Source organism: Streptomyces sp. JW3, from assembly GCF_052216785.1.
Lineage (GTDB): Bacteria > Actinomycetota > Actinomycetes > Streptomycetales > Streptomycetaceae > Streptomyces.
In genome coordinates this window covers 1-52,958 of sequence record NZ_JBQOUX010000050.1, presented here as the reverse complement: position 1 = coordinate 52,958, position 52,958 = coordinate 1, and the positions used below count along the sequence as shown (strand labels likewise).

Genomic DNA, 52,958 nt, shown 5'->3' with positions numbered 1-52,958 from the left:
TGCCCCGGCCGGCCGCCCCCGCCGACGGCCCGGGACCGGGCCCGGACCCGGGCGGTACGGCGGCCGCGGGCGACGCCGAGGAGGAGACCGGCGGCACGGTCCTCTTCCGGCGCCCGGACGCCGGCCGGCCGGCCACACCCGGACCGGCCGCCGGGACCGGCCGACCGCCGACACCCACGCCCGGACCCGCTTCCGCGCCCGCGTCCGCCGCCGGGACCGCCGCCGGGACCGACGACGACCCCGGCACGATGAAGTTCCGCGCGGTCTCCCCGCGCGCGGCCCAGCGCCCGACCGGGTCCCGGCCGGGGACCCCCGGCACCCCCGCCGCCCACCAGGGCCCGGCGGTGGCACCCCAGCCCTTCCCCACCCAGCAGCCCCAGCCGCAGCCCCCCGCCCCCTCCGGCCCCCAACTGTCCCCGGGAGCCGTCCCGCCGCAGGCCCCCCTCACCGCCGGTCCCGGCGGCGGACAGTCCTCCTGGGCCCAGCAGGTGCACCGGCTCGCCGGGGCCGGCGCCGAGGAGCAGCCGGTCGCGCCCTGGCGGCCGCCCACCGAGGACATCTTCCAGGCCGCCGCCCGCCGCCAGGCGGCCGCCCGCCCCGCCGGGCTCGGCAAGCGGCTGGCCGCCCGGCTGCTGGACACCGTCGTCCTGGCCGCCGTCACCGCAGTCCCCGGGGTACCGCTCGGCATGAAGGCCGCCGACCACATCGCCGACAAGATCGACGCGGCGAAGCTGTCCGGCGAGACCGTCACCGTGTGGCTGCTGGACGGCACCACCTCGGTGTACCTCGGCATCGTCCTCGCCGTGCTGCTCGTCTTCGGCGTCGGCTACGAGGCGCTGCCCACCGCCAAGTGGGGCCGCACCCTCGGCAAGAAGCTGTGCGGCCTGGAGGTGCGGGACATCGAGGCGCACGAGCCGCCGTCCTTCGGCGCCGCGCTGCGCCGCTGGCTGGTCTACAGCGTGCCGGGGCTGCTGGTCATCGGGATCGTCGGCGTCCTGTGGTGTCTGTTCGACCGGCCGTGGCGCCAGTGCTGGCACGACAAGGCGGCGGGTACGTTCGTCGCGGGCTGAGGTCCTCGGGCAAACGGCGTAGCGGATTCCGTAGCCCGGACGGCCGCTCGCCGGATGCGCCGAGTGGGGCTTCGCGGTCGACTCGGGCCATGAGCAGTGAACCGCCTCCCGGCCCCGGCGGGCAGCCGCCGGACGACGACCCGTATCGGAAGCAGCCTCCGCCGTCCGGAACCGGTCCGGGCCCGGGCGGCGCGGGCTCCCCGTACGACAGCCCGCCGCCGCCCGGCGGCGGCCAGCCCCCACCCCCGGGCGGCGGCCCCTACGGGCAACCCCCGGGCGGCGGCCCCTACGGAGGACCCCCGGGCGGCGGCCCCTACGGCGGTGATCCCTACGGCGGTGGCCCCGCCGATCCGCTGGCCGGGATGCCCCCGCTGGCCGACAGCGGCCGGCGCACGCTGGCCCGGATCATCGACATGATCCTCGTCGGCATCGTGGTCTGGCTGCTCACCTGGGGTTTCAACGTCCAGGAGTACGACGTGAACGGCGACCGGGTCGGGGTCGGCAACTCGATCTGGCAGTCGGTGATCGCGGCCGTGCTCTACCTGGCGTACGACACCTTCCTGATCAGCCGCACCGGGCAGACGCTCGGCAAGAAGTGGCTGGGCATGCGGGTGGCCGACCTGGCCAACGGGTCCACGCCCTCGGTGCAGACCTCGCTGATCCGCGCGGCGGTGCTGTGGATCCCGTTCGCGTTCTGCTGCGCCTGCGTGTGGACGCTGATCTGCGGCGGCTGGAGCTACTTCGACCGGCCCTACAAGCAGGGCCTGCACGACAAGGCGGCCAAGACGGTCGTGGTCAGTACCCGGTGAGTGCATGCCTGTGGGGCGCCCCCGTGCTGGAGGCGCCCCACAGGCGTGTCGTGATCCGGCGCTCAGGCCGCGCGCTGCCCCACCGCCTCGCCGGCCGGGCCGGCGGCGTGGTGGGCCACGGGCACCGGCGCCGGTTCGGCGGCGGCGTTCGTGGCGGTCGTGGTGGCCGGCCGGTGGACGGCGACCGTACGCGGCTTGGCGGTCGGTACGGTCATCGCCACCAGCAGCCCGAGGGCGAGCGCCACGACGGCGACGAGGGCGATCCACCCGGCTGAGGTCGTCTGCGACAGCAGCAGCATGGCGAACGTCGAGAGGATCACGGTGAGGGAACCGTAGGCGGTCTGTGCGACAGTCGGACGGGGCATGGCCATCGTGTCCTCGAAAGGGAGTGATCTCGGGGGTGAGACGGGCTGTCGGCCTGGCTTTCCGCCGACTCCCAGGCGTTCCGCCAAGCGACTCTAATCGGTCGCATGCCCGAGGGGAACGACAAGTAAGCATTACCTGACTCACAGTGCGGCAGCACGGGGGGCGCACGGATTCATGGCGTCCACCAACTGGACGGTTGCACGCGCCCGTCGGGTTTCTGTTCCGTTTCGGCGGCATGTCCGGTAACCGGATCGCGCATCCGCATAACGCTCTTGATCTGTTCCAGTCAAGGTCTGTCTTTTCCTCTGAACCTCTAGTCAAATGTCGTCACTTGACTACGCGCGTTGACCAGACGTGCTCCGTGGAGGATCTCAAGTGACCACCAGACCCTGGATGTTCCGGGTGACCGCGACCGCCGTAGCGCTCGCCGCCGCCACCGCCACCGCCACGCTCTCCGCGGCCGCGACCACCGGGGCCGACCCGGCCGCCCGGCCCGCCGCCGTCGACCGGCAGGACCCGCTGTCCGCGACCGAGCGGCAGCACGACCTCGACGGCCCGCTCAGCAAGACCCAGGACGCACAGCGTCAAGAGGCCCTGAACCAGCTGATATCCGGCGAGGCCACCGCCAAGGACCGGGACGGTTCCCAGGTGGTCGAGCTCAAGGGCGGCAAGGCCAAGAAGGGCGGCTCCAAGTACGTCGAGCTGGGCCGGGAGAAGACCGACAAGATCTTCACCATCCTGGTCGAGTTCGGCGACCAGACCGACAGCCGCTACGGCGGCACGCCCGGCCCGCTGCACAACCAGATCGCCGAGCCGGACCGCTCGGTCGACAACAGCACGGACTGGCTGGCCGACTACAACCAGCAGCACTACCAGGACCTCTACTTCGGCACCGGCAAGGACACCGAGTCGCTGAAGAAGTACTACGAGAAGCAGTCCTCGGGCCGCTACTCGGTGGACGGCGAGGTCACCGACTGGGTCAAGGTCCCCTACAACGAGGCCCGGTACGGCTCCAACGACTGCGACACCTGCGCCTGGAACGCGGTCCAGGACGGCGTCACCGCCTGGGTCGCCGACCAGGAGGCGGCCGGCCGCTCGGCGGCGGACATCAAGGCGGACCTCTCCGCGTACGACGTCTGGGACCGCTACGACTACGACGGCGACGGCGACTTCAACGAACCTGACGGCTACATCGACCACTTCCAGCTGGTGCACGCCGGCGAGGACGAGTCGGCCGGCGGCGGCGCGCAGGGCGAGGACGCGATCTGGGCGCACCGCTGGTACGCCTTCGGCACCGACGCCGGCGCCACCGGCCCGGCCGACAACAGGCTCGGCGGTACCGAGATCGGCGACACCGGCCTGTGGGTCGGCGACTACACCATCCAGCCGGAGAACGGCGGCCTCGGGGTCTTCGCCCACGAGTACGGCCACGACCTGGGCCTGCCCGACGAGTACGACACCAACGGCGGCGAGAACTCCACCGGCTTCTGGACGCTGATGTCGTCCGGTTCGTGGCTGGGCCGGGGCGAGGACGCCATCGGTGACCTGCCCGGCGACATGAACGCCTGGGACAAGCTCCAGCTCGGCTGGCTCGACTACTCCACCGCCGAGGCGGGGCAGAAGTCCAAGCACAAGCTGGGCGTCGCCGAGTACAACACCAAGAACGACCAGGCGCTCGTGGTCAGTCTCCCGGACGAGGAGGTCACCACCGAGGTCTTCCCGCCCGCCGAGGGGGAGACCCAGTGGTGGAGCGGCAGCGGCGACGACCTGAAGAACACCCTCACCCGCAGCGTCGACCTCACCGGCAAGTCGTCCGCCGAGCTGACCCTCGACGGCTGGTGGGACATCGAGGCCGACTACGACTACCTGTACACCGAGGCGTCCACCGACGGCGGCGCCACCTGGACGCCGCTGGACGGCACCGCGGACGGCCAGCCGATCCCGCGTGACGCCAGCGACAAGCCGGCCCTGACCGGCTCGGTCGACGCGCACCAGAAGCTGGTCTACCCGCTGGACGCCTACGCCGGCCAGCAGATCGACCTCCGCTTCCGCTACCAGACCGACGGCGGCGTGGCCCAGAAGGGCTTCACGGCCGACGAGATCACCGTCACGGCGGACGGTACCGCGCTCTTCTCCGACAACGCCGAGACCGCGGACGCCGCCTGGACCGCCACCGGCTTCTCCCGCGTCGGCGCCTCCTTCACCAAGGAGTACGCGCAGTACTACATCGCGGAGAACCGGCAGTACGTCTCCTACGACACGACGCTGAAGACGGGCCCGTACAACTTCGGCTTCTCCACCACCCGTCCGGACTGGGTGGAGCACTTCCCGTACCAGAACGGCCTGTTGATCTGGAAGTGGGACACCTCGCAGGCCGACAACAACACCGGCGACCACCCGGGCACCGGCCTGATCCTCCCCGTCGACGCCCACCCGACCGCCCTGAAGTGGTCGGACGGCACCCTGATGCGGAACCGGTTCCAGGCGTACGACTCGCCGTTCAGCACCTACCGCACCGACGCCCTCACCCTGCACAAGGCGGACGTCGCGGTCCGCGTCCCGTCCGCGAAGGGGGTCTCCGTCTTCAACGATCACGCCAGTGACTACTACGACGAGTCGAACCCCACCGGCGGCGTCCGGACAACTGACACCAACACCAAGATCAAGATCACCAAGGAGGCCCGGGACGGCTCCACGATCGAACTGGAAGTCGGCCCCGCGGTGAAATAATCCGCATCCTCGCAGGTCAACACATGATCGGCGGCGACCCCCTGGCGGGCCGCCGTCGATCCGTGCTTAGGTGCGTCTGTGGCTCTCTTATTGACACCGGACGGCACAGGGAGGTGGACCGCATGGCCGCAGGAGGATTCAGCAAGCTGCCGAACGGCACGGTGGTGGTGGCGCTGAACCTGCCCAGACCCGCCGGTGACGGACCGGGCACGGTCCGCGTCCTGGTCCACGCCCGCAACCGCGCCCGAGCCCTGACCAGACTCCGCAACCTGGGCCTGCGCGCCGTCTACCTGCGCGGCAACGCCGCCCCACCGACCCCGGACGAGATCACCGCGGTACTCCACCACCCGGACGGCCTGCTCTGGCGCACCGACCCGGCCACCCTGGTGCCGGAGCTGTGGCATCCCATCCGTGCCCTGCTCAAACCGTCGCCAGCTTGAAAACGCCCCGTCCGGGAGCGCACTCAGGGGCGCGGGGAACTGCGCGACCAGCCACAATGGCGCTGCACCCGGCGTACATGCCCAGCCGTAACGGCGCCCAGCCCGGCTACTGAACCATCGGCTTCCCGGAAAGCGACACCCCCGCCCCCCGCATCTCCTCCACGGCCCGCTCAGTAGTCCCCGCAGCCACCCCAGCCGTCAAGTCAAGCAACACCTGCGTACGAAACCCCTCCCGCACCGCGTCCAGCGCGGTAGCCCGCACACAGTGATCCGTGGCGATCCCCACCACGTCCACCTCGTCGACCCCCCGCTCCCGCAGCCAGTCCCCGAGCCCGACCCCGTTCTCGTCGGCGCCCTCGAACCCGCTGTACGCCGCCGCGTACGCCCCCTTGCTGAAAACCGCGTCGACCGCGCCGGAGGCGACGGCGGGCGCGAAGTTCGGGTGGAAGCCCACGCCCTCCGTACCGGCGACGCAGTGCGCCGGCCAGGAGTGCTCGTAGTCGGGGTGGTCGGCGAAGTGACCGCCGGGCGCGATGTGGTGGTCCCGGGTGGCCACCACGTGCCGGTAGCCGGCCGGCGCCTGGCCGATCAGCTCGGTGACGGCGGCGGCCACGTCGGAGCCCCCGGCGACGGCGAGACTGCCTCCCTCACAGAAGTCGTTCTGCACGTCTACGACGATCAAGGCGCGGCGCATGGTCGGTGTCCTTCGGCTGTCGGATCAGCGATGAGTCGGATCAGCAATGGCGGGAGCGGGCGGGAGCCCGCCGGAAGTGTCGCAGCGCACGTGCGTTAGCTACCCGAGCCACCGGTCGCGTACTCCGTCGGAAGGACGGGTTCCCCTCGGGACAGCTGCGTCGCGGACAGCGGCAGCGCCGCGCGGGCCGCCGCGTGCCGGTCCCGGGCCACGTCCAGCGGCTCCCGGGCGACCACCGCACCGCCCTTGACCAGCTCGGTCAGCAATTGCCGGTCGGCCAGCGCCGCGGGCACCGGCCCGGTGCCGACCACTTCCGCCTCGGCGTACCCGTGGGCGTCCACCCGGCGCGCGGCCCACTTGCGGCCCCCGACCGAGGTCTTGCCGCCGCTGGACTTCTTCGCCACCGGCACCAGCGGCGCCCCCGGGTCGTCGGACTCGGCGCGGGCGACCAGCTTGTAGACCATGGACGCGGTGGGGTGCCCGGAGCCGGTCACCAGCTGGGTGCCGACCCCGTACGCGTCCACCGGCGCCGCCGCCAGCGAGGCGATGGCGTACTCGTCCAGGTCCGAGGTCACCACGATCCTCGTCTCCGTCGCGCCCAGCGCGTCGAGCTGCTGCCGCACCCGGTGCGCGACCAGCAGCAGGTCCCCGGAGTCGATCCGCACCGCGCCCAGCCCCGGACCGGCCACCTCCACCGCCGTGCGGACCGCCTCGGCGACGTCGTACGTGTCCACCAGCAGCGTCGTGCCCGAGCCGAGCGAGTCGACCTGGGCCCGGAAGGCGTCCCGCTCGCTGTCGTGCAGCAGGGTGAAGGCGTGCGCGGAGGTGCCGACCGTCGGGATGCCGTAGCGGAAGCCCGCGGCCAGGTCGGAGGTGGTGGCGAAGCCGCCGACGTAGGCGGCGCGGGCGGCGGCCACCGCGGCCAGCTCGTGGGTGCGCCGGGCGCCCATCTCGATCAGCGGGCGGTCCCCGGCGGCGGACGCCATCCGGGAGGCGGCGGCGGCGATCGCCGAGTCGTGGTTGAGGATGGACAGGATCACCGTCTCCAGCAGCACGCACTCGGCGAAGCTGCCCTCCACCCGCATGATCGGCGAGCCCGGGAAGTACACCTCGCCCTCCGGGTAGCCCCAGATGTCGCCGCTGAAGCGGTAGTCACCGAGCCAGGCCAGGGTCGGCTCGTCGACGATGTGCTGGTCCCGCAGGAAGTCGAGGACACCGGCGTCGAAGCGGAAGTTCTCCACCGCGTCCAGGACTCGCCCGGTGCCGGCCACCACGCCGTACCGGCGCCCGTCGGGCAGCCGCCGGGTGAAGACCTCGAACACGCTGCGCCGTCCGGCGGTGCCCGCCGCCAGGGCGGCCCGCAGCATCGTCAGCTCGTACTGGTCCGTGAAGAGCGCCGTCGAGGGAACGTCGACCGGCAGCCCGAGGTCCGCTGTGTTCATGAGAGCCGATCGTACCCCCATTTCGTCAGTCTGACGATTTTGAATCCCGGCACCGGCCCGTTTGTGCGACCACCCCCCTGCGGTGGCAGCATGGGTGATGTGACGTCACCCGCTCCCGTAGAGATCGAACGCACCGACCCGGCGGAGGAAGCCTTCGCCGTGCCCGAGCCGGACGTCCCCTGGGTCACGATCGTGCACAACGACCCGGTCAACCTCATGAGCTACGTGACCTACGTCTTCCAGACGTACTTCGGCTACTCCAAGGACAAGGCCACCAAGCTCATGATGGACGTCCACCACAAGGGGCGCGCGGTGGTCTCCAGCGGCAGCCGCGAGGAGATGGAACGTGATGTGCAGGCCATGCACGGCTACGGTCTGTGGGCCACCCTCCAGCAGGACCGGAAGTAGCCAGGACCGGAAGTAGCCAGGACCGGAAGTAGCTGACACGCCTTCATGCCAGGACAATTCGAACCGCTCCCCGGCGGCGGCGCGGCCGTAGCCCTCGACGACGTCGAGATCTCCATCATCCGGTCGCTGGCCGTGCAGCTCCTGGAGCTGATCGGCCCCGGCCCCGGTGCGGACGCCTCCGACGACCCGCTCGCCGAACTCTTCGCCGAGGGCCCCAGCGAGCCGCCCGCCGATCCGGTGCTCAGGCGGCTGTTCCCGGACGCGTACATCGACCCCGAGGGCACCCCGGAGGCCGCCGAGGCCGAGGAGCGGCGGGCGCACTCGGCGGAGTTCCGCCGGTTCACCGAGAACGACCTCAGGGCCGGCAAGCGGGAGAACGCGCTGGCGGTGGTCCGCTCCCTGGACGCGCTGGCCGCGGCGTCCGCCGGTGAGGGCGGCGCGGTGCTGAAGCTGGCACCGGAGGAGTCGAAGCAGTGGCTGAGCTGCCTGAACGACCTGCGGCTCGCCATCGGCTCCCGGCTGGACATCGCCGACGAGGACGACACCGACCTGCTCTACCGGCTCCCGGACGAGGACCCGCGCAAGCCGATGGTGATGGCGTACCTGTGGCTGGGCGGGCTCCAGGAGACGCTGGTCGGCACGCTGCTGCCCTGACTCCCTCGCCGCCCCGGCCCCGCGGACTCGGTGGCCCGTACACCTGTTCGCTCAGCGGAGCCTCAATTCCGGATAACGATCACGTCACCATGGCGCCCCGCTGTGCACCTTTCGACGGTCTTTTATCCACCTTTGTCCGTGAAGCGCGCCACAACGCGCCCCTGTGTTCCCTGCCGCAACCGTGGTAAATCTGCACGACCGCCCGGCCGACACCACCCGAATGTCGGCCGGGGGCGCCACCGAGCCGGCGGACCGCCGGCCAGGCACGAGCGGGACTTGAGAGCCCGCGTCACATCCCCGGCCGGGCGCGTGCCAGGCGTCGCGCGCCCGGCCGGGGATGTGACGCGGGCTCTGAGGCCCGCTCAGCTCCAGTATCCGGGGGGATCGAGATCCGGTCCGCGGCCGACGAGAGGCCCGGGTCGGCATGGAGAAAGGCGCACCACACATGACATCGGCGCAGGTCGGCAAGGACCAGGCACCCGAGGCCCCCGAGGAGGGCTACGAGCGCGGGCTCGGCAGCCGCCAGGTCCAGATGATCGCGATCGGCGGCGCCATCGGCGTCGGCCTCTTCCTGGGCGCCGGGGCGAACATCGCCAAGGCGGGTCCCAGCCTCATCCTGATGTACGCCCTCGCGGGCCTGATCATCTTCTTCATCATGCGGGCCCTGGGCGAACTGCTGCTCTACCGCCCCGTCTCGGGCTCGTTCGCCGAGTACTCGCGCGAATTCCTCGGCCCGTTCTTCGGCTACTTCACCGGCTGGACGTACTGGCTGATGTGGGTGGTCACCGGCATGGCGGAGCTGACCGCCGCCGCGATCTACATCAACTACTGGTTCCCGGACATCCCGCAGTGGGTGACCGCGCTGGTCTTCCTGATCGTGCTGTTCGTCGCCAACCTGATCTCGGTGAAGCTGTTCGGCGAGATCGAGTTCTGGTTCTCGATGGTGAAGGTCACCGCCATCATCGGCATGATCGTCATCGGGCTCGGCGTGCTCACCTTCGGCTTCAGCGCGGCCGGCGACACCGCCGCGGTCGCCAACCTGTGGGAGTTCGACGGCTTCTTCCCCAAGGGCGTCGGCTCCTCGCTGATGACCCTCCAGGGCGTGATGTTCGCCTACCTCGCCGTCGAACTGGTCGGCGTCACCGCCGGTGAGTCGGAGAACCCGGAGAAGACCCTCCCCAAGGCGATCAACACCCTGCCCTGGCGGATCGCCCTGTTCTACGTCGGCGCCCTCACCGTCATCCTGTGCGTGGTGAAGTGGACCGAGTTCGCGCCCGGCGTCTCCCCGTTCGTCGCCGCGTTCGCGAAGATCGGCATCCCGGCCGGCGCCGCCATCGTCAACTTCGTCGTGCTCACCGCCGCCCTGTCCTCCTGCAACTCCGGCATGTACTCCACCGGCCGGATGCTGCGCACCCTCGCCGACAACGGCGAGGCCCCCGGCGTCTTCAGCAGGCTCTCCACCACCAAGACCCCGGCGCTCGGCATCACCGTCTCGGTGGTCTTCATGGGCATCGGCGTCGTGCTGAACTACGTCGTCCCGGAGAAGGCGTTCGGCTACGTCACCTCGGTGGCCACCGCCGCCGGCATCTGGACCTGGCTGATGATCCTGGTCAGCCATGTCCGCTACCGCCGCCAGGTGGTGGCCGGCCGGCTGCCCGCCTCCTCCTTCCCGGCCCCCGGCGGCTCGGTCTGCTCGTACCTCGCGATCGCCTTCCTGCTCTTCGTCACCGGCCTGATCGCCTACGACGCCGACGCCCGGGTCTGTCTGTACGTGATGGCCGGCTGGGCCGTCGCCCTCGGCATCGGCTGGGCGGTGCTCAAGAGCCGCCGCCCCGAGGTCACCCGGCGCGGCGACGACGAACTGGGCGGCGAGCCCGAGTTCGAGAAGGTCGGCTGACCCGCCCGCCGCAGTCCGCCCTGTCCGGCATGTGGGCCCCGCCGTACCACCCACCGGTACGGCGGGGCCCGTCTGCTTATCCTGCTTCCCATGCTGACCATCACCCGGGCCCTGCACGACCAGATCGTCGCCCACGCCCGCGAGGACCACCCCGACGAGGCGTGCGGCGTGCTCGCCGGCCCCGCCGGCACCGGCCGCCCCGAGCGCTTCATCCCCATGCTGAACGCCGCGCGCTCGCCGACGTTCTACGAATTCGACTCCCAGGACCTGCTCAAGCTCTACCGCGAGATGGACGACCGCGACGAGGAGCCGGTGGTCATCTACCACTCCCACACGGCCACCGAGGCGTACCCGTCCCGCACCGACATCTCCTACGCGAACGAGCCCGGCGCCCACTACGTCCTGGTCTCCACCGCCGACACCGACGGCGCCGGCGACTTCCAGTTCCGCTCGTTCCGCATCGTGGAGGGCGAGGTCACCGAGGAAGAGGTACGGGTGGTCTCGCACTACGGATGAACATCGTCCGAAGGCTGAGATCACATTCCAGGTACCGGACCGGGAATCGATACGATGACCGCATGGTTTCCCACGACGTGAGCACGAAGACGCCGGGCGCACTGCTCGTGGCGCGGCTGCACGTCGACCTGTGCAGGCTCGCCAGCGCCATCTGTTGACGTACACCCCTGCCGCCGTACGGCCGTGAGCCGCGGCGTGCCCACCCCTCGCGCGCCCAGAGAACCCACGACACCTTTCCGACAGGAGCCCTGAGCCATGGCCATCGAGGTCCGCATCCCGACCATCCTCCGCACCTACACCGACGGTCAGAAGGCGGTGGAAGGCACCGGGGAGACCCTCGCCGACCTGTTCGCCGACCTCGACACCCGGCACCAGGGCATCCAGGCCCGGATCGTGGACGACGGCAAGCTGCGCCGCTTCGTCAACGTCTACCTCAACGACGAGGACGTCCGCTTCCTCGACGGCATCAGCACCAAGCTCACCGACGGCGACAACGTCACGATCCTGCCGGCCGTCGCCGGCGGCATGGCCTGATACCCATGCGCTACGACTCCCCGCTGGCCGCGGTGGGCAACACCCCCCTGGTGCGCCTGCCGCGGCTGTCGCCGTCCGCCGACGTCTCGGTCTGGGCCAAGCTGGAGGACCGCAACCCCACCGGCTCGGTCAAGGACCGCCCCGCCCTGCACATGATCGAGCAGGCCGAGAAGGCCGGCCGGCTCACCCCCGGCTGCACCATCCTGGAGCCGACCAGCGGCAACACTGGCATCTCGCTCGCCATGGCGGCCAAGCTCAAGGGCTACCGGATGGTCTGCGTGATGCCCGAGAACACCTCGCAGGAGCGGCGCGACCTGCTCGCCATGTGGGGCGCCGAGATCATCTCGTCCCCGGCCGCGGGCGGCTCCAACACCGCCGTCCGGGTCGCCAAGGAACAGGCCGCCGAGCACCCCGACTGGGTCATGCTCTACCAGTACGGCAACCCGGACAACGCCGGCGCCCACTACGCGACGACCGGCCCGGAGATCCTCGCCGACCTCCCCACCATCACCCACTTCGTGGCCGGGCTCGGCACCACCGGCACCCTGATGGGCGTCGGCCGCTACCTGCGCGAGCACAAGCCCGACGTCAAGATCGTCGCCGCCGAACCGCGCTACGACGACCTGGTCTACGGCCTGCGCAACCTCGACGAGGGCTTCGTCCCCGAGCTGTACGACGCCTCCGTCCTCACCACCCGCTTCTCGGTCGGCTCCGCCGACGCCGTCACCCGCACCCGCGAACTCCTCGCCCAGGAGGGCATCTTCGCGGGCGTCTCCACCGGCGCCGCGCTGCACGCCGCGATCGGCGTCGCCACCAAGGCGCACAAGGCCGGCGAGAGCGCCGACGTCGCCTTCGTCGTCGCCGACGGCGGCTGGAAGTACCTCTCCACCGGCGTCTACACCGCCGCCACCACCGAAGAGGCCATCGAAACGCTGCACGGCCAGCTCTGGGCCTGAGCTACCGCGTCAGGTGACGGACCTGGTCCCACAGGACCGGGTCCACCACCCCCACCCGCCGCCGGAAGTCCCCCACCCGCACCCGGCGCAGCTCGTCCGTCTCCAGGAAACTCGCCCGCCCCCGCGCGTCCCCCACCGACCCCGGCGGCAGCGCGATCACCCCGCCGTGCCCCTCCCGCCGCCGCGTCGTGATCTTCGCGACCACCGCGCGCCGCCCGCGCACCTTCAGCACCAGACACGGCCGGTCCTTCCCGCCCCGGCGCTCCTCGAACGGCACGTTCGCCCACCAGATCTCCGCGGGGCGCGGCCGGGTCCCCGCCCGGTCCGGCCGGCGCCCCCGCCCCCACCCGTCGACGAGCGCCGCCACGAACCCGAGCACGGCCAAGGCCGCGATCGCCAGCCACCAGGACGCATTCATACCGGCCGACGTTACCGGCGCACGCGGCATATGCACGCCCCCTGGTCGGCCCTATCCGCCCCGCTTCCAGCCGAACCGGTGACAGCACAGGTGAGTTCGCCCACAACGCCCCCTGGCGGAGGAGCGACCGCAGGTTTTGCGCCTTACGCTCGGTGAACCGCACGACCCCCGTCTCTCCCCATCCGCCAGCGGAGGTTTCTGCTCCATGAAGCTCACCGTCGTCGGCTGCTCGGGGTCGTTCCCGTCCGCGGAATCGGCCTGCTCGAGCTACCTCGTCGAGGCCGACGGCTTCCGGCTGCTCCTCGACATGGGCAACGGCGCCCTGGGCGAGCTGCAGCGCCACTGCGGTCTCTACGACCTCGACGCGATCTTCCTCAGCCACCTGCACGCCGACCACTGCATCGACATGTGCGCCTACTTCGTGGCGCGCTACTACCGGTTCGACGGCGGCCGCTGCGCCCCGCTGCCGGTCTACGGCCCCGAGGGCACCGAGCACCGGCTGACCACCGCCTACGCCGACACCCCCTCCGCCTCCTCGATGAGCGAGGTCTTCGACTTCCACACGGTCAAGCCGGGCACCTTCGACATCGGCCCCTTCACCGTGCACACCGACCGCGTCGCCCACCCCGTGGAGGCGTACGCCATCCGCGTCGAGCACGGCGGCCGCTCGCTCACGTACTCCGGGGACACCGGCGTCACCCCCGTACTGGACGAACTCGCCCGGGACACCGACCTGTTCCTGTGCGAGGCGGCCTTCACGCACGGCAAGGAGGACATCCCCGACCTCCACCTCAACGGCCGCCAGGCCGGCGAAAGCGCCGCCCACGCCGGCGCCCGCCGCCTGGTCCTCACCCACATCCCGCCGTGGACCGACCCCCGCCTCAACCTGGCCGACGCCCGCGCCGTCTACGGCGGCCCGTCGGAGGTGGCGGTGCCGGGGGCGACGTACGAGATCTGACGCGGTGCGAGGCGGCACGACGCGCGAAGGCCCCGGAACCAGGACGGCCGGAATAACCAACAGCATCCCAGGACGGTTCCGGGGCCTTCGGCGTACAGCGGGTGCGGGCTACGCCTTGGTGAGGTCCTCGACCTCTTCCTCGGGCTCGCGGCCCGGGGTCTTCAGGTCGAACTTGATGATGGCGAAGCGGAAGGTCACGTAGTAGATCGCCGCGAAGACCAGACCGATCGGGATGATCAGCCACGGTTTGGTCGCCAGATGCCAGTTGAGCGCGTAGTCGATGGCACCGGCCGAGAAGTTGAAGCCGGTGTGCACCCCGAGGCCCCACGTCACCGCCATCGACACGGCGGTGAGCACCGCGTGCAGCACGTAGAGGACCGGCGCGATGAACATGAACGAGAACTCGATCGGCTCGGTCACGCCGGTCACGAACGAGGTCGCCGCGAGCGAGATCATCATGCCCATCACGGCCTTGCGGCGCTCCGGGCGGGCGCAGTGCGCCATGGCGATGGCGGCGGCCGGCAGACCGAACATCATGATCGGGAAGAAGCCGGACTGGAAGATGCCGGCGGATGGGTCACCGGCCAGGAAGCGGGTGATGTCGCCGTGCACGATCTCGCCCGAGGCGTCCTTGAAGTCACCGAGCTGGAACCAGGCCACCGTGTTGACGAACTGGTGCATGCCGATCGGGATCAGCCCGCGGTTCACCGCGCCGAACAGCGCCGCGCCGCCCGCGCCCAGACCCGTCATCCACTCACCGAAGCTGGAGATCGCGTCGCCGATCGGCTCCCAGACCAGACCGAAGAACACGCCCATGACGATGCCGACGAACGCCATGATGATCGGCACCAGCCGGCGGCCGTTGAAGAAGCCGAGCCAGTCCACCAGCTTCTTGCGGTGGTAGCGCTGCCACAGCACGGCGGCGAGCAGACCCATGATGATGCCGCCGAGGACACCGGGATCGTTGTACGTCGCGGCGGTGTCGGCGCCCTTGTTGACCACCGCCTCGGTGACCGGGAACGCCTGCAGCACCTTGCTGTAGACCAGGAAGCCGACCACCGCGGCCAGCGCGGTCGAGCCGTCCGACTTCTTCGCGAAACCGATCGCCACGCCTATGCAGAACAGCAGCGGCAGCGAGCCGGTCAGCGCACCGCCCGCGTTGTTGAAGACGGCGGCGACCTTGTCCCAGCCCAGGCCGTCCTTGCCGAAGATGTCGTCCTGTCCGAGCCGGACCATGATGCCCGCCGCCGGCAGTACGGCGATCGGAAGCTGAAGGCTGCGGCCGACCTTCTGCAGGCCCTGGAACAGGCCCGATCCCCGCTTCTTCGCGGGGGCCGCCGAAGCGGTGGCGGTGCTCATGCTACGTTCCTCCATGAGGGGGTGGTCTACACCACTCAGTGGTGTAGACCTGTTGTAGCACGATGAAGGCAGCGTAAGGAACCCACGATTCCGCTTCGTGATGCCCACCCCGACGCCCGCCCCCGACGCCCGCCCCGCAGTTACCCCTTGGTGACGTCCTCCACCTCGTCCTCCGGCTCCCGCCCCGGTGTCTTCAGGTCGAACTTCGTGATCGCGAACCGGAAGACCACGTAATACACGACGGCGAAACACAGCCCGATCGGAATGATCAGCCACGGCCTGGTCGCCAGGTTCCAGTTGATGACGTAGTCGATCAGACCCGCCGAGAAACTGAACCCGTCCTTCACCCCCAGCGCCCACGTCACCGCCATCGAGACGCCGGTGAGCACCGCGTGCACCGCGTACAGCACCGGCGCGATGAACAGGAACGAGTACTCCAGCGGCTCGGTGATCCCGGTCACGAACGACGTCAGCCCCACCGACAGCATCAGCCCACCCACCTCCTTGCGGCGGTGCGGCTTCGCACAGTGCGCGATCGCCAGCGCCGCGGCCGGCAGCGCGAACATCATGATCGGGAAGAACCCGGTGGTGAACTGCCCCGCGTCCGGATCACCCGCCAGGAACATGTTGATGTCCCCGTGCACCACCGTGCCGTCCGGCTTCGTGTACGTCCCGAACTGGAACCACATCGGCACGTTCAGGAACTGATGCAGCCCGATCACCAGCAACGCCCGGTTCGCCAGCCCGAACACCCCCGCGCCCCACGCGCCGATACTGGTCAGCCAGTCACTGAAACTCTCCAGCGCACCCCCGATCGGCGGCCACACCCACAGACACAGCGCCGCGAACACGATCGACACGAACGCCATGATGATCGGCACCAGCCGCCGCCCGTTGAAGAAACCGAGCCAGTCCACCAGCCGCGTCCGGTGGAACCGCTGCCAGAAGTACGCCGCCAGCAACCCCACCACGATCCCGCCGAACACCCCCGGGTTCTGGTACGTGAACGCCGTGACGGTCCCCGAACCGTCCGTCAGCCGGCACCCGACCCCCGCCACCGCCTCCGACCCCTGCGGACAGTCCTGCGGAAACTGCCGCAGCACATTGAAGTAGACGAGGAACCCCGCCACCGCCGCCAGCGCCGTCGACCCGTCCGCCTTCCGCGCCATCCCGATGGCCACACCCACACAGAACAACAGCGGCAGCCCCAACGACCCGTCCAGCAGCGCACCCCCCGCCCCCACCATCACCTTGGAGACGTTCGTCCACCCCAGCCCCTCGTCCCCGAACACATCCGGCTGCCCCAGCCGGTTGAGGATGCCCGCGGCCGGCAGCACCGCGATCGGCAGCTGAAGACTGCGCCCCATCTTCTGCAGCCCCTGGAACAACGCGTTCCAGCGGGCCCGTACGGGAGGGGCCGCGGCGTCGGCACTCATCCGGTCTCGGTCTCCTTGGCTGTACGGTGGTGTAGACCAGTCGGCGGACGGTTCGCTTCCGCTGTCGTGACGCTGTCGTGACGCCATCATTCGGTACGCACCGCGTGAACGCTCGCGAAGATGGGCCGACTGTGGGTTACTGCGAAAAAGCGGTTCGGATCAGGGAGAAGGAACATGGCCACCAAGGCTGAGAAGATCGTCGCCGGGCTCGGCGGCATCGACAACATCGACGAGATCGAAGGCTGCATCACCCGCCTGCGCACCGAGGTCCACGACCCCTCCCTCGTCGACGAAGCCGCCCTCAAGGCCGCCGGCGCCCACGGCGTCGTCAAGATGGGCAGCGCCATCCAGGTCGTCATCGGCACCGACGCCGACCCGATCGCCGCCGACATCGAAGACATGATGTGACCCACCCGCTCACCGCACAGGGGGTCCTTCCCGTCCCGGGAGGGACCCCCTTCCCGTGCGGCTAGGCTCATCCGCATGTCACGCATCGACGGCCGCACGCCCGAACAGCTCCGCCCGGTCACCATCGAACGCGGCTGGAGCAAGCACGCCGAGGGCTCCGTCCTCGTCTCCTTCGGCGACACCAGAGTCCTCTGCACCGCCTCCGTCACCGAAGGCGTCCCGCGCTGGCGCAAGGGCAGCGGCGAGGGCTGGGTCACCGCCGAGTACGCCATGCTGCCCCGCGCCACCAACACCCGCGGCGACCGCGAGTCCGTCAAGGGCCGCATCGGCGGCCGCACCCACGAGATCAGCCGCCTCATCGGCCGCTCGCTGCGCGCCGTCATCGACTTCAAGGCCCTCGGCGAGACCACCATCGTCCTGGACTGCGACGTCCTCCAGGCCGACGGCGGCACCCGCACCGCCGCCATCACCGGCGCCTACGTCGCCCTCGCCGACGCCATCACCTGGGGCCAGGCCAACAAATTGATCCGCCCCAGCCGCAAGCCGCTCACCGGCACGGTCTCCGCCGTCTCCGTCGGCATCATCGACGGCACCCCCATGCTCGACCTGCGCTACGAGGAAGACGTCCGCGCCGACACCGACATGAACGTCGTCTGCACCGGCGACGGCCGCTTCGTCGAGGTCCAGGGCACCGCCGAGGCCGAGCCCTTCGCCCGCGACGAGCTCAACACCCTCCTCGACCTCGCCACCGCCGGCTGCGCCGAACTCACCGGCCTCCAGCGCAAGGCCCTCGAAGCCACCCTGGAAAGGTAAAGCCCGGGGAAAGAACAGCGGCCTGGGCACGCAACTGGACCGCCCGCCCCCGCGTCCCTACAGGTACGGGCGTACGGCCTCGCCGCCGTACGCCCGGCGCAGCTCACGCAGCACCGCACAGGGGGGCCGGACGGCCCTGTCCGTAGGGAAGGACCGTACTCATGGCCACGACCCGCCGACGCCGAAGTCGTCGCACCGCCCTCGCCGCAGCCGCCGTGGCGGCCGTCGCGCTGACCGGTGGCCTGACCACCGGCTGCGACGCCGTCGACAAGGCACTGGACTGCGTCCAGACCGCCGACGCCATCGCCGACAGCGTCACCGCGCTCCAGCAGGCCGTCGAGGCCGCGGGGAACGACCCGATGCAGCTGGAAGAGTCCCTGGACACCATCGAAAAGAACCTCGACAAGATCGGCGACAAGACCGACAACGCCGACGTCAACAAGGCGGTCGACGACCTCGGCCAGGCCGTCGACAACGTCCGCACCTCGGTGGAGAACGGCGACGCGACCCCCGACATCAGCCCGGTCACCGACGCGGCCGGCGAACTGACGAAGGTCTGCACGCCGTAACCCGGGTGGGGACGGGGGCGGGTCACCGGAATACTGGTCCGCATGACCCGCCTGATCCTCGCCACCCGCAACGCCGGAAAGATCACCGAACTCCGTGCGATCCTGTCGGACGCCGGGCTGCCCCACGAACTGGTCGGCACCGACGCGTACCCCGACATCCCGGACGTCAAGGAGACCGGCGTCACCTTCGCGGAGAACGCCCTCCTGAAGGCCCACGCCCTCGCCCAGGCCACCGGCCTGCCCGCCGTCGCCGACGACTCCGGCCTCTGCGTCGACGTCATGAACGGCTCACCCGGCATCTTCTCGGCCCGCTGGGCCGGCCGGCACGGCGACGACCAGGCCAACCTGGACCTCCTCCTCGCCCAGCTCACCGACATCGCGGACGAACACCGCGGCGCCTACTTCGCCTGCGCGGCGGCCCTGGCCCTGCCCGACGGCACGGAACGCGTGGTCGAGGGCAAACTGATGGGCACCCTCCGCCACACCCCCGCCGGCCTCGGCGGCTTCGGCTACGACCCGATCCTCCAGCCGGAGGGCGAGACCCGCACCTGCGCGGAACTGACCGCGGCGGAGAAGAACGCGATCAGCCACCGGGGGAAGGCGTTTCGGGGGTTGGTGCCGGTGGTGCGGGAGTTGTTGGGCTGAAGACAGGCGAAAGGCCCCGCGCCTACGAATCTCAGGCGGGGGCCTTCAGCACCTGTGGGCCCGGTGGGACTCGAACCCACGACACACCGGACCTAAACCGGCGCCCTCTTGCCAGCTGGGGTACGGGCCCGCAGCAGTCCTACTCTACTGGGATCCGGGGGGTCGCTCGTCGTCGTCCCCCTCGGCACCAGGTGCTGGTGACGGCGTGGCAGTTGGGGCACAGCAGGCGAAGATTCTCGCGCCGGTTGTCGCTCCAGTTGCCGTTGATGTGATCGACCTCCAGTGTCATGGGCTTGCCGAGCCACTCCGAGGCGGTGCCGCATCTGGCACACGCCTCGGGTACACCGATTTCTCGCAGTGCGCGACGCAGCAGCGAGGTCGCGGTCCGGCGACTGCTGTCGCTACGGACCAGGACGTCTTCGGCGCGCTTGGCCGTCGGACTCGCCCGGCCCTGTTGATGCGCTTGCCCGAGAAAGTGGGAGGTGTCGATGTCGTCTTCCGCGATCCATTGGTGAAACTGCGCGCGCAGTCGGCCGTTGCTCGGCCTGCCCAAGGCCCGCAGGGCACCTGCGATGGAGATCGCTTCCGCGACCGCGCTCCGCAACTCGTCGGTGGCCGGCTTGGCGGACGGGTTCCTGCCCCGCCGCCGACGAGGGAAGTGTGCGATGTCAATGCCGAAGTGATCGAAGCGTTTGAACAGGTGGCGACGGAGATTGCCATAGGGCTGGGCGCCGAGGAAGGCGATGACCTCGTCGATGTCGGCACACCTCTCGGCCGCTTCGGTCAGCCGCTCACGGGTGTACCGCATGCCGCTGCTCGTCATGCGGCCCGCCTCTTGCTTCGGCCGCGGTAAGTGTCCGTCGTCGAGTGGCAGTTGGGGCAGAGCAGTCGTAGGTTCTCGGCCCGGTTGTTCCGCCAGTTGCCGTCGATGTGGTCGACCTCCAGCGGCAGGGGCTCTCCGAGCCACATCGCCTCGATCCCGCAGAGTGCGCAGACTTCCTGCACGCCCAGCTCACGCATCGCCCTCTTGAGCCGACTGCTCGGCATGCGCACGGCGCGCTCCGTCAGGTCCTCGACGAGGATCTCGTCGGCGGTCCGTCGGCGACGATTGTCCCTCTGCCGTTCGGTTCGGGGCGCCGGAGTGAAATGCGAGGTGTCCAGTCCGTAGGCCTTGATGCGCCGGGAGATGTGTGTGTGATGTCCGCCGACGGCGTCGAGTCCGAGTCGGCGCAGGACTTCGTTGACGCTTTTCGACTCGGCGACTACCGGTTCAAGGATTCCCTTGGTCCACTTCACTCCCTCGCGTTCGAAGTGGGAGACGTCCACGTCCAGCTTTCTCATCCGGTCGAAGAGGTACCGGCGCTTCCAGCTCTTCGGGTCCACCCCCAACCGCACCAACGCCTCCGACAGCGTCCGGGCCCCCCGAGCCGCCGCCTCCAGTCGCTCCCGCGTGTATGTACTGCTCTCCATCGAGTCGTCCCCTCCGATTCCCGGCCCCCGTTCGGAACCTCGTACGGAGTAACGAACCGGTTATCGGACAGTCACGCGCGATAAACGGAAGGGGCCCTGCCGGTCGCCCCGGCAGAGCCCTTCGCGGTGGCGGCTCAGATGCCCAGGTCCTTGATGATCTTCGCTACGTGGCCGGTGGCCCGGACGTTGTACAGGGCCTTCTCCACCTTGCCGTCCTCGTCGACCACGATCGTGGAGCGGATGACGCCCAGGTAGGTCTTGCCGTAGTTCTTCTTCTCGCCGTACGCGCCGTACGCGTCCAGGACCGACTTGTCGGGGTCGGCGAGGAGGGTGACCTTCAGGGATTCCGTGTCGCGGAACTTGGCCAGCTTCTCGGGCTGGTCGGGGGAGATGCCGAGCACGTCGTAGCCGGCGCCGGCCAGCAGGTCGAGGTTGTCGGTGAAGTCGCACGCCTGCTTGGTGCAGCCGGGGGTAAGAGCCGCGGGGTAGAAGTAGACGATGACCTTGCGGCCCTTGTGGTCGGCCAGGGACACCTCGTTGCCGTCGGCGTCCGGGAGGGTGAAGGCGGGGGCCACGTCCCCGGGCTGCAGTCGCTCGCTCATCGCAACAGCGTAACCGGGGGTCCTGACAGTGCGGCGAGCCGCGGAGCTGACAGACTGTCCGGAACAGGAACAGCAGAGCACTGCACAGGATCGCTTCACATCGGAGGCCGTACGGTGGCGGACACGTCGGACACGAGAACCCCGGCGCAGATCGAGGCGGACATCAAGCGCCGCCGCGAGGTGCTGGCCGAGACGCTCGACGAGATCGGGGTGCGGGTGCATCCGAAGACGATCATGGGTGATGCGAAGGCCAAGGCCGCGGCGGAGGTCGATCGCACGCTCGGGCGGGCGTACGTGCAGGTCAACCGAGCCGTGAGTGACGTCAAGGGGCGGTTCGTGAACGAGGACGGCTCGCCTCGGCTGGAGCGGGTCGTGCCCGCCGCGCTGGTGGTCGTCGGGGTGGTGGGCCTGGTCGCCCTCGGCACCCGGCGGCGTCGGCGCTGAGGCGGAGCAGGTAGGTTCGGGGCCGTGAGCGCCAAGAGAAACGACCACAGCACCCAGGACGACAAGCTGCCCATCCGCATGCTGCACGACCGCGTACTCGTGCGGCAGGACGTCGGCGAGGGCGAGCGGCGTTCCGGGGGTGGCATCCTGATCCCCGCCACCGCGGCGGTCGGCAAGCGGCTGGCCTGGGCGGCGGTGGTCGCCGTCGGGCAGAACGTCCGGACGGTGGAGCCCGGCGACCGGGTGCTGTTCGATCCGGAGGACCGGGCCGAGGTCGAGGTGCGGGGGGTCGGGTACGTGTTGATGCGCGAGCGCGATCTGCACGCCGTGGCGGCGGACCGGTTCGAGGGGTCGGAGGACTCCACGGGCCTGTATCTCTGACCTCCCGGCACGCGCGGCAAAGGGGCTGGTGGCCCTTGTCACCAGCCCCTTCCGCTTGTCCTTTGCTAGCCTCGGAGGACCCCGACGAGACGCGCCGTACCGGGTCACGCAAAGACGACGCACCACCGTTCAGTTCGCTTCACGGAGGTGCCGTCATGGCCTGGGTTCTGCTGATCGTCGCCGGTCTGCTGGAGGTCGGCTGGTCGATCGGGATGAAGTACAGCGAGGGGTTCACGCGGCTCGTGCCGTCGCTGTTCACCGGTGCCGGGATCGTCGCCAGCATGCTGCTGCTGTCGTACGCGGCGCGGTCGCTGCCGATCGGTACGGCCTACGGGGTGTGGGTCGGGATCGGGGCGGCCGGGGCGGCGGTGCTCGGCATGGTGGTGCTGGGGGAGCCGGTGACCGCCGCCCGGATCTTCTTCGTCTGTCTGCTGCTGGTGGCCGTGGTCGGGCTGAAGGCGACCTCCGGGCACTGAGTCACTCGCTGGTCACTCGCTGCCGGTGGGGTCGGGGAACGGCCAGGACGGGTTGTCGCCGCCGATCCCGCCGCTCATGTCGTCGCCCCCGCCGTCGTCGCCGGGCGGCGCGTCGTCCCCGCCGGTCCCGGTGTCGCCGCCGTCCCCGGTGCCGGTGTCGCCGCCGGGGTCGGTCCCCTCGTCGCCGCCGGTCGCGTCGTCGCCGGGGGTGCCGGTGTCGCCGGTGCCGGGCGGAGTGACGCCGCCGGTGCTGCCGGGGGTGGTGGGAGTGTCCGGGGTCTTGCTGTCGTCGGCGCTGGGGGAGCCGGTGCCGGTGGAGCTGGCCGAGGGGTCGGTGGAGGACGGGGCCGCGGTCTCGGCGGCGCCGCGCTGGAGGCGCAGGTCGAAGCTGCTGACCGGTTCGCCCTTCAGGGCCTGGCGGGTGTACTGGCCCCAGATCTCCGCGGGGGCGCCGCCGCCGTTGATGCGGGCCAGGCCGGTGGCGCCGTAGAGCGGCATGTGGGCGGCGGTTTCCGGGTCCTGGCCCATGACGGCGACCACGGTGGCCAGTTCGGGGGTGTAGCCGGCGAACCAGGCGGCGGTGTCCTCCTCGGCGGTGCCGGTCTTGCCGGCGGCGGGGCGGCCGGCGGCCTGCGCGGCGGTGGCGGTGCCCTTCTCGACCACGCTGCGCAGCACGGAGGTGGTGGTGTCGGCGGCCTGCCGGGTGATCGCCTGGTGTTCCTCGCGCGCGGGCAGCTTCACTTCCTGGTCGCCGTCCTTCACGACCTTGTCGACCAGGGTGTACGTGCCGTGCTTGCCGTGGTTGGCGAGGGTGGCGTACGCCTCGGCCATGTCCAGGACGCCGGCCTGGGCGACGCCGAGCGCGATGGAGGGGCTTTCCACCAGGTCGGGGGTGTCCTCGGGCAGTCCGAGGTCGACGGCGGTCTCCTTGACCTTGTCGGAGCCGACGTCGACGGCCATCTGCGCGTACACCGCGTTGACGGACTTGTCGGTGGCCTCGCGGACGGTGATGTCGCCGTAGTCGGTCTGGTCCTCGTTCTCGGGCGCGTAGTGGCCGCCGTCCCAGCCCTGGACGGGACGTTTGTTGGTGCCGTCGTAGGTGGTGTTGGGGGTGATGCGGCGGCCGTCCTGGGTGACGGAGGAGTTCTGCACGGCCGCGGCGAGGACGAACGGCTTGAAGGTGGAGCCGACCTGGAAGTCGCGGCGGGTGGCGCTGGGGGTGTACTGCTTGACGTAGTCGATGCCGTTGTACATCGCGACGACCCGGCCGGTCTGCGGGTCGACGGAGGCGCCGCCGGCCCGGACGTAGGTGTCGACCTTGCGGTTCTTCTTGTCCAGCTGGGACATCAGCTTGTCGTCGACGGCTTCGACGAAGGCGTCCTGCCGGTCCTTGTCCAGGGTGGTGGTGATGCGGTAGCCGCCCCGGTCGAGGTCCTCCTCGGCGACGACGTCGTGCTGGATGAGGTAGTCCTTGACGATGGTGACGACATAGCCGCGCTGGCCGGACATGCCGGTGGAGGTGGTGGTCTCCTTCGGCATCGGGAAGGTGGCCTTCGCCCGCTCGGCGGCGGTCAGCCAGCCCTGGTCGGCCATGCCGTCCAGGACGTAGTTCCAGCGGGCGGTCGCGGCGCCCTTGTTCTCGGGGTGGGCGACGACGTCGTACGCGCTGGGGGCGTTGAGCAGGGAGGCGAGGTAGGCGCCCTGGGCGGCGGTCAGGTCGGTGGCGTCGATGCCGTAGTACGCCTGGGCGGCGGCCTGGATGCCGTAGGCGCCGCGGCCGAAGAAGCTGGTGTTGAGGTAGCCCTCGAGGATCTCGCTCTTGCTCTTCTCCCGGTCGAGCTTGATCGAGATGAAGAACTCCTTGGCCTTGCGGGTGAGGGTCTGTTCCTGGGCCAGGTAGTAGTTCTTGACGTACTGCTGGGTGATGGTGGAGCCGGACTGCTTGCCCTTGCCGGTGGCGGTGTTCCAGCCGGCCCGGAGCATGGCCTGCGGGTCGATCGCGGACTCGGTGTAGAAGTCGCGGTCCTCGGCGGCGAGCACGGCGTGCTGGGCGTCCTCGGAGATGCCGGAGAGGCCGACGTTCTCCCGGTTGACCTTGCCGTCGCGGGCCAGCACGGTGCCGTCGGCGTACAGGTAGACGTTGCTCTGCTTGAGCGCCAGGGCGTTGGCGGAGGGGATCTTGACCAGGGAGTAGCCGAGGAAGAAGCCGCCGACCAGCAGGACGGCGACGACCAGGACGGTGCCGAGCGTCATGCGCCAGGTGGGGACCAGGCGGCGCCAGCCGGTCCGCCGGGGCCTGCCGCCCTCGGGTTGCGGTCGGCGGGCCCAGCCCGGGGCGGCCGGCTGGTTCGGCTGCGGCTCTTCGCTCATGGTGTGCGTGCGGCTCCTGTGGGTGGTGCTCCTGGAAGAAGACTGTCCCATCCGGAGATCGGTTCCCTCCGCAGCGGCCCCGGGAAAACCCGTGGCGTGCCTCCTTCGGCCGGTACTAGGCTCCTGCGCTTCGGTGTCCGGCGGCGGGAGGAGGCGGGGGTGGGTGGTGGTGTGGGATCGGGGCGGTTGTACGTCGCCGTCGCCGCGGGCGGGTTCCGGCGGTACGCCACGTACCGGGTGGCCACCGTGGCCGGGGTGTTCACCAACACGGTGTTCGGGCTGATCCTGGTCTATACGTACCTGGCGCTGTGGGACGAGCGGCCGGCGCTGGGCGGCTACGACCAGGGGCAGGCCGTCACCTATGTGTGGATCGGGCAGGCGCTGCTCGCGGCGCTGGCGATCGGCGGCGGCGGGGTCGAGACCGAGCTGGCGGAGCGCATCCGTACGGGTGACATCGCCATCGACCTGTACCGGCCGGCCGACTTCCAGCTGTGGTGGCTGGCGGCGGACGTGGGCCGGTGCCTGTTCCAGTTGCTGGGGCGCGGAGTGGTGCCGTTCGCGTTCGGCGCGCTGTTCTTCCCGGCGTACGTGCCCTCCGACGCGGGGACCTGGGCCGCGTTCCTGGTGGCGGTGGGGCTGGCGGCGGTGGTCAGCTACGGCATCCGGTTCCTGGTGGGGCTGGCGGCGTTCTGGCTGCTGGACGGCACGGGGGTGCAGCAGCTCGCGTTCATCGTGGCGTTCTTCTGCTCGGGGATGCTGCTGCCGCTGAACGTGTTCCCGGGGGCGCTCGGCGACGTGGTGCGGTTGCTGCCGTGGTCGGCGCTGCTCCAGGCGCCGGCCGACGTGCTGCTGGGGGAGGCCGATCCGTGGCGGACGTTCGCGTTCCAGGCCGGGTGGGCGGTGGTGCTGCTGGCCGCCGGGCGGCTGGTGTGGTCGGTGGCGACGCGGCGGGTGGTGGTGCAGGGTGGCTGACGGGAGCGGTGGCGGGGGACGGCTGCTCGACGGCGGCCGGGGTGATGGGCTGCCGGACGACGGCCGGGGGGTCGGCGGGCTGCGGGCCTACGGGATGGTCGCCGCGATGTGGATCAGGTCGACGATGGCGTACCGCACGTCGTTCGTGATCACCACCTGCGCGAGTTTCGTGACGACCGGCCTGGACTTCGTCGCGGTGCTGCTGATGTTCTCCCGGGTGGACGCGCTGGGCGGCTGGTCGCTGCCCGAGATCGCGTTCCTGTACGGCCTGTCCGGGATCGCGTTCGGGCTGGCGGACCTGGCGATCGGGTCGATGGAGCGGCTGGGCCGGCGGGTCCGGGACGGCACCCTCGACCTGCTGCTGGTGCGTCCGGCGCCGGTGCTGGCGCAGCTCGCGGCCGACCGGTTCGCGCCGCGCCGGGTGGGGCGGGTGCTCCAGGGCGCGCTGGTACTGGGCTTCGCGCTGTCCGCGCTGGACGTCGACTGGACGCCGGCCAAGGTGCTCCTGGTGCCGGTGATGGTGGCGGGCGGCGGGGCGATCTTCTGCGCGGTGTTCGTGGCGGGGGCGGCGTTCCAGTTCCTGGCGCAGGACGCGTCCGAGGTGCAGAACGCGTTCACCTACGGGGGGACGACGCTGTTGCAGTACCCGCCGTCGCTGTTCGGGACGGAACTGGTGCGCGGGGTGACGTTCGTACTGCCGCTGGCCTTCGTCAACTGGGTCCCGGCGTCGTACGTACTGGACCGGCCCTATCCGCTGGACCTGCCCGGCTGGACGGCGTTCGCGTCGCCGCTGGTGGCGGTCGGGTGCTGCGCGCTGGCGGGCCTGGCGTGGCGGGCGGGGCTGCGTTCCTACCGGAGTACAGGGAGCTGAGCCAGATGGACGGTGCCGACTTCATTCGGCTGGCCGGCGTCGAGAAGGTGTTCGACGTACGGAAGAGGACCGGGTTCCTGCGCCGGGAACGGCGCGAGGTGCGGGCGGTGGACGGGCTGTCGTTCACCGTGGCGCGCGGCGAGATGGTCGGCTACATCGGGCCGAACGGCGCCGGGAAGTCGACCACCATCAAGATGCTCACCGGCATCCTGACCCCGAGCGGCGGCACGCTGCGGGTGGCCGGCATCGACCCGGCCCGTGAGCGCACCCGGCTGGCCCGCCGGATCGGCGTCGTCTTCGGGCAACGGACCACGCTGTGGTGGGACCTGCCGCTGATCGACTCCTACCGGCTGGCACACCGCATGTACCGCATCCCGGACGCCCGTTACCGGGAGAACCTCGACCGCTGCGTGGAACTCCTCGAACTGGGCGCCCTGCTGGACGTGCCGGTGCGCCAGTTGTCGCTGGGCCAGCGGATGCGCGGCGACATCGCGGCGGCGCTGCTGCACGACCCGGAGGTCCTCTACCTCGACGAGCCGACCATCGGCCTGGACGTCGTCTCCAAGGCCAAGGTGCGTGGCTTTCTGCGCGAGCTGAACACCGAGCGCGGCACCACGGTCCTGCTGACCACGCACGACCTCACCGACATCGAGCAGCTCTGCTCCCGGGTGATGGTGATCGACCACGGGCGGCTGATGTACGACGGTCCGCTGGCCGGCCTGCACGAGGCGGGCGAGTCCGAACGGACCCTGGTGGTCGACCTGGACCAGGAACTCCCGCCGATCGAGGCGCCCGCGCCCGCCCGGGTGGTCCGGGTGGAGGGGCCCCGCCAGTGGCTGTCCTTCCCGGCCTCGGCCTCGGCGGCCGACCTGGTGGCCCGGATCGCCGCCGCGTACCCGCTGGTCGACCTGTCGGTCCGGGAGCCGGACATCGAGACGGTGATCGCCCGGATGTACGTGGAGCGGGCGGGCCGGTGGGGCCGGGAAGGCGGGGAAGTCCAGGCATAGTGCCCGCGCCGCCGAACTCGTAGGCTGCTGTGCATGACCGACGACGCCCCGGACCTCCGGGCCTCCGACGCCGACCGTGAGCGAGTCGCCGAAGTCCTGCGGGACGCCCTCGCGGAGGGGCGGCTGGACATGGCGGAGTTCGAGGAGCGGCTGGACGCCACGTACGCGGCGCGCACCTACCGCGACCTCGCGCCGATCACCAAGGACCTGCCGGCCGGGGCGGTGGCGGCGGCGCCGAAGGTGTCGATGACCAAGGAGCCGGCCGAGCCGGGGAGCTGGGCGGCGCGGATCACCGGCGGCGAGGGCTCGTCGACGTGGGCGGTGGCCGTGATGTCCGGTTTCCAGCGCAAGGGGCGCTGGCGGGTGCCGAAGCGGTTCAACTGCTTCGCGTTCTGGGGCGGCGGGGAGATCGACCTGCGCGAGGCGGACTTCGCGGACCGCGAGGTCGTCGTCAACTGCGTGGCGGTGATGGGCGGGATGAACGTGGTCGTGCCGCCCGGCGTCGAGGTCGTCGTGCGCGGGATCGGCGTGATGGGCGGCTTCGACCACAGCGAGGAGGGCGTGCCCGGCGACCCGGGCGCCCCGCGGGTGGTCGTGACTGGCTTCGCCTTCTGGGGCGGGGTCGGTGTGGAGCGCAAGCTGCCCCGGGCGGAGCGGCAGCGGCTGAAGCAGGAGCGGCGCCAGGAGCGGCTGGACCGCAGGGAGGCCAGGCGGGAACTGCGCGCCTCCTTGCGGGACGACGTGCAGGACGCCCAACAGCGGATGCTGGAGGGCCACCGCGAGATGGTGGACCGCCACCTGGACCGCCACCTGGACCGCCACCTGGACCGGAAGTTCAAGAAGGACTGACTCCCTTCTGACCCCGTCCTGAGCCCCTTTCTCCGCCCGGGAAACGCGCGTGCGTGGCCCCGCTGATCGATCTACCCTCAGGTGTTCCGACTGCCCCCGGCTGACAGGGAGTTCACTATGAGAGCACCGCGCACCGCCATAACCGCCGCCGCCGCCGCGGCCGCCGCCGTCGCATCCCTCACGTTCGCCGCCCCCGCCCTGGCCGCCACTCCGGCACCCGCACCCGCACCCGTACCCGCGTCCGCCGTCGTGGCCGTGGACGACGAGGACGAGTACGACGAGGACGAGTACGACGAGGACGAGTACAACGAGCTGAGGATCGCCATCGCTCAGCTCATCTCCCTGCCGCAGGCCGGCAGTGAGGTGCGGGAAAAGGGCCGGGAGGCCCTGGACGGCACGGTCGAGGAGATGCGCGCCTTCGTGGCGACCGGCTACCGCCTCGCCCAGGCCCAGGACGACCGGGTCGCCCTCGCCCGGCTCTACTCCCTGCCCGAGTCCGGCCCGGAGCTGAAGGCGGCCGTCCGCGAACTGCTGCGGACCAGCGACCCGGAGGAGATGCGCTGGTTCCTGGAGGTCGGCCAGTACGAGCTCACCGGCTGAACCGGCGACACAGCCGGCGACACAGCCGGCGTCACAGCCGGGCCGGTGCCGCCCCCGCCAGGTCGTCCAGGTCGACCGCGCCGGCCATCCGCGCGTACCCCTCGTCACTGGGGTGCAGGTGGTCGCCGCAGTCGTAGTCGGAGCGCAGCCGGCGCGGGTCGTACGGGTCGCGCAGCGCCTTGTCGAAGTCGGCGACCGCGTCGAACACCGCGCCGTCCCGGATCGCGGCGTTGATCTCCTGCCGGACCGCCTCGCGGGCGTCGCTGTAGCCGCGGTGGCCGCCGAACGGCATCAGGGTCGCGCCGATCACCTTCAGGCCGCGCGCGTGCGCCCGTGCGACCAGGGTGCGCAGGCCGTCGAGGATGGCGTCGGGGTCGGCCAGGGCGGGGTAGCGCAGGATGTCGTTGACGCCGAGGTCGATCACGACGGCCCGGACGCCGGTGCGGCCGAGCACGTCCCGGTCGAAGCGGTCGAGGGCGCTGGGGTTGTCGGGCGGGCTGCCCACGCCGCCGGTCAGCACCCGGTTGCCGCTGATCCCCTGGTTGACGACGCTGTAGCGCGGCACGTCCCGCCCCTCCTCGACCGCCGTGCGCAGCCGCGCGGCCAGCACGTCGGTCCAGCGCCGGTTCGCGTCGGCGGTGGAGGTGGCGCCGTCGGTGATGGAGTCGCCGAGCGCCACCACGGTGCCCTCGGCCTCGTTGCTGAGCAGGTCGAGGGCGCTGAGGTAGCGCCAGTACGGCGTCGGGGTGTAGCCGCCGCCGGTGCTGTCCTCGGCGCGGTCGCCGGTGGCCAGGTAGCTGGTCTGCCGGGCCCCCGAGTGATAGGTGACCGGGCCGGACGGGGTGGGGGAGTAGGTGCTGACCAGGACGTCGGCGCCGTAGGGGACGGTGAGCCGGACGGGGTCGCTCATCACCTGCCGGCCGGCCGGGACGACCACCCGGGTGGCACCGCCGAAGGTCAGCCGCCGCATCGTGCCGGGGGCCGCGGCGGCGGTGCCGGTGCCGTCGGCCAGCGCGACGGAGGCGTGGCTGACGGTCAGCGGGGTGGCGCCGTAGAGGTTGGACAGCGTGACGCGGGCACTCGTACCGCCGATGCCCGCGTGCACCACGTTGCGCACCGAGCGGCCGGCCATGCCGTTGGTCCGGGTGCCTGGTTCGGCGCCGGACGGGGAGGCGGACCAGGCGCCGACCCAGCGGCCGGTGGAGGCGGGCGCGGCGGCGCCCGGCGGGGCGTGGCCGGCGGCGCGCGAGGTACGGCCGCGGGTGCCGTCGTCGGCCGCGACGCCGACGTATATGGCGACCGACAGGGCCACTATGGCCGCGACGACGGCGGCGAGCAGGGCGCGTTGCCGGGCCGGGGGAGCGGGGGATACCGGGGGCGTCCCCGGGCCCCCGTCATGACCGTGGGTCATGTCGTGCCGTTCTCCTCGGGAGATGGGAGCTTGAGGTTCCGGAGAGGGAAACCCGGGGCTCCGATCTGACGATCCCATGATGCGTCATGGGGTCGGGAGGCGCGGACGGGACTCCGCCGCGATACCCCCTTCGGACAGACGCCGGGAACTTGTGTTCCGTTCCGGGAGTCGGTCAGGAAGGGACAATGTGTGAGGGATCACCGGACGTGTGCGGAGCAGGTGGCGAACGGATGGAGCGGATGAAACAGACCAGCGGCAAGCGGCCCGAGGACGCGGCGGCCGCCCGTCCCGGCGCCGCCGTGAACCGCGCGATGAACACGTTCAGCCCGGCGGACGAGGAGAAGCGGCGCGGCGTGCGCCGGATGAAGCTCACCGCCACCGGCCTGCTGCTCCTCGTCGCCCTGGTCTACGTACTGGCCGAACTGGCCGCCCACCACGGCGCCGGCGGCTGGGCGGGCTATGTCTCCGCCGCCGCCGAGGCCGGCATGGTCGGCGCGCTGGCCGACTGGTTCGCGGTCACCGCCCTCTTCCGCCACCCGCTCGGCCTGCCCATTCCGCACACCGCGATCATCCCCAAGAAGAAGGACCAGCTCGGCGTCTCGCTGGGCGAGTTCGTCGGGGAGAACTTCCTCTCCGAGGACGTGGTACGGCAGCGGCTGCGCGCCGTCGGCATCGGCTCCCGGCTCGGCGCCTGGCTGGCCGTCCCCGAGCACGCCGACCGGGTCACCGCCGAGCTGTCCGCCGCACTGCGCGGCGCCCTGACCGTGCTGCGCGACTCCGACGTGCAGGCGGTGGTCGGCGAGGCCATCACCCGCCGCGCCGACGCCCAGGAGATCGCCCCCGGCGTCGGCAAGATGCTGGAGCGGGTCGTCGCCGACGGCGGCCACCGCCGGGCCGTCGACCTGGTCGTCACCCGCGCCCACGACTGGCTGGTCCTGCACGGCGACAACGTGCTGGACGCGGTGCAGGGCGGCGCGCCCGGCTGGACGCCCCGGTTCGTCGACAAGCGGGTCGGCGAGCGCGTCTACAAGGAGCTGCTGCGCTTCGTCACCGAGATGCGCGACATGCCCGCCCACCCGGCGCGCGGCGCCCTGGACCGCTTCCTGTCCGACTTCGCCGCCGACCTCCAGTCGGACACCGAGACCCGGGCCCGGGTGGAGCGGCTGAAGACCGACGTCCTGGGCCGCGGCGAGGTGCAGGACCTGATCGCGTCCGCCTGGACGGCCGTACGATCCATGATCGTTTCGGCGGCCGAGGACGAGCGCAGCGAGCTGCGGCTGCGGGTGCGCGCCTCGCTGCTGTCGCTGGGCGCCCGGATGGCCGCCGACGGCAAGGTGCAGAGCAAGGTCGACCAGTGGGTCGAGGGCGCCGCGGTCTACGTGGTGACCACCTACCGCCGCGAGATCACCTCCCTGATCACCGACACGGTCGCGGGCTGGGACGCCGAGCACACCACCAAGAAGATCGAGGCCAACATCGGCCGCGACCTCCAGTTCATCCGCATCAACGGCACGGTGGTCGGCTCGCTCGCCGGGCTGCTGATCCACACGGTCTCGCGCATGCTGGGGGCGTAGCCGGCCTCCCGGCGTGACTCCGGCGGACCAGGGCACAAGGGAGGCGTTCGCCGGACGTTCCAAGGGCGTCCGATCGACGTCCGATCGGCGTTCGCTCGACGGAGAGGGAGCCCATGACAGCAGACTCGTCGCCGGGCCCGGTGCCCGCCGCCACCGGAATCGTCACCACCGCCGTCCCGGCCCGCCTGGACCGGCTGCCCTGGTCCCGCTGGCACTGGATGATCGTGATCGGCCTCGGCACCGTCTGGATCCTGGACGGCCTGGAGGTCACGATCGTCGGCAACGTGGCCGGCCGGATCGCCGAGGACGGCAGCGGCCTGGACATCAGCGCCGCGCAGATCACCGGCCTGGCCGCCGCCCTGTACGTGGCGGGAGCCTGCTGCGGCGCCCTGTTCTTCGGCTGGCTCACCGACCGCTACGGCCGCCGGAAACTCTTCATGGTGACCCTGGTGGTCTACCTGGCGGCGACCGCGATGACGGCCCTGTCCTTCGAGTCCTGGTGGTTCTTCCTCTTCCGGTTCCTGACCGGGTTCGGCATCGGCGGCGAGTACGCGGCCATCAACTCCGCGATCGACGAGCTGATCCCGTCGAAGTTCCGCGGCCGGGTCGACCTGATCATCAACGGCAGCTACTGGCTCGGCGCGATCGGCGGCTCGCTGCTGTCCATCGTCATGCTGAACACCGACATCTTCCCGATGGAGTGGGGCTGGCGGCTCAGCTTCGCCCTCGGTGTCGTCCTCGGCCTGGTGATCCTGCTGGTCCGCCGCCATGTCCCGGAGAGCCCGCGCTGGCAGTTCATCCACGGGTACGGCGACGAGGCCGACGGCCTGGTCTCCTCGGTGGAACGGGAGATCGAGCACGAGAAGGGCGAGCGGCTGCCGCCCCCGGCCGGCGAGATCACCATCCACCAGCGCAAGAGCATCGGCTTCGGCCTGATCGCGAAGACCGTCTTCGGCAAGTACCCGCGCCGCGCGGTCCTCGGCCTGTCCCTCTTCATCGGCCAGGCGTTCCTCTACAACGCCATCACCTTCGGCTTCGGCACCATCCTGATCACCTTCTTCGACGTGCCGACCGGCCACACCGGCTACTACTTCGCCGTCATCGCCGCGGGCAACTTCCTCGGCCCACTGCTGCTCGGCAAGCTCTTCGACACGGTCGGCCGGCGGATCATGATCTCGTCGACGTATCTGCTGTCGGGCGTGCTGCTGTTCGGCACCGCCTGGCTGTTCGACCGGGGTTCGCTGACCGCGACGACGATGACGGCGTGCTGGTGCGTGGTGCTGTTCTTCGCCTCGGCCGGCGCGTCCAGCGCGTACCTGACCGTCTCCGAGGTCTTCCCGATGGAGACCCGGGCGATGGCCATCGCCTTCTTCTACGCCCTCGGCACCGCCGCCGGCGGCATCAGCGGCCCGCTGCTCTTCGCCGACCTCACCGAGTCCGGCGTGGTCGGCGACACGGTGCTCGCCTTCCGGATCGGCGCCGGGCTGATGTGCGCGGCGGGCATCGTGGCCGCGTTCCTCGCGGTGAGGGCGGAGCGGCGCTCCCTGGAGGACATCGCGGAGCCGCTGTCGGCGGCGGAGGCGCGGACCTGACGGGGCCCGAGGGGACGAGAGCCCGGGTTTCAGGGCTGCCGGCCGGCGACCGTGTCAGCCCCGCCGGTCGGCGACCGCCCAGGACGCCAGGGCCACCGCGCCGGCCACGCCGAACACGGCCGGCCAGGCGCCGACCTTCTTGGCCAGCGGGTGCGACCCGGCGAACGCCGCGACGTACGCGGCACCCAGCGCACCCGCCGCCCTGCCGCCCGCCCGCCGCTGCCACTGGGTCGCCGCGACCGTCCCGGCGGCGGCCAGCACGGCGCCGCCGAGCTGCCGCTTCCCGGTCCAGCGGGCGACGCCGTAACCGCCGACAAGACCGCCGGCGGCCACCAGAGAACTCGGAATCTTCGTCATGGCCCGAGGCTAACTCTCACCTGCGACACCCCCCATACCTGAGCCCAGGCTTGTCAACTTTCCTCCCGCGAGCTATATAAGAAGACGTAACCGAGGGCATCGCACCGACCCTGTGGAGAGGAGAGAACTGTGATGCTCATGCGCACTGACCCGTTCCGCGAGTTCGACCGGCTCGCCCAGCAGGTCTTCGGCACCAACGCGGCCGCGGCCCGCCCCGCGGCGATGCCGATGGACGCCTACCGGTCCGGTGACGACTTCGTCGTCCACTTCGACCTCCCCGGCATCGACCCCGAGTCGATCGAGCTGGACGTCGAACGCAACGTCCTGAACGTCCGCGCCGAGCGCCGGTCCCCGGCCCCCGAGGGCGCCGAGACCGTCGTCGCCGAGCGGCCCACCGGCGCGTTCACCCGCCAGCTCTTCCTCGGCGAGACGCTCGACACGGACCGCGTCGACGCCGCGTACGACGCCGGCGTCCTCACCCTGCGCATCCCGGTCGCCGAGCAGGCCAAGCCGCGTCGCATCCAGATCAGCGGCGGCGGCGACCGCAAGCAGATCAGCGGCTGACCGCCGGTCCCGAGGCCCGTGGGTCCGGCTCCGCCCGGCTCCGACTGGACCCACGGGACCCACGGGCCCCGACCGCCCCGGCACTCCTGCCCCTCACCCCCTCTGCCCCCCGCTCACCCCGTCCGAAACGGAGGACAAACCCCCACATGACCGTGCCGACGATGCCGACGAAGCCGACGCCGACTGTGGCGACGAAGCCGGCGACGAAGCCGACTGTGGCGACGAAGCCGGCGACGAAGCCGACCGTGCCGACCCCGACGCCGCCCCCGGCACCGGCGTCCAGGGCCGAGGCGCCCGCAGGGCCCCGTCCCGCCTGGGCCGACCTGGTGGAGCAGGTCCGCGAGGCCGGCCGCTACCCCACCCGCCCGGAGGCGGAGCGCGTCATCCGCGTCGTCCTCTCCGCCCTCGGCGGCCACGTCGTCGGCGACGAACGGGTCGACCTGGCCCGGGCCCTGCCCGAGCAGGCCGCCCGGGTGGTCGCCGCGCAGATCCCGGCCACCCGCCCGCTGACCGCCGCCGAGTTCGTCGACTCGGTCGCCGCGCGCATCGCGGGCGCCACCCCGGCCACCGCCCGCTGGGACGTCAGCTCCGTACTCAGCGTCCTGCCGCCGCTGGTCGGCGACGACCTGATCACCCGTGTCCTCGACCGCCTCCCGCCCGGCTACGCCCTGCTCTTCGGCCGCGCGGACCTCACCCCGGCCGCCTGACCCGGCCTCCGACGGGCACCGGCCGGTCACCCACCCGGCGCCCCAGGGCCGGCGGCGGCCGCCGCCCGGGGACGACGCTTGGCCCCGGGCGGGGACGACGCTCGCCCTCGGCCCCGACCCGGCCGCACCGCCGCACCGCCCGCACGGTGCCGCGCCGGCTCCCGCCCCCAGTCCGGGCCCGCACGCTGCCCATAGCGCGCCGCATCACTCGAACGGGTACCTGACCCCGTGCACCGCACGGCACTTGATCGTTGCACCACCGGCGAGGCCGCGAGCCCGACGAGCCCGCGCCCCGCCGGAGCACGACGACGATGAGGAGACGACGGGATGACCGCGCAGGAAAAGGGCCGGGACAGCGGGGACGGCGGGGACGGCTGGGACAGCCGGGCCCCCGGGAAAGAGAACGCGCACCACGTCCCCCGCACCGCCCTGGTGGACGGCGCCAGCGTGGCCTACTGGGAGGCGGGCCCGCCCGAAGGCGAACCGATCCTCCTGCTGCACGGCTACCCGGCCAACCACCGCTGCTGGCGGCACCAGATCCCGCCCCTGTCCCGCACCCACCGCGTCATCGCCCCCGACCTGCTCGGCTGGGGCGACTCCGACCACCCCCTCCACCTGCCGTTCGACTACGACACGGAGGTGGCCCGGGTGGGCCGCTTCCTGGACGCCCTCGGCATCGACTCGGCCAACCTCTTCGGCCACGACTACGGCGGCTTCCTCGCCCTCGGCTTCACCCAGGCGCACCCCACCCGGGTCCGCCGCCTAGCGATCCTCAACAGCCGCGCCCAGTCCTCCTTCACCCGCCCCTGGTACACCGTCTTCACCCTCCTCACGGTCCTCGGCCGCATCCCGGTGCTGCGCGCCGCGGCCCGCCGGCTCCCCTTCACGGCCCTCCACCGCCGCGCCTTCACCCCGCTCCTGCGCTCCGGCCACCTCGACCCCGCCACCCTGCGCACCTACGTCGACTGGATGGACACCCCCGAGGGCCGCCGCGGCCTCCTGCACTTCTTCTCGGACTACCGCACGGCCCCCCGCCCCGAACTGCGCCGCCGCCTCGGCGAGATCAGCTGTCCGACGGCGGTCGTCTGGGGCCGCGAGGACCCCTACCTCGGCCCGGCCATCGCCACCGAACTCGCCGCCCACGTCCCCGGCGCCGACCTCACGATGCTGGACGACACCGGCCACTGGCTCATGGAGGAACGCCCCGAGGAGACGACAGCCGCCCTGACCCACCTCCTGGCCCGAAACCCATGACACATTCGCGCCCCCGCCCTGTCACACTCCCGCCGCCCCCTCCGTCATACGGGCGTACCGATTCAGCGCACTCGCGGAGGAGCCCTTCATGAACGCCGCCCGACTCGACCTGTTCGCCAACCCGGTCACCAGGAAGCTCTTCGGCCACCTCAACGCGGCCGGCCAGGTCGTCACGGACTCACCCCTCCCGCCCGCCACCCAGGAACTGGTGAAGATCCGCGCCAGCCAGATCAACGGCTGCGGCTTCTGCCTCGACATGCACACCAAGGAGGCCACGGCGGCCGGCGAGACCCCGACCCGCCTGCACCTGGTCGCCACCTGGCGCGAGGCCACCGCCTTCACCGACGCCGAACGCGCCGCCCTGGAACTCACCGAACAGGGCACCCGCCTCGCCGACGCGTCCCCCGGCGTGACGGACGAGGCATGGGCCGCCGCCGCCAAGCACTACGACGACGACCAACTGGCGGCCCTGATCTCCCTGATCGCGGTCATCAACGCCTACAACCGCGTCAACGTGATCGTCCGCCAGCCGGCGGGCGGCTACCAGCCGGGCATGTTCGGCTGACCCACCCGCCCCGACACGCCCCCGCGCGACCACCGGCCCGGGACCGCTGGACCCCACCCCAGCGGTCCCGGCCGCACGTTCACGCGTCGCGCCGCCAGTAGGTCGGACGCCACCAGTAGAGCTCCGTCAGGTCCTCGGGCATCGGCGTGTCGCTGCCGAGGTCCTCGAAGGAGTCCCGGGACAGATCGATGGGCCGCCACCCCGGATCGAGCGGTTCGTCCTCCCTCGGCGCCCGCACATCGCCCCGGAACCGTTCCTCCATCGCCCCGAACCGCTGGTAGTTCCGCTGCGCGTCCATCAGACAGACGGCGTTGGGCCCGCCCCCCCCAGCAAAGGCAGGCGCAGCTGCACGAGATCGTCCTCCCAATAGCACACGGCACAGATCTCGTACGCCCCCATCGCACCGAACATCTGGTGCCCACAGCACGGACAAGGCAGCCAGCCCCCAGGAGGCGGCGGCAGGTACGCCCCCGACTCCGGAACGGCCTCCCCACGCGTGTCAGCGGCTTCCAACGCCTCCAGCTCAGCCATCTCCGCACGCATCTGCTCGTCGAACCTGTCCACCGGCCGATCGTAGGACGACCGGTCCTGACCGGCCAGGCGGTTTTACGAGCACCGACGCCCACGTCCGCCCCAACACCGCTGTCAGTGCGACCTGGTTGGATCCAGCCCTGACGACAACACCAACACGAACACCAACACCAACACCAACACCAACACCACGCGAGGGAAGACACCATGGGTACCTGGGGCAGCGGCAACTTCGAGAGCGACACGGCACTGGACCACCTGTCGATGGTCGTCGACCGACTCGTCACCGAGGTGACCGACGCCATGACCGGCGACCCGGTGGCCCTCGAACCCGACGAGTACTGGGGCGTCGCCGTCCCCTGCGACCTGGAACTCCTCCACACCCTGGCCCGCGCCGGCCACACCACCGGCCTGCCGGACCCAGAGACGATCGAGGACTGGAAGGAGACGTTCATGGCCGTCTGGGAAGCCACCATCGACGGCCTGGAACCCTCCCCGGCATACAAGGAGGAACGCCGGTCGGTCCTGAACCGCACCTTCGACCAACTGGCCAAGGCGGCCCGCCGGGAGGCAACCGGCTGACCACGCCACCGCCCGCCTCCCCTCCGCCCACTCCTTGATCGCCGGAACCGCGGCGCCTACGCTCCCTGCCCATGGACATGGGGGGACCGGAGCGCGGCCGGCCGGTCGGCCGACGCCGGGTGGTCGCGGGCCTGCTGGCCGGGACGGCGGTACTGGCCGCGGTGGGCGCGTTGCTGATCCTCGTACCGGGCATGGTGGTCGACCACGACCTCGCCGGCGCGAGCGTCGCCGCGCAGGACCGGCTGACCGCGGTGAACGACGTCCGCACCACCCTCCTCCAGGCCGTCGGCGGCATGGTCGTGCTGTTCGGCGCGTACGCCACCTGGCGACAGCTGCGGGTCAGCCAGGAGGGCCTGCGAGTCAGCCAGGAGGGCCACGTCACCGACCGGTTCAGCACCGCCGTGGACCAACTCGGCAGCGACAAACTGGAGACGCGGATCGGCGGACTGCACGCCCTGTGGCGCATCGCGGAACACTCCGCCCGCGACCGCGACGCCGTCCTGTCCATCCAGGCCGCCTACCTCCGTACGCACCTGCCCTGGCCGCCCACGGAAGGACCCGCACCGGCGGCGGACGTGCCCATCAACGACATCGCGCCCCTGGAGGTCCGCGCCCCCGACGCCCAGGTGGCCCTGACCGGCCTCGGCGTACTGCTCCTGCACCCCCGGGAACAGACCTGGCTCAACCTCAGCGTCACCGACCTGCGCCGCGCCGACTGCGACGGCCTCTGGCTGAACGACGTCAACCTCGACCGCTCCTGCATGGAGGCCGCGGGCCTCTACCACGCCAACCTGACCCAGGCGTCCCTCGTCTCCGCCAACCTCCGCCACGCCGACCTCACCACGGCCATCCTGCGCCGCACCCGCTGCGCCCTGACCGACCTGCGCGGCGCCAACCTGGTCCAGGCGGACCTGCGCGACAGCGACTTCACCGAGGCGGACCTGCGCGAGGCGAACCTGCGCAAGACCGACGCGAGCGGCGCCGTCTTCCACGACGCCGACCTGCGCCTGGCCGACCTGCGCGGTGCCGACCTGACCACCGCCGACCTCCGCGGCGCCCGCCTCACCGGCGCCCTGACCAGCGAGCACACCCGCTGGCCCCCCGCCTTCGACCCGGCCGCCGCGGGCGTAGTCCCCACCACGGACCCCGGCCCCGAGCCCCCGCCCCTCCTCCAGCCACCGGGCATCACGACGCAGCATCCGCCGTTGCGGTCCTTGCCGTGACCTGACCTGATCTAGCCAAGGTGGCAATCCTTGGATGCAAGTCTTGACAGTAATCCAAGGATTGCTACCTTGGCCGTATGACAGAAATCGAGAAGCCCCGTCTCATCCCAACTGGCAAGTGCTGGTGCGGCTGCGGGAAGGATGCCGGTCTCGGCAAGTTCTTCGCCGCTGGCCACGACAAGATCGCCGAAGCGGCGCTCATGGCGCTCAAGTACGACGGGTCTGTCGCCCAGTTGCTCCACGCGCACGGATATGGCTCACACCACTCAGTCCGCGACGCGGCTGTCGATGATCCGAACTGTTCGTGGGTGAGGTGCCCCGACTGCGAGTACAGCGGTGCCCCCGCCAGCATTGCCAAGCACCACAAGAAGGAGCACCACAAGGGCGGTGAGGGCTGAACATGCCCGCCACTCAGCGGCAGGCTGTGGCCCAGGCGATCCGCACTCTCGGCGGCACCTGGGACCCACAGCGCGCCGTCACGGTTCTTCGCGATCACGGGCACGAGTGGGAAGATCAGCGGGCAGCGGAGAAACGGGTCCGGCAGATCCTGCGAGACCTGTGTGCTGACGGTCTCATCGCCAAGATCGACGATCACCGGGCTGTATACCGGCCCGTTCAAAGGTAGGACCAGGACCGCCGCGATCGGCACGGGTCACCTGTCTGTCGATCGAGTGCCACAGGTCGCTGCTCAGAGCTTGGGCTCCACCGGGAACGGCAGCTTGTCCGCCCAGCTCGCCAGTGCCGTCGCCGCGGTTGCCTGCGTCTCGCCGCCGACAGCAGTCTCCGTGATCAGGCTCCGCTCGGCGTTCGGCAGGGCGAGCTGGCGGTAGTACTGCAAGTCCTCGAAGCCGTTCACCGCGACGTCGTGACTGGTGGCGGCGTACACCAGGCGCGGGATCCGGGCCCAGTAGCAGGCGGTCAGGCACATGGGGCATGGCTCGCTGCTGGAGTACATGACGGCGTCTTCCATGAGATGGCGTCCGAGGTGGGCGCCAGCCGCACGCAGGGCCATGACTTCAGCGTGCGCGGTGGGATCTTGTCGCTCGACGACCGAGCTGGTGCCCTGGCCCACGATCTCGTCGCCGATGACGACGAGCGCTCCGAAGGGGGTCTTGCCCTCATCCTCCAGAGAGCGCCGGGACAGTTCGATGGCTTGGGCGAGAAACGCGCGGTCCTGAGCACTCGCCGGGGCGTAGGGCACCTTGCCTCCAAGTATCCGATTGAGCCCACCCGCGCACTCACATGTAGACCGAGGGGTCGGCGTCGCCGAAGGGGCCGTCGAAGTTCACGTCGTACCCCGTGAGGGGAGTGGTGGCACCTGTGGATCCGACCATGTGAAGCGCTGCCTGGGCTCGGTGGGCGTTCGTCCAGTCACCGTCTATGCGTATCTCGACCATATCCGGGACGGAGGCGGCCACCTCGTCCCCCCGGAGTATCAGGCGGTGGATCCGGTGCGTGGCAAGGCCGGAGGAGAGCAACACGATCGTGGCGGACAGCCGGTCCTGCCACTCCTCGAAGGACCGGTCGACAGCGGCGGCCCGGACCGGCGCATCAGGTGCGTTGGGCAGGTTGTGCAGGACGACCCGGGTGATCGTGAGGTCCGCGCGTCTGCGCAGGTGTGCCGACATCAGGACGCGGTCGACCTCGTTGCGGAAGGCCGTGTACGCGGGCTGGAGCCAGACCTGGCCGCACTGCACCACCACGGCCGCTGACACGCGCGGGGAATCCAACGCCGCCAGGCGCGCCCGCCACACGGCTATGTCTATGCCGCCGGAATCACTCATGCTCCCTCCCGGGTATGCGCGCCGACCAGCTGGAGGACGTGCAGGCCGGCCGCGATGGCGTCCACCGGATCGGAGTGCTCGGCGGCTCCGGGCAGGACCCGGGTGGCGAGCCGCGCGGCCGTCCTGCGCGCGGGCGGCGGCAGACCGGTCAGGAACCTGCGGAGTTCGGCATCCGTGCCGCCCGGAGCGAGCGGGGCGAGTCGGCAGGCGATCGCGAGGACCATCGCGGACGGCCGTTGATGCGGCTCGCTGACGGGAACCGGCAGCCGGTAGTGATGAGCGTGCCGTGCCGAGCGGATCGCCGTGGCGACCGAGCCGGGGGTGTCCGCACGGCCCACGAGGGACAGCAGAGCGGCTTGGGCCTCGGCGGCGGTGGCGAAGTACCGGTGGGTAGCGAACGTACGCAGATAGGCCCCCAGTAACTGGGCGTCCGGGGTGAACTCGGGGCGGATGAGTTCCGGCGGATGAGGCAGGCGCGCGTCGCGCAGTGTGGCGAACGCGTTCACCGAGACCAGCGCCCAGAAGTGGTCGAAGTCGTCTGCGGAGCCGAGGACCGCGAGCGCGTCCCTGGCCGCGGGCGTGGCGGGGGCGGCGGCACCGTACAGGCAGGCCCGCGTCTCGGTGAGGATGGACGCACCGTCCCAGTAGTTGCCCATGAACTTGGTGCCGGTGAGTATCTCGTGCACTCCGTACAGGGCACTTGCCTGGTGGGCACCGTGGAACTCGGTGAAATCCGCGTACCACAGCAGTGCTTGACCGGGCGCGGTGAGAAGGGTGCCGAGTTCGTCGCGCGAAGCCGCGGACTTCGGGTCAGGATCCACGCAGCGCAGGATCTTCAGGCGGGCGTCGGTGGTCAGGGCGACCAGTTCCCGGGCCGCCCGGTTGGACGCCACTTCGCGTACGGACATCAGGTGCGCGGTGTTGGCGAGCCAGGCCAGGTAGCGGCTGAGCGCCCCGAGGGCCGGAGCCGGGTCCGCCAGCCGGCGGATGTGCACGAGGGACGAGTCGATCAGCACCCGGGAGCAGGACACCACCTGCGTGGGATCCGCCCCGCTGACCAGGGTGGCCCGCGCGAGGCGGTGCAGCACGTCCAAGTGCAGTGAGACGGCCTGCTCGGCGTGTTCGGCCGGTACCTCAGCCTCGGCCAGTTGGTTGGTGAGCTGCCGTATGGCGGTGGGGTCGTTGCTGGTGACGGCCTGGCTTACGGTCCCGATGTACGAGTTGATGACAGCGTCGCTGTCCTGCCCACCGGGAGAACGGGCGGCCTCCGCGCCTTGCCGGGCCAAGGCTCCGGCAAGGGTACGGCGGAGCAACTGGTTGCGCCCTCCAACGCTGGCCAGCCCGAAGAGCCGGACAAAGGAGAAGATCCCGAAGACGTTCGCCAGCAGGAACAGCAACGCGCCGTAGGTGGCGCTGACGGCGCTGTCGCCGAGCAGCCCGCAAGCGGTGAACAGCGCGGCCAGCCAGCCGACGAGCACCCACTCCCGGAAGGCGATGTGGCTGTCTATGGCCCGCAGTGAGGGCCACGAGCTCGCCGCCGAGAAGGTCAATGCGAAGATGACCGCTTCACCGGTCAGCAGCGTGGCGAAGAAGGCGATGCTGAACTGCGTGGCGTCCACGACGTCATCGTGGTCGCGAGGGGAGACGACCGCCAGAAGGCCGAGCATCAACAGGCACCCGACAAGCGTGACTTGCCTCCACCTCAGCCCCGCCGCCCCGTTCACCACTCACCTCCCACTGGCGTCACCCCACTCTCGCAGGGAGCCGGGGGCCCTCACCAGGGGACTTTCCGTCAGAGATCAGCGGCTGCGCGAGCGGTCACGAAGTGTTCCCAGGCCGGGGCGGAGACCCTGACCCAAGCGCCGTCCCGCTGCTTGGAGTCCCGTATGACCACTTCGGGTGAGGCGAAGGCAGCCTCAAGGCATTCGGTGGCGTTGCCGCCACTGTAGGACGACTTGAACCAGTCAAGCTCAGGATGACGCGGGGTCTCAGCAGGCATCTACAGCTCCTTGCGTACACGGTGGATCAGGTCGGAGGAAGCCTCCAAGTCCAACGCTTGTGCGCGCAGGTACTCGAACGCAAGTCTGTAACGCTCCAACTCCTCGTCCTTCTCCAAGAAGAGCGACCCGGCGTGGAAGTCGACGTACACGACATCGAGAGCGGGCTCGGCACCACCGATCATGACGAAGCTTCCCAGAGCGGCGGTGTGAGCGCCCTTGGTGAAGGGGAGCACCTGAAGGGTGGTGTGAGGCGATTCGTTCGCCGCGAGCAGCCGGTCCAACTGCTCCTTCATCGACTGCGGTGACCCGACAACACGGCGGATGACGGACTCGTCGATGATCGCCCACAGGCGCAGCGGCTTCGGGCGGGTGAGGATCTCTTGCCGCTTCATGCGAATGTCCACGAGGCGTTCGATCTCTTCAGGGGACAGAGGTACCTCGTTGGCCTTCTGGAGGGCGGTGCTGTAGGCCCGTGTCTGCAACAGGCCGGGAACGTAGACGCAGGAGAAGTGGTTCTCCCGTACGGCCTCGTCCTCCAGGGTGAGCAGCAGGTTCATGCTCTCGGGGATCGAGTCGGCGAACGAACTCCACCAGCCCTGCTGCTTGGCGTCCTTGGCCAGTCGTACGACGGCTTCGCGCTCGGCGTCGGTAGCCCCGTATTCCCGGCACAGCGCATCGACCACGAGCCACTTCGCCGGCCCCGACTGTGTCTCGTAACGGCTCACCGTGGCCTTGGACACCCCGACAAGCCGGCCGGCCTCCTCCAGGGTCAGACCCTTGCTGGCACGCAACTTCCTCAGCATCGCGCCCAGTTGGCGGCGACGGGTGGTGGCCCTCACGGTCATGCGGACTTCCTTCTGCGCGTGCGCCGGGCGGTCGCTCCGGGCCTGATCAGGCTAGGCAGCGAAGGGGCCGCCCACCATCAGATTCACTCGATGGATTCTCGTGAGAAGTTACACAGCGAGACTTCTCTGTGTCATTCTCCCTTACGTACCGCTACGCAATGCAGCCGTACGGACACGGCGGGCGCAGCATGCGCGTGGCCCGGGAGGGAGGAGTTCGCATGCCCGGCGACGAGGTCAGGGAACACCGGCACCGATCTGTTCTGCCGTTCACGGCAGTGCCGGCCGAGGTGCGGCTGCTGCGGCAGGCCACCACGGCCCAGTTGGGGCAGTGGGGCATGCCTCACGCTGCGGAGGAAACGGAATTGGTGGTCACGGAACTGGCCACCAACGTCATCAAGCACGTGGGCGAGGGCACGTCCGCCACGCTGGTCCTGGAGTGGGACGGCGATCGGCTGCGCGTTGAGGTCCACGACAAGAGCTACTCCGTTCCGTCCCTGTCGGCGGCCGGCTGCGACGACGAATGCGGGCGCGGTCTGCACCTGCTCGCCGCCGTGACGGCGGACTGGGGCACGGTTCTGACGGCGGCCGGAAAGGCGGTGTGGTGCGAGATCACGCTCGGGCCCGAGCAGACATGCCGACGGATGGAACGGGCCGCTGCGGCTCTGCGGAGCTACGGCCCTGGGAGCGGCGCGATTCCGGAGGGCCGGCTGCGGGATGCCGCCTTCAAGGAGTCCGCGGTGGAGTTGATCGCCGACTTGCTGCACTGGACGGCCGCGTGCGGTCTTGACCCGGACGATGTGCTGGACCGGGCGCAGATGCACTACGAGGCTGATGCGGGTGTCGCCGCCTGACGATGTCGCTGGGCCTGTTTCTCCCGGGTGGGATGGCGTGGCGCTGCGGCGGCCGAGCTCGCATTGCTCGCTCGCCGGCCTGCCCGCAGCTACCTGGGAGACCCGGACCCATCTGTCCGGGACAGTGCTGAGCCCGGGTGAGCGGCTGCGGTACGCAGGAGCGCTTCCGCGTCAGTGACGGCCTGATGCTCGTGCAGCATGAGCGCCGCCCGCACCACGTCTTGGTCGGTGCGGTCGCGCGCGTAGATGTGCACGAGGTTGTCGGCTAGTTCGGCCTGCTCCCGTGTTCGCAACAGCCGTACCAGTAGGGCCATTTCCAGAGGCGCGTACGCCTCTGCCGTATGCCGCAGCAGCGCGAGGATGCTGTCCGGCCGGCCGCCGTGGAGCAGCTCTTCAGCCCGGCGGCCGACGCTGCGTGCTGCCAAGGCTTCGTTTTTGCTCTGTTGCCGGTCCCCTTGTCGGCGGGGGACCGGCAACAGAGTTGCGGGGCGTGCCGCCATCGGAGACTTTCGCGGGCCGGCTTCACTCGCCGGTATCGGCTGGGCTGCCTTCATAAGCTGCATCTCCTGCTTCAGTGCGGTGGCGTGCTGGCGGAGGTTCCTGAGCTCCTGGTCCTGTTCTGCCGCCGACCGTTCGAACTCTTCATGCGTTTCCTGCAGAGCCCGGAGTTTCTGGCCAGCGGCGCGTACCGCGTCTCTGCTCCGTGAGCAGTTGGCGCATCGTTCCTGCTCGGCTCTCGCGCGCAGTTCCAGAAGCTTCCGCTTGGTGATGCCAAGCTTCTGGCCGCCTCCCGCGTCCCGGCAGGCGGTGTCGTAGATCCGCGCGGCTCCCTTCTCCGGCGGGACACGCTCACCCTTGAGGTAGCGCAGCAGCGTGGTCTCGCTGACGTGCAGGTACTTGGCGGCCTGAGCCTGTGTCGGGCGGGCTGGCGTCACACCTTCTGGAGTCGTGACGACGAGATGGCGGCAGATCTCTTGCAGTGCAGCCGCGAGCCGCCGCTTGTCCGGCAGGACGTCCTCACCGAAGTCCTTCTCCGTCCACGCGAAAGGGGGACGACTGCTGCTGCGCTGGGCCATGGTGGCGAACCTCCGCATTCTCGGAACAACCGGCCTTTTCGGTCGCCAGTCGGCGACACTGTCCGCCATTGTGCCGGAGGACAACTGGTCGCTGCCTGGCGGTTTTTGCTTCTTCTCTTGCCAGTTGAGGCGCAAGTTGCATCGAGAGGGTTCAAAGCGGTTTCGATGTGCCACGATTTAAGAGTCAGCCGCCGGTGGTGCGGGGGGCGGCGCGAGTCGCGCTTACGTGCATGGTGCGTACATGCCATTTTGTGCTTTTGTGCGACAGACCGCCTGGAATTCGTGCGTTTTCTATGGGAGGGGACCCATCATGGCCGAGCCGTCTTGGCAGGAGACCAGCGTCGGAAGCCACAAGCTGGGGAGTATGGCGCGTGCCGCTCTCTGGCTGATTCAGGTCGTCGGGGAGGGTGAGATCTTCACCGTGGCCAAGCTGCGCGAGGACTTCCCGGACATCGCGCAAATCGACCGGCGCATGCGCGGTCTGCGTGACTACGGCTGGGAGATCTCTACCGCCCGCGAGGACCCGGAGCTGCTTCCCCAGGAGCGCCGGTTCGTGACGCGCGGCAAGGATGTGTGGGTGCCGGGCCAGGCGAAGGGCCCGAGTCACAAGGCCAGCATCACCAACGCCCAGCGCGCGAAGGTGATGCAGGCTGACGGGTACCTGTGCCGCACGTGTGGCGTCGCGGCCGGCGAGGCGTACGAGGACGGTGTCAGCCAGGCGGTGCTCAACGTCGCCCGGCGGCAGGTGACGCTGGCGGACGGCAGTGTCACCCACCAGCTCGTCACCGAGTGCCAGCGGTGCGGGCGGGGGACCGTGGACCGGGCCGTGCACCTGCCGGAGGTGCTCAGCAAGATCGAGTCGCTCGCGCCCCTTGAGCGGAGCGTGCTGAGCGGCTGGGTGAAGAACGACCAGCGCACGTACAGCTCGCTGGAGGTGCTGTGGGGTCTGTACCGGACCCTGCCGGAGGACTCCCGTAAGGCTGTGGCCGATGCTCTTGACGGTACGGACGACTGAGACAGGACGGGATGACGATGATGCGTGAGTTTCCGGCCCCGCCGCGGGCGGCCGAGTTCAGCGAGCTGGTCAGCAAGAAGGTCGAGGAGGCCAAGGCGTCCGGCGGCACTCGGGAAACCGTGACCGTCGACGTCAACGGACAGCAGATTCATGTCGAAGTGATCGACCTGCCGCTTAGCAGCCTCTTCTACAACCCCAGCACCCACCGGATCCGGGCTCAGCGCAGCCACAATCCTCAGCGGGACGCGGCGCTGGAGAAGGATCCGTGGAGTGCCGAGAGCCAGGACTACCTCCAGTTCCTGCTCATGGCATCCCCGGAGAACCCCAACCTCCGGGACAAGGACTTCGATGTCCTCCAGGAGAGCCTTAAGCAGTTCGGGCAGAACGACCCAGGGCTGGTAACCCGGCACGGTGTACTGGTCAACGGCAACACCCGGGCCGCCGCGCTCCGGGAACTGCGCGCGCGGTCGATGCGTGTCGGCGTGCTGCCGGCGTCTCTCACCTGGGCGGAGATCAACGCCGTCGAGCTGTCCTTGCAGCTCCGCAAGGACCATCGGCGGGACTACTCCTACATCAACCGGCTGATCGCCATGGAGGAGCAGGCCGGGCTGGGACGGACGCCGGAGCAGATCGCCAAGGACTTCCGTATCCAGGTGCGTACCTATCACCAAGAGCGGTGGATCTTGAGCACGATCCGTGAGCTGAACGAGCGCAGCCGTACCGGCGGGGGGAACGGGCTGCGTCTGGTGGACTGGGAGGGCGCACAGGAGCGGCTCAAGGAACTCCACCGGCTCTACGTGAAGCTGGAGACGGTCGACCGCGACCAGGCGGAGGTACTGAAGGAGCTGCGCCTCGCCGCTATCCTGCTCAACTTCTCCAAGACCGACGTCCGGCACATCAACGAGGACTTCCTTAAGGCCGGTCTTCAGGAACGTCTGCACATGGGCGGGAGCCAGGCCGCACAGCCGCAGTCGGTGTCCATTCCCGGTCTCGGGCTGGAAGTTCCGGCGGCTTCCTCCGCTGTGGCCGAGGCTCGTGCGATGAACGACGAGATCCTCCGGTCCGCAGCCGTTGTCCGGAGCGACACCCCGGAGATCGGCGACGGACCCAAGGCTGCTGCTCAGGACGCCATCGATGGTGTGAAGCAGGCGTTCGACGTGGCGATCGAAGCCGCAGGCCGCAACGCCCGGCTGCGTAAGCGCAAGCAGATGGCTCCGGCCCGGCTGGCCGAGGCTTGCGTGAGTATCGACCAGTGCGTGAGCGATCTCGTACAGGCGCGCACCTCCCGCAGCCTGGACGAGGAAGCGTTCGATGACGCGGTGGTCAAGCTGCGGAGCAGCCTGCTCAAGCTCGCGCAGCAGGCCGGCCGTGGGCTGCCGCAGCCTGGGGACGGCGTGTCCTGGCTGCTGGAAGCGGTCTCGGCGGAGGGCTCCCGGTGACCAGCGCCAACAGTGAGAAGTCGCTCCGCCTTGGGTTCGATGAGACCCGTACCCGTGTGGTCCTGCGGACCACGGAATCGTTCCAGCAGGAACTGGTCCAGCTGGCCGCCCGGTTTCGTACCGGCGGCCAGCTCGGCCCGCTGAGTGCCTCCGTCTCCCTGGACGAACTGCTCGCGGACCTTGGTCTGCTCGGTACCTGGTCTGATCCCGCCGGTGTGGAGTGGGCGGACGATCTCCGGGACCTGGTGTCCGGGGTGGTCCAGGACGCGCACACCGTGCAGCAGCGGCTCGCCGGGCGGCAGACGGCCGGCGAGACCGCGCCCGACGACGTGCCCGCGCTCCTCGGCGACACGTGGAAGGGTGAACTCAGCGAGTTCCAGCGTCGGGACATCGCGAAGCTCTTGTCGCTTCAGCACGGTGCCAACTTCAGTGTGCCCGGTGCCGGCAAGACCCGGGTCGCGCTCGCTGTGTACGCGGCTCAGAAGGCGGCCGGCCGTGTGAGCCGGCTGCTGGTCGTGTGCCCCAAGTCGGCTTACGAGTCGTGGCGCTACGAGACCGCCGAGTGTCTTATCCATCCGCTGCGCGTCAACGTCCTGGACGGGTCGATGGATCAGTGGGCCGAGGTGCTCGTGGTGAACTACGAGCGCCTTGACCGGTCACTGCCCATGCTGGCTGGATGGCTCAAGTCGGCTCCTTCCATGATCATCCTGGATGAGGCGCACCGGATGAAGCTCGGCGCCCGGGGCACGTACGGGGCGGCCTGCATGGCGCTGGGGCCGTTGGCCGCGCGGCGCCTGATCCTGACCGGTACGCCGGCTCCGAACGGTTCACGGGACCTGGAGAACCTCCTTGGCTTCGTCTGGCCGGGGCATGGCCAGCGCACGGTGGTCCAAGCGGTTGCCGGAGGAGATCTCGCCCACGCCAGCACGGTCCTCCGGCCGCTGTTCACCCGTACGACGAAGCACGAGCTCGGCCTGCCGCCCGTAAAGCTGGGACTGCGCTTCGTTGACATGCCGCCGCTGCACGACGAGATCTACACGGCGATCGTGGGCGGCGAGAAGAGCGGTGCCGCGCGCGAGGACCTGAGTTCCCTCGGGAAGACGGCCCTCCGCCTCCTCATGGCAGCCACGAGCCCTGCCCTGCTTCTCGAAGGGGGCAGCCGCTACGAACCACTTGCGTACCAGCTTCCGCCCATGGAGGTCCCCGAAGGCAGTTCGCTGTACTCGCTTATGCAGAATCTCCCTGACTACGAGCTTTCCCCCAAGTACCAGGAGGCCGTGGCGATCATCGCGGAGAACGCCGCCCAGGGCCGGAAAACACTGGTCTGGACGACGTTCGTCAGGAGTCTCACCACGCTGGAGCGCATGCTGGAGAAGTACAGCCCGGCTGTCGTTTACGGCGGTACGCCCGACCGCGAGGAGCAGATTCGCCGGTTCAGGGAAGACCCGGGGTGCATGGTGCTCATCTCGAACCCGGCCACTCTGGGTGAGGGAATCAGCCTGCACCACGTCTGCCACGACGCGGTCTACGTGGACCGCGACTTCATGGCGGGGAGGTTCCTGCAGAGCCTGGACCGGATCCACCGTCTCGGGCTCGCTCCCGGCACGGAGACCCGGGTAACGGTCCTGGCGGTGCGCAACTCCGTCGACGAGGTCGTGGCCGCGAGCCTGGAGCGGAAGCTGGAGTTCATGGGGCGCATTCTGGATGACCCCACGGTGCAGCAGCTCGCCGATCTTGAGGAAGAGCCGGCGGTGGCGGCCGGCCTCGCACCGAGTGATATAGAGGCGTTGCTGAGTCACATGGGAGGCCGCTAGCACTGGCCGCGTGCTGCGAGGCCGGCGGGACTACCCTCTGCGGTGTGTCCCACGAAGCCGAATGGGAAGCCCCGGAGGGATCCTGGGCTTCCTCCGCAGCACGCCGCCGCAACATGCAGGCGATCCGCAGCCGTGACACGAAGCCGGAAATCGCGATCCGGCGGCTCGTTCATGCCACCGGGCTGCGGTACAGGGTAGCTGCCCGCCCCGTCCCCGATCTTCGCCGGACAGCGGACATGGTGTTCCGGTCGGCGAAGGTCGCGGTGTTCATCGACGGCTGCTACTGGCACGGCTGCCCTGAGCATTACGTGTCCCCGAAGACCAATTCAGGTTACTGGTCGGAAAAGGTCGTTCGCAATGTCACGAGAGACCGGGACACCGACGAAAGACTGCGGGAAGCTGGCTGGCTCGTGCTCCGTTTCTGGGAGCACGAGCCCTCAGACGCCTGTGCCGACAAAATCGCTGCGACGGTCTTGGCTCGGCGGGAGAGAGGTCCGGCGCGAGGCGACTGAAATCTCCAGCTGCTGCGGGGCATCCTCTACAGGACTCGTTCCCGCTGTCTCCATCTCGTAATCCCTGGTAAGAACTTCCCTGTACTCAGGGAGAAGGACAGCGGCGATAGCGCGCCCCACTGCCTCGGCCACCGGTGGTGGAAAGGCATTCCCGACCTGACGGTAGCGAGCTGTCTTCCGGCCCTGGAATTTCCACTCTTCAGGGAAACCCTGGATAATCGCGGCCTGGGCGACGGTGAGCATGGGGCCAGCCGGACGGAACAAGTCCCGTTCCGGGTCACAGTTTTCCGGGTCGTTGGCGATGCCCATGCCGTCGACACCGAGCTCCGCCCATGCGCGCTTAGCGCGAGTGGGGCCGAGGTCGGCGCCGCCATGCTTCCGAGAGCCGCCTACGAGAGTGGGGGCAACGGTCCTGCCTGCCGCCGAGGCGCGGGTGATTTTCCTCTTCCAGTCCTCGAATACCATCTTCCCGGTCCGCTGGCCGGGGCGGGCGGGTTCGCCGTCCGCGTTCTTGTCCCAGAAAGGCTTGCAGCGCGCGAGCATGCTCTTCTCAAGCTTCTCAAAAACGGTAGTATCGCTGCCCTTTATGCCTGTCGGCCACTGGAACCCAGGATTTCCGGACCCCACTGCATCCCGGTGAATAGCCACCAAGATTGCGCGCGGGCGGAGTTGTGGAACTCCGAAGTTCTTCGCGTCCATCCGACGCCAGACCTTGCGCATGGCCACGTCTTGCACATTAGGTGACTGATTCGGATCGATATCGGGAACTAGATATCCAAGATAGTGCAATCTGTTGAGAATCGAATTCCGATACTCGATGAAGACTTCCGGAGGTTCGAGAATTCCTCTAACGTTCTCGATCATCACTGCCTTCGGCTGGAGAGCGGTGATGATGTCAAGCGCTGCCGGAAAAAGATCGCGCTCGTCGTCCGGGCCGAGTCGGTGCCCGGCCAAGGAGAACGGAGGGCATGGAACTCCACCAGCAAGCAAGTCAAGTTGTCCAGGCTTAAGGTCGAGATTTTTTCGTACCTGGGAGCCCAGGAAGTCCTTGACGTCCATAGGGAGGATTTCTTCGGCTTTGTGTCGATTCCAGCCGGGCCAGCCACTTACGTTGGCTCGCAAGGTCGCGGCGGCGTGCGGGTCCCACTCAACGAGAGCACGGTGATCAAAGCCAGCGTTGTGCAGTCCGACGGCTTGCCCCCCAGCGCCCGCACAGATCTCGATCGAGGTCAATGGCGAGGGGAACTGCGGGCGCCTCTGGCCGCTGCCGGGCATGGCGGGTCCTCCTGAAGGTGGTCGTTCCGAGAGGCGATGATCACTGCGAGCCTCTCGACATCAAGAGTCTCGCACTTTTGTGGGGTCACTGATGCCTCACGCGTGAGGTGAGGCGGCGCGGGCGCGCAGCAGCTTCCCGTACTCGGCCATGAACAGGGCGAACCGACCTATAACTTCCCAGGTACCCCCACCCAAGCCCCCGTGTCACCGTGATCCCGCCGGTTCTCTTGGAGCGGTACCGGCAGGGCCGGAGGGCTCAAGGGATCCGCCGCTCCGTGACACAGCAGGGGGAAGCATGCGATCGAACACCTTGAAGCGGACGGCCGTCAGTGTCGTCGCCGCGGTCGGTATCGCCGCCGGGAGCCTCGCGGGGGCGGCCGTCAGTTCCGCCGCCGACGCGTCCGCCACGTCCGCCGCGCAGACGGCGGTGACCGGCGAGGCCGGCACGCTCGCGACGTACAACTTCGGCCTCAACAGCACCCAGGCCAAGGGGGTCCAGCGCTGCCTGGCGGCGGAGTACGACTACAACGGCGCGATCGACGGGCTGCTCGGCACCAACAGCTGGAAGGCGCTCCAGCGGGCCCTCGCGGACTACTGGGACTACAACGACGCGATCGACGGCATCCCCGGGCCCAACACGATCAAGGCGTTGCAGCGCATGCTGAAGGCCAGCTACGGCTACACCGGCGCGATCGACGGAATCGCCGGGGACGGCACCAGGGCGGCGTTCGCGAGGTTCGGCGACAAGGCCGTCAGCGTCTGCTGATCCGCGACCGCGCGGTTATGCGGGGCTCAGGCCGGCCGGTGCGGAACTCCGGAGTTC

Annotated in this window: 60 protein-coding genes, 1 tRNA gene and 1 riboswitch; of the genes, 39 read left to right on the top strand and 22 right to left on the bottom strand. The window is 70.1% G+C overall.

Features of this window, described 5'->3' with window-relative positions; translation table 11 throughout:
- Both ACTT8P_RS21070 and ACTT8P_RS21065 read left to right on the top strand, forming a co-directional pair.
- Positions 1-1,070, top strand: a 1,070-nt coding sequence (locus tag ACTT8P_RS21070) for an RDD family protein (protein WP_442833235.1), incomplete at its 5' end; no start/stop codon positions are given.
- An 89-nt stretch (positions 1,071-1,159) separates the two neighbouring features.
- Positions 1,160-1,879 carry an RDD family protein gene (locus ACTT8P_RS21065; RefSeq protein WP_442833234.1) on the top strand — a complete coding sequence of 240 codons (720 nt, stop codon included), beginning with the start codon at positions 1,160-1,162 and terminating at the stop codon, positions 1,877-1,879.
- Positions 1,880-1,941: 62 nt separating this feature from the next.
- Here the strand turns inward: ACTT8P_RS21065 and ACTT8P_RS21060 are convergent, their stop codons facing one another.
- Positions 1,942-2,244, bottom strand: coding sequence for a hypothetical protein (locus ACTT8P_RS21060; RefSeq protein ID WP_442833233.1), 303 nt, complete (start codon positions 2,242-2,244; stop codon positions 1,942-1,944).
- A gap of 376 nt (positions 2,245-2,620) precedes the next feature.
- Here ACTT8P_RS21060 and ACTT8P_RS21055 point away from each other — a divergent pair, with 376 nt between their 5' ends.
- Positions 2,621-4,975, top strand: a complete 2,355-nt coding sequence (locus ACTT8P_RS21055) for an immune inhibitor A domain-containing protein (RefSeq protein WP_442833232.1) — start codon at positions 2,621-2,623, stop codon at positions 4,973-4,975.
- Positions 4,976-5,097: 122 nt separating this feature from the next.
- Positions 5,098-5,415: a hypothetical protein gene (locus ACTT8P_RS21050; RefSeq protein ID WP_442833231.1), complete on the top strand. Its 318-nt coding sequence runs from the start codon at positions 5,098-5,100 to the stop codon at positions 5,413-5,415.
- 106 nt (positions 5,416-5,521) lie between these two features.
- On the opposite strand, the gene ACTT8P_RS21045 is transcribed toward ACTT8P_RS21050, so the two are convergent.
- Together ACTT8P_RS21045 and ACTT8P_RS21040 are read right to left on the bottom strand one after the other, a co-directional pair.
- Positions 5,522-6,109 carry a nicotinamidase gene (locus tag ACTT8P_RS21045; RefSeq protein WP_442833230.1) on the bottom strand — a complete coding sequence of 196 codons (588 nt, stop codon included), beginning with the start codon at positions 6,107-6,109 and terminating at the stop codon, positions 5,522-5,524.
- A 95-nt stretch (positions 6,110-6,204) separates the two neighbouring features.
- Positions 6,205-7,551 (bottom strand): nicotinate phosphoribosyltransferase, encoded by a 1,347-nt coding sequence (locus tag ACTT8P_RS21040; protein WP_442833229.1) that lies wholly within the window; start codon positions 7,549-7,551, stop codon positions 6,205-6,207.
- A 90-nt stretch (positions 7,552-7,641) separates the two neighbouring features.
- Here ACTT8P_RS21040 and clpS point away from each other — a divergent pair, with 90 nt between their 5' ends.
- The 7 genes from clpS (at position 7,642) to ACTT8P_RS21005 (ending at position 12,516) form a co-directional block, all read left to right on the top strand.
- Complete coding sequence (gene clpS, locus ACTT8P_RS21035) at positions 7,642-7,959, top strand: ATP-dependent Clp protease adapter ClpS (protein WP_361159655.1); 318 nt, start codon at positions 7,642-7,644, stop codon at positions 7,957-7,959.
- Between the two features lie 45 nt (positions 7,960-8,004).
- The gene (locus ACTT8P_RS21030) at positions 8,005-8,613 is read left to right on the top strand and encodes a DUF2017 domain-containing protein (protein ID WP_442833228.1); all 609 of its coding nucleotides are present in this window, start codon (positions 8,005-8,007) and stop codon (positions 8,611-8,613) included.
- 445 nt (positions 8,614-9,058) lie between these two features.
- Positions 9,059-10,510 carry an amino acid permease gene (locus ACTT8P_RS21025; RefSeq protein ID WP_442833227.1) on the top strand — a complete coding sequence of 484 codons (1,452 nt, stop codon included), beginning with the start codon at positions 9,059-9,061 and terminating at the stop codon, positions 10,508-10,510.
- Between the two features lie 90 nt (positions 10,511-10,600).
- Positions 10,601-11,026 carry a Mov34/MPN/PAD-1 family protein gene (locus tag ACTT8P_RS21020; RefSeq protein WP_442833226.1) on the top strand — a complete coding sequence of 142 codons (426 nt, stop codon included), beginning with the start codon at positions 10,601-10,603 and terminating at the stop codon, positions 11,024-11,026.
- Positions 11,027-11,088: 62 nt separating this feature from the next.
- A complete protein-coding gene (locus tag ACTT8P_RS21015) occupies positions 11,089-11,184 on the top strand; it encodes a putative leader peptide (protein WP_361159644.1) in 96 nt (31 codons plus the stop codon).
- A 97-nt stretch (positions 11,185-11,281) separates the two neighbouring features.
- Positions 11,282-11,560 (top strand): MoaD/ThiS family protein, encoded by a 279-nt coding sequence (locus tag ACTT8P_RS21010; protein ID WP_361159641.1) that lies wholly within the window; start codon positions 11,282-11,284, stop codon positions 11,558-11,560.
- A 5-nt stretch (positions 11,561-11,565) separates the two neighbouring features.
- Positions 11,566-12,516: a PLP-dependent cysteine synthase family protein gene (locus ACTT8P_RS21005; RefSeq protein WP_442833225.1), complete on the top strand. Its 951-nt coding sequence runs from the start codon at positions 11,566-11,568 to the stop codon at positions 12,514-12,516.
- A gap of 1 nt (position 12,517) precedes the next feature.
- Here ACTT8P_RS21005 and ACTT8P_RS21000 read toward each other — a convergent pair whose 3' ends face one another.
- Complete coding sequence (locus ACTT8P_RS21000) at positions 12,518-12,934, bottom strand: type II toxin-antitoxin system PemK/MazF family toxin (RefSeq protein ID WP_442833224.1); 417 nt, start codon at positions 12,932-12,934, stop codon at positions 12,518-12,520.
- Between the two features lie 205 nt (positions 12,935-13,139).
- Here ACTT8P_RS21000 and ACTT8P_RS20995 point away from each other — a divergent pair, with 205 nt between their 5' ends.
- A complete protein-coding gene (locus ACTT8P_RS20995; protein ID WP_442833223.1) occupies positions 13,140-13,892 on the top strand; it encodes an MBL fold metallo-hydrolase in 753 nt (250 codons plus the stop codon).
- A gap of 108 nt (positions 13,893-14,000) precedes the next feature.
- Here the strand turns inward: ACTT8P_RS20995 and ACTT8P_RS20990 are convergent, their stop codons facing one another.
- Together ACTT8P_RS20990 and ACTT8P_RS20985 are read right to left on the bottom strand one after the other, a co-directional pair.
- Positions 14,001-15,251 (bottom strand): PTS transporter subunit EIIC, encoded by a 1,251-nt coding sequence (locus ACTT8P_RS20990; RefSeq protein ID WP_442833222.1) that lies wholly within the window; start codon positions 15,249-15,251, stop codon positions 14,001-14,003.
- A gap of 140 nt (positions 15,252-15,391) precedes the next feature.
- Entirely contained in the window at positions 15,392-16,687 is a 1,296-nt protein-coding gene (locus ACTT8P_RS20985; RefSeq protein ID WP_442833221.1) for a PTS transporter subunit EIIC, read from the bottom strand.
- Positions 16,688-16,861: 174 nt separating this feature from the next.
- On the opposite strand from ACTT8P_RS20985, the gene ACTT8P_RS20980 reads away from it, so the two are divergent.
- The 4 genes from ACTT8P_RS20980 (at position 16,862) to rdgB (ending at position 19,122) form a co-directional block, all read left to right on the top strand.
- Positions 16,862-17,095 carry a glucose PTS transporter subunit EIIB gene (locus ACTT8P_RS20980; protein WP_215166487.1) on the top strand — a complete coding sequence of 78 codons (234 nt, stop codon included), beginning with the start codon at positions 16,862-16,864 and terminating at the stop codon, positions 17,093-17,095.
- Positions 17,096-17,170: 75 nt separating this feature from the next.
- Entirely contained in the window at positions 17,171-17,908 is a 738-nt protein-coding gene (rph, locus tag ACTT8P_RS20975) for a ribonuclease PH (RefSeq protein WP_442833220.1), read from the top strand.
- A gap of 161 nt (positions 17,909-18,069) precedes the next feature.
- A complete protein-coding gene (locus tag ACTT8P_RS20970; protein WP_442833219.1) occupies positions 18,070-18,477 on the top strand; it encodes a hypothetical protein in 408 nt (135 codons plus the stop codon).
- Positions 18,478-18,519: 42 nt separating this feature from the next.
- Entirely contained in the window at positions 18,520-19,122 is a 603-nt protein-coding gene (gene rdgB, locus ACTT8P_RS20965; RefSeq protein ID WP_442833218.1) for an RdgB/HAM1 family non-canonical purine NTP pyrophosphatase, read from the top strand.
- Positions 19,123-19,177: 55 nt separating this feature from the next.
- On the opposite strand, the gene ACTT8P_RS20960 is transcribed toward rdgB, so the two are convergent.
- The 4 genes from ACTT8P_RS20960 to bcp all read right to left on the bottom strand — a co-directional run bounded on the left by ACTT8P_RS20960 (position 19,178) and on the right by bcp (position 21,194).
- Positions 19,178-19,252 (bottom strand) — tRNA-Leu (locus ACTT8P_RS20960).
- A gap of 9 nt (positions 19,253-19,261) precedes the next feature.
- Positions 19,262-19,945, bottom strand: coding sequence for an HNH endonuclease signature motif containing protein (locus ACTT8P_RS20955; RefSeq protein WP_442833217.1), 684 nt, complete (start codon positions 19,943-19,945; stop codon positions 19,262-19,264).
- Positions 19,942-20,592: an HNH endonuclease signature motif containing protein gene (locus ACTT8P_RS20950; RefSeq protein ID WP_442833216.1), complete on the bottom strand. Its 651-nt coding sequence runs from the start codon at positions 20,590-20,592 to the stop codon at positions 19,942-19,944. Before ACTT8P_RS20950 ends, ACTT8P_RS20955 begins: the two co-directional genes overlap by 4 nt.
- Positions 20,593-20,726: 134 nt before the next feature.
- Complete coding sequence (bcp, locus tag ACTT8P_RS20945; RefSeq protein ID WP_442833215.1) at positions 20,727-21,194, bottom strand: thioredoxin-dependent thiol peroxidase; 468 nt, start codon at positions 21,192-21,194, stop codon at positions 20,727-20,729.
- Positions 21,195-21,308: 114 nt separating this feature from the next.
- Here bcp and ACTT8P_RS20940 point away from each other — a divergent pair, with 114 nt between their 5' ends.
- The 3 genes from ACTT8P_RS20940 (at position 21,309) to ACTT8P_RS20930 (ending at position 22,495) form a co-directional block, all read left to right on the top strand.
- Entirely contained in the window at positions 21,309-21,638 is a 330-nt protein-coding gene (locus ACTT8P_RS20940; protein ID WP_442833214.1) for a DUF3618 domain-containing protein, read from the top strand.
- Positions 21,639-21,662: 24 nt separating this feature from the next.
- Positions 21,663-22,019 (top strand): GroES family chaperonin, encoded by a 357-nt coding sequence (locus ACTT8P_RS20935; RefSeq protein WP_442833213.1) that lies wholly within the window; start codon positions 21,663-21,665, stop codon positions 22,017-22,019.
- A 64-nt stretch (positions 22,020-22,083) separates the two neighbouring features.
- A riboswitch (guanidine-III (ykkC-III) riboswitch) is annotated at positions 22,084-22,143 on the top strand.
- Positions 22,144-22,174: 31 nt separating this feature from the next.
- On the top strand, positions 22,175-22,495 hold the full coding sequence (locus tag ACTT8P_RS20930; RefSeq protein ID WP_320782228.1) for a DMT family transporter: 321 nt from the start codon (positions 22,175-22,177) through the stop codon (positions 22,493-22,495).
- A 12-nt stretch (positions 22,496-22,507) separates the two neighbouring features.
- On the opposite strand, the gene ACTT8P_RS20925 is transcribed toward ACTT8P_RS20930, so the two are convergent.
- A complete protein-coding gene (locus ACTT8P_RS20925; protein WP_442833212.1) occupies positions 22,508-24,865 on the bottom strand; it encodes a transglycosylase domain-containing protein in 2,358 nt (785 codons plus the stop codon).
- A 171-nt stretch (positions 24,866-25,036) separates the two neighbouring features.
- Here ACTT8P_RS20925 and ACTT8P_RS20920 point away from each other — a divergent pair, with 171 nt between their 5' ends.
- The 5 genes from ACTT8P_RS20920 to ACTT8P_RS20900 all read left to right on the top strand — a co-directional run bounded on the left by ACTT8P_RS20920 (position 25,037) and on the right by ACTT8P_RS20900 (position 29,164).
- Positions 25,037-25,837 carry an ABC transporter permease gene (locus ACTT8P_RS20920; protein ID WP_442833238.1) on the top strand — a complete coding sequence of 267 codons (801 nt, stop codon included), beginning with the start codon at positions 25,037-25,039 and terminating at the stop codon, positions 25,835-25,837.
- A gap of 22 nt (positions 25,838-25,859) precedes the next feature.
- Positions 25,860-26,708, top strand: coding sequence for an ABC transporter permease (locus ACTT8P_RS20915; protein ID WP_442833237.1), 849 nt, complete (start codon positions 25,860-25,862; stop codon positions 26,706-26,708).
- A 5-nt stretch (positions 26,709-26,713) separates the two neighbouring features.
- Entirely contained in the window at positions 26,714-27,715 is a 1,002-nt protein-coding gene (locus tag ACTT8P_RS20910; protein WP_442833211.1) for an ABC transporter ATP-binding protein, read from the top strand.
- Between the two features lie 33 nt (positions 27,716-27,748).
- Entirely contained in the window at positions 27,749-28,564 is an 816-nt protein-coding gene (locus ACTT8P_RS20905; RefSeq protein ID WP_442833210.1) for a DUF1707 SHOCT-like domain-containing protein, read from the top strand.
- A gap of 117 nt (positions 28,565-28,681) precedes the next feature.
- A complete protein-coding gene (locus ACTT8P_RS20900; protein WP_442833209.1) occupies positions 28,682-29,164 on the top strand; it encodes an ALF repeat-containing protein in 483 nt (160 codons plus the stop codon).
- A 31-nt stretch (positions 29,165-29,195) separates the two neighbouring features.
- On the opposite strand, the gene ACTT8P_RS20895 is transcribed toward ACTT8P_RS20900, so the two are convergent.
- Positions 29,196-30,575, bottom strand: coding sequence for an SGNH/GDSL hydrolase family protein (locus ACTT8P_RS20895; RefSeq protein ID WP_442833208.1), 1,380 nt, complete (start codon positions 30,573-30,575; stop codon positions 29,196-29,198).
- Between the two features lie 230 nt (positions 30,576-30,805).
- Between ACTT8P_RS20895 and ACTT8P_RS20890 the strand changes: the two genes are divergently transcribed.
- Positions 30,806-32,149 (top strand): DUF445 domain-containing protein, encoded by a 1,344-nt coding sequence (locus tag ACTT8P_RS20890; protein WP_442833207.1) that lies wholly within the window; start codon positions 30,806-30,808, stop codon positions 32,147-32,149.
- A gap of 113 nt (positions 32,150-32,262) precedes the next feature.
- On the top strand, positions 32,263-33,741 hold the full coding sequence (locus ACTT8P_RS20885) for an MFS transporter (RefSeq protein WP_442833206.1): 1,479 nt from the start codon (positions 32,263-32,265) through the stop codon (positions 33,739-33,741).
- A gap of 54 nt (positions 33,742-33,795) precedes the next feature.
- Here ACTT8P_RS20885 and ACTT8P_RS20880 read toward each other — a convergent pair whose 3' ends face one another.
- Positions 33,796-34,098: a hypothetical protein gene (locus ACTT8P_RS20880; RefSeq protein WP_442833205.1), complete on the bottom strand. Its 303-nt coding sequence runs from the start codon at positions 34,096-34,098 to the stop codon at positions 33,796-33,798.
- Between the two features lie 132 nt (positions 34,099-34,230).
- Here ACTT8P_RS20880 and ACTT8P_RS20875 point away from each other — a divergent pair, with 132 nt between their 5' ends.
- From ACTT8P_RS20875 to ACTT8P_RS20860, 4 genes are all read left to right on the top strand, one after another.
- A complete protein-coding gene (locus ACTT8P_RS20875) occupies positions 34,231-34,662 on the top strand; it encodes an Hsp20/alpha crystallin family protein (protein WP_442833204.1) in 432 nt (143 codons plus the stop codon).
- Between the two features lie 215 nt (positions 34,663-34,877).
- A complete protein-coding gene (locus ACTT8P_RS20870) occupies positions 34,878-35,369 on the top strand; it encodes a DUF2267 domain-containing protein (RefSeq protein ID WP_442833203.1) in 492 nt (163 codons plus the stop codon).
- Between the two features lie 327 nt (positions 35,370-35,696).
- Entirely contained in the window at positions 35,697-36,623 is a 927-nt protein-coding gene (locus ACTT8P_RS20865) for an alpha/beta fold hydrolase (RefSeq protein ID WP_442833202.1), read from the top strand.
- 88 nt (positions 36,624-36,711) lie between these two features.
- A complete protein-coding gene (locus tag ACTT8P_RS20860; RefSeq protein WP_442833201.1) occupies positions 36,712-37,188 on the top strand; it encodes a carboxymuconolactone decarboxylase family protein in 477 nt (158 codons plus the stop codon).
- Positions 37,189-37,267: 79 nt separating this feature from the next.
- Here the strand turns inward: ACTT8P_RS20860 and ACTT8P_RS20855 are convergent, their stop codons facing one another.
- Positions 37,268-37,486: a CPCC family cysteine-rich protein gene (locus ACTT8P_RS20855; RefSeq protein WP_442833200.1), complete on the bottom strand. Its 219-nt coding sequence runs from the start codon at positions 37,484-37,486 to the stop codon at positions 37,268-37,270.
- The gene (locus ACTT8P_RS20850; protein WP_442833236.1) at positions 37,486-37,587 is read right to left on the bottom strand and encodes a CPCC family cysteine-rich protein; all 102 of its coding nucleotides are present in this window, start codon (positions 37,585-37,587) and stop codon (positions 37,486-37,488) included. Before ACTT8P_RS20850 ends, ACTT8P_RS20855 begins: the two co-directional genes overlap by 1 nt.
- A gap of 339 nt (positions 37,588-37,926) precedes the next feature.
- Here ACTT8P_RS20850 and ACTT8P_RS20845 point away from each other — a divergent pair, with 339 nt between their 5' ends.
- The 3 genes from ACTT8P_RS20845 (at position 37,927) to ACTT8P_RS20835 (ending at position 39,922) form a co-directional block, all read left to right on the top strand.
- A complete protein-coding gene (locus ACTT8P_RS20845; protein ID WP_442833199.1) occupies positions 37,927-38,301 on the top strand; it encodes a DUF4259 domain-containing protein in 375 nt (124 codons plus the stop codon).
- Positions 38,302-38,372: 71 nt separating this feature from the next.
- On the top strand, positions 38,373-39,524 hold the full coding sequence (locus ACTT8P_RS20840) for a pentapeptide repeat-containing protein (RefSeq protein WP_442833198.1): 1,152 nt from the start codon (positions 38,373-38,375) through the stop codon (positions 39,522-39,524).
- 77 nt (positions 39,525-39,601) lie between these two features.
- Positions 39,602-39,922 carry a hypothetical protein gene (locus ACTT8P_RS20835; protein ID WP_442833197.1) on the top strand — a complete coding sequence of 107 codons (321 nt, stop codon included), beginning with the start codon at positions 39,602-39,604 and terminating at the stop codon, positions 39,920-39,922.
- Positions 39,923-40,212: 290 nt separating this feature from the next.
- Here the strand turns inward: ACTT8P_RS20835 and ACTT8P_RS20830 are convergent, their stop codons facing one another.
- From ACTT8P_RS20830 to ACTT8P_RS20810, 5 genes are all read right to left on the bottom strand, one after another.
- Positions 40,213-40,725, bottom strand: coding sequence for a nucleoside deaminase (locus ACTT8P_RS20830; protein ID WP_442833196.1), 513 nt, complete (start codon positions 40,723-40,725; stop codon positions 40,213-40,215).
- Between the two features lie 37 nt (positions 40,726-40,762).
- A complete protein-coding gene (locus ACTT8P_RS20825) occupies positions 40,763-41,308 on the bottom strand; it encodes a hypothetical protein (protein ID WP_442833195.1) in 546 nt (181 codons plus the stop codon).
- The gene (locus ACTT8P_RS20820) at positions 41,305-42,927 is read right to left on the bottom strand and encodes a hypothetical protein (protein WP_442833194.1); all 1,623 of its coding nucleotides are present in this window, start codon (positions 42,925-42,927) and stop codon (positions 41,305-41,307) included. The genes ACTT8P_RS20825 and ACTT8P_RS20820 overlap by 4 nt, the downstream gene beginning before the upstream one ends.
- Positions 42,928-43,100: 173 nt before the next feature.
- A complete protein-coding gene (locus ACTT8P_RS20815) occupies positions 43,101-43,307 on the bottom strand; it encodes a DUF397 domain-containing protein (RefSeq protein ID WP_442833193.1) in 207 nt (68 codons plus the stop codon).
- On the bottom strand, positions 43,308-44,153 hold the full coding sequence (locus ACTT8P_RS20810) for a helix-turn-helix domain-containing protein (protein ID WP_442833192.1): 846 nt from the start codon (positions 44,151-44,153) through the stop codon (positions 43,308-43,310).
- A 218-nt stretch (positions 44,154-44,371) separates the two neighbouring features.
- Between ACTT8P_RS20810 and ACTT8P_RS20805 the strand changes: the two genes are divergently transcribed.
- Positions 44,372-45,004 carry an ATP-binding protein gene (locus ACTT8P_RS20805; protein ID WP_442833191.1) on the top strand — a complete coding sequence of 211 codons (633 nt, stop codon included), beginning with the start codon at positions 44,372-44,374 and terminating at the stop codon, positions 45,002-45,004.
- Positions 45,005-45,093: 89 nt separating this feature from the next.
- Here ACTT8P_RS20805 and ACTT8P_RS20800 read toward each other — a convergent pair whose 3' ends face one another.
- Positions 45,094-46,080 (bottom strand): hypothetical protein, encoded by a 987-nt coding sequence (locus ACTT8P_RS20800; RefSeq protein WP_442833190.1) that lies wholly within the window; start codon positions 46,078-46,080, stop codon positions 45,094-45,096.
- A gap of 310 nt (positions 46,081-46,390) precedes the next feature.
- Here ACTT8P_RS20800 and ACTT8P_RS20795 point away from each other — a divergent pair, with 310 nt between their 5' ends.
- From ACTT8P_RS20795 to ACTT8P_RS20780, 4 genes are read left to right on the top strand one after another with little or no spacing between them, the layout of a single operon-like run.
- A complete protein-coding gene (locus ACTT8P_RS20795) occupies positions 46,391-47,095 on the top strand; it encodes a hypothetical protein (RefSeq protein WP_442833189.1) in 705 nt (234 codons plus the stop codon).
- An 11-nt stretch (positions 47,096-47,106) separates the two neighbouring features.
- Positions 47,107-48,534 (top strand): hypothetical protein, encoded by a 1,428-nt coding sequence (locus tag ACTT8P_RS20790; protein ID WP_442833188.1) that lies wholly within the window; start codon positions 47,107-47,109, stop codon positions 48,532-48,534.
- Positions 48,531-50,348: a DEAD/DEAH box helicase gene (locus ACTT8P_RS20785; protein ID WP_442833187.1), complete on the top strand. Its 1,818-nt coding sequence runs from the start codon at positions 48,531-48,533 to the stop codon at positions 50,346-50,348. Before ACTT8P_RS20790 ends, ACTT8P_RS20785 begins: the two co-directional genes overlap by 4 nt.
- A gap of 44 nt (positions 50,349-50,392) precedes the next feature.
- Positions 50,393-50,860, top strand: a complete 468-nt coding sequence (locus ACTT8P_RS20780) for a very short patch repair endonuclease (protein WP_442833186.1) — start codon at positions 50,393-50,395, stop codon at positions 50,858-50,860.
- On the opposite strand, the gene ACTT8P_RS20775 is transcribed toward ACTT8P_RS20780, so the two are convergent.
- Positions 50,786-52,135 (bottom strand): DNA cytosine methyltransferase, encoded by a 1,350-nt coding sequence (locus tag ACTT8P_RS20775; protein WP_442833185.1) that lies wholly within the window; start codon positions 52,133-52,135, stop codon positions 50,786-50,788. The two genes, ACTT8P_RS20780 and ACTT8P_RS20775, sit on opposite strands and share 75 nt — an antisense overlap.
- Positions 52,136-52,430: 295 nt before the next feature.
- Between ACTT8P_RS20775 and ACTT8P_RS20770 the strand changes: the two genes are divergently transcribed.
- Positions 52,431-52,901, top strand: coding sequence for a peptidoglycan-binding domain-containing protein (locus ACTT8P_RS20770; protein ID WP_442833184.1), 471 nt, complete (start codon positions 52,431-52,433; stop codon positions 52,899-52,901).
- The last annotated feature ends 57 nt before the right edge of the window (positions 52,902-52,958 follow it).

Bases quoted from the DNA above. Each gene is read 5' to 3' on its own strand.
- ACTT8P_RS21015 (WP_361159644.1), top strand. From the start codon at position 11,089: ATGGTTTCCCACGACGTGAGCACGAAGACGCCGGGCGCACTGCTCGTG.
- ACTT8P_RS20930 (WP_320782228.1), top strand. From the start codon at position 22,175: ATGGCCTGGGTTCTGCTGATCGTCGCCGGTCTGCTGGAGGTCGGCTGG.
- ACTT8P_RS20795 (WP_442833189.1), top strand. From the start codon at position 46,391: ATGGCCGAGCCGTCTTGGCAGGAGACCAGCGTCGGAAGCCACAAGCTG.
- ACTT8P_RS21045 (WP_442833230.1), bottom strand. From the start codon at position 6,109: ATGCGCCGCGCCTTGATCGTCGTAGACGTGCAGAACGACTTCTGTGAG.
- clpS (WP_361159655.1), top strand. From the start codon at position 7,642: ATGGGTGATGTGACGTCACCCGCTCCCGTAGAGATCGAACGCACCGAC.
- ACTT8P_RS20995 (WP_442833223.1), top strand. From the start codon at position 13,140: ATGAAGCTCACCGTCGTCGGCTGCTCGGGGTCGTTCCCGTCCGCGGAA.
- rdgB (WP_442833218.1), top strand. From the start codon at position 18,520: ATGACCCGCCTGATCCTCGCCACCCGCAACGCCGGAAAGATCACCGAA.
- ACTT8P_RS21030 (WP_442833228.1), top strand. From the start codon at position 8,005: ATGCCAGGACAATTCGAACCGCTCCCCGGCGGCGGCGCGGCCGTAGCC.
- ACTT8P_RS21040 (WP_442833229.1), bottom strand. From the start codon at position 7,551: ATGAACACAGCGGACCTCGGGCTGCCGGTCGACGTTCCCTCGACGGCG.
- ACTT8P_RS20880 (WP_442833205.1), bottom strand. From the start codon at position 34,098: ATGACGAAGATTCCGAGTTCTCTGGTGGCCGCCGGCGGTCTTGTCGGC.
- ACTT8P_RS20905 (WP_442833210.1), top strand. From the start codon at position 27,749: ATGACCGACGACGCCCCGGACCTCCGGGCCTCCGACGCCGACCGTGAG.
- ACTT8P_RS21020 (WP_442833226.1), top strand. From the start codon at position 10,601: ATGCTGACCATCACCCGGGCCCTGCACGACCAGATCGTCGCCCACGCC.
- ACTT8P_RS20890 (WP_442833207.1), top strand. From the start codon at position 30,806: ATGGAGCGGATGAAACAGACCAGCGGCAAGCGGCCCGAGGACGCGGCG.
- ACTT8P_RS21025 (WP_442833227.1), top strand. From the start codon at position 9,059: ATGACATCGGCGCAGGTCGGCAAGGACCAGGCACCCGAGGCCCCCGAG.
- ACTT8P_RS20850 (WP_442833236.1), bottom strand. From the start codon at position 37,587: ATGGGGGCGTACGAGATCTGTGCCGTGTGCTATTGGGAGGACGATCTC.
- ACTT8P_RS20885 (WP_442833206.1), top strand. From the start codon at position 32,263: ATGACAGCAGACTCGTCGCCGGGCCCGGTGCCCGCCGCCACCGGAATC.
- ACTT8P_RS20895 (WP_442833208.1), bottom strand. From the start codon at position 30,575: ATGACCCACGGTCATGACGGGGGCCCGGGGACGCCCCCGGTATCCCCC.
- ACTT8P_RS20900 (WP_442833209.1), top strand. From the start codon at position 28,682: ATGAGAGCACCGCGCACCGCCATAACCGCCGCCGCCGCCGCGGCCGCC.
- ACTT8P_RS20865 (WP_442833202.1), top strand. From the start codon at position 35,697: ATGACCGCGCAGGAAAAGGGCCGGGACAGCGGGGACGGCGGGGACGGC.
- ACTT8P_RS20985 (WP_442833221.1), bottom strand. From the start codon at position 16,687: ATGAGTGCCGACGCCGCGGCCCCTCCCGTACGGGCCCGCTGGAACGCG.
- ACTT8P_RS20800 (WP_442833190.1), bottom strand. From the start codon at position 46,080: ATGGCCCAGCGCAGCAGCAGTCGTCCCCCTTTCGCGTGGACGGAGAAG.
- ACTT8P_RS20770 (WP_442833184.1), top strand. From the start codon at position 52,431: ATGCGATCGAACACCTTGAAGCGGACGGCCGTCAGTGTCGTCGCCGCG.
- ACTT8P_RS21050 (WP_442833231.1), top strand. From the start codon at position 5,098: ATGGCCGCAGGAGGATTCAGCAAGCTGCCGAACGGCACGGTGGTGGTG.
- ACTT8P_RS20840 (WP_442833198.1), top strand. From the start codon at position 38,373: ATGGACATGGGGGGACCGGAGCGCGGCCGGCCGGTCGGCCGACGCCGG.
- ACTT8P_RS20855 (WP_442833200.1), bottom strand. From the start codon at position 37,486: ATGGACGCGCAGCGGAACTACCAGCGGTTCGGGGCGATGGAGGAACGG.
- ACTT8P_RS20815 (WP_442833193.1), bottom strand. From the start codon at position 43,307: ATGCCTGCTGAGACCCCGCGTCATCCTGAGCTTGACTGGTTCAAGTCG.
- ACTT8P_RS21060 (WP_442833233.1), bottom strand. From the start codon at position 2,244: ATGCCCCGTCCGACTGTCGCACAGACCGCCTACGGTTCCCTCACCGTG.
- ACTT8P_RS20970 (WP_442833219.1), top strand. From the start codon at position 18,070: ATGGCCACGACCCGCCGACGCCGAAGTCGTCGCACCGCCCTCGCCGCA.
- ACTT8P_RS20875 (WP_442833204.1), top strand. From the start codon at position 34,231: ATGCTCATGCGCACTGACCCGTTCCGCGAGTTCGACCGGCTCGCCCAG.
- ACTT8P_RS20925 (WP_442833212.1), bottom strand. From the start codon at position 24,865: ATGAGCGAAGAGCCGCAGCCGAACCAGCCGGCCGCCCCGGGCTGGGCC.
- ACTT8P_RS20845 (WP_442833199.1), top strand. From the start codon at position 37,927: ATGGGTACCTGGGGCAGCGGCAACTTCGAGAGCGACACGGCACTGGAC.
- rph (WP_442833220.1), top strand. From the start codon at position 17,171: ATGTCACGCATCGACGGCCGCACGCCCGAACAGCTCCGCCCGGTCACC.
- ACTT8P_RS20955 (WP_442833217.1), bottom strand. From the start codon at position 19,945: ATGACGAGCAGCGGCATGCGGTACACCCGTGAGCGGCTGACCGAAGCG.
- ACTT8P_RS20910 (WP_442833211.1), top strand. From the start codon at position 26,714: ATGGACGGTGCCGACTTCATTCGGCTGGCCGGCGTCGAGAAGGTGTTC.
- ACTT8P_RS20980 (WP_215166487.1), top strand. From the start codon at position 16,862: ATGGCCACCAAGGCTGAGAAGATCGTCGCCGGGCTCGGCGGCATCGAC.
- ACTT8P_RS20825 (WP_442833195.1), bottom strand. From the start codon at position 41,308: ATGAGTGATTCCGGCGGCATAGACATAGCCGTGTGGCGGGCGCGCCTG.
- ACTT8P_RS20775 (WP_442833185.1), bottom strand. From the start codon at position 52,135: ATGCCCGGCAGCGGCCAGAGGCGCCCGCAGTTCCCCTCGCCATTGACC.
- bcp (WP_442833215.1), bottom strand. From the start codon at position 21,194: ATGAGCGAGCGACTGCAGCCCGGGGACGTGGCCCCCGCCTTCACCCTC.
- ACTT8P_RS21065 (WP_442833234.1), top strand. From the start codon at position 1,160: ATGAGCAGTGAACCGCCTCCCGGCCCCGGCGGGCAGCCGCCGGACGAC.
- ACTT8P_RS21000 (WP_442833224.1), bottom strand. From the start codon at position 12,934: ATGAATGCGTCCTGGTGGCTGGCGATCGCGGCCTTGGCCGTGCTCGGG.
- ACTT8P_RS20790 (WP_442833188.1), top strand. From the start codon at position 47,107: ATGACGATGATGCGTGAGTTTCCGGCCCCGCCGCGGGCGGCCGAGTTC.
- ACTT8P_RS21005 (WP_442833225.1), top strand. From the start codon at position 11,566: ATGCGCTACGACTCCCCGCTGGCCGCGGTGGGCAACACCCCCCTGGTG.
- ACTT8P_RS21010 (WP_361159641.1), top strand. From the start codon at position 11,282: ATGGCCATCGAGGTCCGCATCCCGACCATCCTCCGCACCTACACCGAC.
- ACTT8P_RS20950 (WP_442833216.1), bottom strand. From the start codon at position 20,592: ATGGAGAGCAGTACATACACGCGGGAGCGACTGGAGGCGGCGGCTCGG.
- ACTT8P_RS20805 (WP_442833191.1), top strand. From the start codon at position 44,372: ATGCCCGGCGACGAGGTCAGGGAACACCGGCACCGATCTGTTCTGCCG.
- ACTT8P_RS20860 (WP_442833201.1), top strand. From the start codon at position 36,712: ATGAACGCCGCCCGACTCGACCTGTTCGCCAACCCGGTCACCAGGAAG.
- ACTT8P_RS20810 (WP_442833192.1), bottom strand. From the start codon at position 44,153: ATGACCGTGAGGGCCACCACCCGTCGCCGCCAACTGGGCGCGATGCTG.
- ACTT8P_RS20835 (WP_442833197.1), top strand. From the start codon at position 39,602: ATGACAGAAATCGAGAAGCCCCGTCTCATCCCAACTGGCAAGTGCTGG.
- ACTT8P_RS20990 (WP_442833222.1), bottom strand. From the start codon at position 15,251: ATGAGCACCGCCACCGCTTCGGCGGCCCCCGCGAAGAAGCGGGGATCG.